52 protein-coding genes, 1 pseudogene and 1 riboswitch (1 of these 54 cut by a window edge) are annotated in these 56,832 nt (G+C 72.8%); of the genes and pseudogenes, 34 read left to right on the forward strand and 19 right to left on the reverse strand.

Annotation, left to right across the window (positions count from 1 at the left end; translation table 11 throughout):
* Positions 1-256: 256 nt before the first annotated feature.
* Complete coding sequence (locus tag GA0070617_RS28325) at positions 257-514, reverse strand: SCO4848 family membrane protein (RefSeq protein WP_091445288.1); 258 nt, start codon at positions 512-514, stop codon at positions 257-259.
* Between the two features lie 213 nt (positions 515-727).
* Between GA0070617_RS28325 and GA0070617_RS28330 the strand changes: the two genes are divergently transcribed.
* The 5 genes from GA0070617_RS28330 (at position 728) to GA0070617_RS28350 (ending at position 6,304) form a co-directional block, all read left to right on the forward strand.
* On the forward strand, positions 728-1,150 hold the full coding sequence (locus GA0070617_RS28330; protein WP_091445290.1) for an SRPBCC family protein: 423 nt from the start codon (positions 728-730) through the stop codon (positions 1,148-1,150).
* A 34-nt stretch (positions 1,151-1,184) separates the two neighbouring features.
* The gene (locus GA0070617_RS28335; RefSeq protein WP_091445292.1) at positions 1,185-1,994 is read left to right on the forward strand and encodes a hypothetical protein; all 810 of its coding nucleotides are present in this window, start codon (positions 1,185-1,187) and stop codon (positions 1,992-1,994) included.
* 47 nt (positions 1,995-2,041) lie between these two features.
* The gene (locus tag GA0070617_RS28340) at positions 2,042-2,659 is read left to right on the forward strand and encodes an ABC transporter ATP-binding protein (RefSeq protein WP_229688686.1); all 618 of its coding nucleotides are present in this window, start codon (positions 2,042-2,044) and stop codon (positions 2,657-2,659) included.
* Positions 2,656-4,083, forward strand: a complete 1,428-nt coding sequence (locus GA0070617_RS28345) for a DUF6297 family protein (protein ID WP_091445296.1) — start codon at positions 2,656-2,658, stop codon at positions 4,081-4,083. Before GA0070617_RS28340 ends, GA0070617_RS28345 begins: the two co-directional genes overlap by 4 nt.
* 109 nt (positions 4,084-4,192) lie before the next feature.
* Positions 4,193-6,304, forward strand: a complete 2,112-nt coding sequence (locus GA0070617_RS28350; protein WP_373868451.1) for a cellulase family glycosylhydrolase — start codon at positions 4,193-4,195, stop codon at positions 6,302-6,304.
* A 78-nt stretch (positions 6,305-6,382) separates the two neighbouring features.
* On the opposite strand, the gene GA0070617_RS28355 is transcribed toward GA0070617_RS28350, so the two are convergent.
* Genes GA0070617_RS28355 through GA0070617_RS28365 form a run of 3 tightly spaced genes read right to left on the reverse strand, consistent with a single transcriptional unit; the run spans position 6,383 to position 8,579 of the window.
* Positions 6,383-7,561 carry an MAB_1171c family putative transporter gene (locus GA0070617_RS28355; protein ID WP_091445300.1) on the reverse strand — a complete coding sequence of 393 codons (1,179 nt, stop codon included), beginning with the start codon at positions 7,559-7,561 and terminating at the stop codon, positions 6,383-6,385.
* Between the two features lie 15 nt (positions 7,562-7,576).
* Positions 7,577-8,089: a hypothetical protein gene (locus GA0070617_RS28360; RefSeq protein ID WP_175440695.1), complete on the reverse strand. Its 513-nt coding sequence runs from the start codon at positions 8,087-8,089 to the stop codon at positions 7,577-7,579.
* Positions 8,079-8,579, reverse strand: coding sequence for a helix-turn-helix domain-containing protein (locus tag GA0070617_RS28365; protein ID WP_217628877.1), 501 nt, complete (start codon positions 8,577-8,579; stop codon positions 8,079-8,081). Before GA0070617_RS28365 ends, GA0070617_RS28360 begins: the two co-directional genes overlap by 11 nt.
* Before the next feature lie 162 nt (positions 8,580-8,741).
* Here GA0070617_RS28365 and GA0070617_RS28370 point away from each other — a divergent pair, with 162 nt between their 5' ends.
* From GA0070617_RS28370 to GA0070617_RS28400, 7 genes are all read left to right on the forward strand, one after another.
* Entirely contained in the window at positions 8,742-8,969 is a 228-nt protein-coding gene (locus GA0070617_RS28370) for a hypothetical protein (protein WP_091445301.1), read from the forward strand.
* Between the two features lie 33 nt (positions 8,970-9,002).
* On the forward strand, positions 9,003-9,230 hold the full coding sequence (locus tag GA0070617_RS28375; protein ID WP_091445304.1) for a hypothetical protein: 228 nt from the start codon (positions 9,003-9,005) through the stop codon (positions 9,228-9,230).
* Between the two features lie 96 nt (positions 9,231-9,326).
* Entirely contained in the window at positions 9,327-11,333 is a 2,007-nt protein-coding gene (locus tag GA0070617_RS28380) for an alpha/beta fold hydrolase (protein ID WP_139135796.1), read from the forward strand.
* Positions 11,330-11,899 (forward strand): DUF5819 family protein, encoded by a 570-nt coding sequence (locus tag GA0070617_RS28385; protein ID WP_091445309.1) that lies wholly within the window; start codon positions 11,330-11,332, stop codon positions 11,897-11,899. The genes GA0070617_RS28380 and GA0070617_RS28385 overlap by 4 nt, the downstream gene beginning before the upstream one ends.
* Positions 11,892-12,662, forward strand: coding sequence for a class I SAM-dependent methyltransferase (locus tag GA0070617_RS28390; protein WP_091445311.1), 771 nt, complete (start codon positions 11,892-11,894; stop codon positions 12,660-12,662). Before GA0070617_RS28385 ends, GA0070617_RS28390 begins: the two co-directional genes overlap by 8 nt.
* Positions 12,659-14,461, forward strand: a complete 1,803-nt coding sequence (locus tag GA0070617_RS28395; RefSeq protein WP_217628878.1) for an ABC transporter ATP-binding protein — start codon at positions 12,659-12,661, stop codon at positions 14,459-14,461. Before GA0070617_RS28390 ends, GA0070617_RS28395 begins: the two co-directional genes overlap by 4 nt.
* Positions 14,462-14,472: 11 nt before the next feature.
* Positions 14,473-15,930 (forward strand): phytoene desaturase family protein, encoded by a 1,458-nt coding sequence (locus GA0070617_RS28400; RefSeq protein ID WP_091445312.1) that lies wholly within the window; start codon positions 14,473-14,475, stop codon positions 15,928-15,930.
* A 250-nt stretch (positions 15,931-16,180) separates the two neighbouring features.
* Here the strand turns inward: GA0070617_RS28400 and GA0070617_RS28405 are convergent, their stop codons facing one another.
* Positions 16,181-16,882, reverse strand: a complete 702-nt coding sequence (locus tag GA0070617_RS28405) for a SanA/YdcF family protein (RefSeq protein ID WP_175440696.1) — start codon at positions 16,880-16,882, stop codon at positions 16,181-16,183.
* Positions 16,883-17,620: 738 nt separating this feature from the next.
* Positions 17,621-17,992: a class I SAM-dependent methyltransferase gene (locus GA0070617_RS31155; protein ID WP_217628880.1), complete on the reverse strand. Its 372-nt coding sequence runs from the start codon at positions 17,990-17,992 to the stop codon at positions 17,621-17,623.
* A 72-nt stretch (positions 17,993-18,064) separates the two neighbouring features.
* Between GA0070617_RS31155 and GA0070617_RS28415 the strand changes: the two genes are divergently transcribed.
* The gene (locus GA0070617_RS28415; RefSeq protein ID WP_091445314.1) at positions 18,065-18,655 is read left to right on the forward strand and encodes a TetR/AcrR family transcriptional regulator; all 591 of its coding nucleotides are present in this window, start codon (positions 18,065-18,067) and stop codon (positions 18,653-18,655) included.
* A gap of 33 nt (positions 18,656-18,688) precedes the next feature.
* Here GA0070617_RS28415 and GA0070617_RS28420 read toward each other — a convergent pair whose 3' ends face one another.
* Positions 18,689-19,246, reverse strand: a complete 558-nt coding sequence (locus tag GA0070617_RS28420; RefSeq protein ID WP_091445316.1) for a hypothetical protein — start codon at positions 19,244-19,246, stop codon at positions 18,689-18,691.
* A 154-nt stretch (positions 19,247-19,400) separates the two neighbouring features.
* Here GA0070617_RS28420 and GA0070617_RS28425 point away from each other — a divergent pair, with 154 nt between their 5' ends.
* From GA0070617_RS28425 to GA0070617_RS28435, 4 genes are read left to right on the forward strand one after another with little or no spacing between them, the layout of a single operon-like run.
* On the forward strand, positions 19,401-21,422 hold the full coding sequence (locus tag GA0070617_RS28425) for an Hsp70 family protein (RefSeq protein ID WP_091445318.1): 2,022 nt from the start codon (positions 19,401-19,403) through the stop codon (positions 21,420-21,422).
* The gene (locus GA0070617_RS28430) at positions 21,419-22,756 is read left to right on the forward strand and encodes a GTPase (protein ID WP_091445321.1); all 1,338 of its coding nucleotides are present in this window, start codon (positions 21,419-21,421) and stop codon (positions 22,754-22,756) included. Before GA0070617_RS28425 ends, GA0070617_RS28430 begins: the two co-directional genes overlap by 4 nt.
* Positions 22,753-23,238 carry a nucleotide exchange factor GrpE gene (locus tag GA0070617_RS30910; protein ID WP_175440697.1) on the forward strand — a complete coding sequence of 162 codons (486 nt, stop codon included), beginning with the start codon at positions 22,753-22,755 and terminating at the stop codon, positions 23,236-23,238. Before GA0070617_RS28430 ends, GA0070617_RS30910 begins: the two co-directional genes overlap by 4 nt.
* 4 nt (positions 23,239-23,242) lie before the next feature.
* On the forward strand, positions 23,243-25,225 hold the full coding sequence (locus tag GA0070617_RS28435) for a dynamin family protein (RefSeq protein ID WP_175440698.1): 1,983 nt from the start codon (positions 23,243-23,245) through the stop codon (positions 25,223-25,225).
* Positions 25,226-25,273: 48 nt separating this feature from the next.
* On the opposite strand, the gene GA0070617_RS28440 is transcribed toward GA0070617_RS28435, so the two are convergent.
* Together GA0070617_RS28440 and GA0070617_RS28445 are read right to left on the reverse strand one after the other, a co-directional pair.
* A complete protein-coding gene (locus GA0070617_RS28440) occupies positions 25,274-26,437 on the reverse strand; it encodes a 5'-methylthioadenosine/S-adenosylhomocysteine nucleosidase family protein (RefSeq protein WP_139135797.1) in 1,164 nt (387 codons plus the stop codon).
* A gap of 95 nt (positions 26,438-26,532) precedes the next feature.
* Positions 26,533-27,819, reverse strand: coding sequence for a CobW family GTP-binding protein (locus tag GA0070617_RS28445; RefSeq protein ID WP_091445327.1), 1,287 nt, complete (start codon positions 27,817-27,819; stop codon positions 26,533-26,535).
* Positions 27,820-27,905: 86 nt separating this feature from the next.
* Here GA0070617_RS28445 and GA0070617_RS28450 point away from each other — a divergent pair.
* Both GA0070617_RS28450 and rpmG read left to right on the forward strand, forming a co-directional pair.
* A pseudogene (locus tag GA0070617_RS28450) lies at positions 27,906-28,043 on the forward strand (large ribosomal subunit protein bL28); the annotation flags it as partial.
* Complete coding sequence (rpmG, locus tag GA0070617_RS28455; RefSeq protein ID WP_091445329.1) at positions 28,043-28,210, forward strand: 50S ribosomal protein L33; 168 nt, start codon at positions 28,043-28,045, stop codon at positions 28,208-28,210. The pseudogene GA0070617_RS28450 and the gene rpmG, both read left to right, overlap by 1 nt.
* Positions 28,211-28,322: 112 nt before the next feature.
* On the opposite strand, the gene GA0070617_RS28460 is transcribed toward rpmG, so the two are convergent.
* The 3 genes from GA0070617_RS28460 to GA0070617_RS28470 all read right to left on the reverse strand — a co-directional run bounded on the left by GA0070617_RS28460 (position 28,323) and on the right by GA0070617_RS28470 (position 33,167).
* Positions 28,323-29,327, reverse strand: coding sequence for a glycoside hydrolase family 11 protein (locus GA0070617_RS28460; protein WP_091445332.1), 1,005 nt, complete (start codon positions 29,325-29,327; stop codon positions 28,323-28,325).
* A 332-nt stretch (positions 29,328-29,659) separates the two neighbouring features.
* A complete protein-coding gene (locus tag GA0070617_RS28465) occupies positions 29,660-30,535 on the reverse strand; it encodes a hypothetical protein (protein ID WP_139135798.1) in 876 nt (291 codons plus the stop codon).
* A 43-nt stretch (positions 30,536-30,578) separates the two neighbouring features.
* A complete protein-coding gene (locus tag GA0070617_RS28470) occupies positions 30,579-33,167 on the reverse strand; it encodes a S8 family peptidase (protein WP_091445336.1) in 2,589 nt (862 codons plus the stop codon).
* Between the two features lie 117 nt (positions 33,168-33,284).
* Between GA0070617_RS28470 and GA0070617_RS28475 the strand changes: the two genes are divergently transcribed.
* The 4 genes from GA0070617_RS28475 (at position 33,285) to GA0070617_RS28490 (ending at position 38,170) form a co-directional block, all read left to right on the forward strand.
* Entirely contained in the window at positions 33,285-35,102 is a 1,818-nt protein-coding gene (locus GA0070617_RS28475; protein WP_091445340.1) for a sigma-70 family RNA polymerase sigma factor, read from the forward strand.
* A 178-nt stretch (positions 35,103-35,280) separates the two neighbouring features.
* A complete protein-coding gene (locus GA0070617_RS28480) occupies positions 35,281-36,702 on the forward strand; it encodes a hemolysin family protein (RefSeq protein WP_229688286.1) in 1,422 nt (473 codons plus the stop codon).
* A complete protein-coding gene (locus tag GA0070617_RS28485) occupies positions 36,699-37,760 on the forward strand; it encodes a hemolysin family protein (protein ID WP_091445342.1) in 1,062 nt (353 codons plus the stop codon). The genes GA0070617_RS28480 and GA0070617_RS28485 overlap by 4 nt, the downstream gene beginning before the upstream one ends.
* Positions 37,761-37,936: 176 nt before the next feature.
* The gene (locus GA0070617_RS28490) at positions 37,937-38,170 is read left to right on the forward strand and encodes a hypothetical protein (RefSeq protein WP_175440699.1); all 234 of its coding nucleotides are present in this window, start codon (positions 37,937-37,939) and stop codon (positions 38,168-38,170) included.
* A gap of 117 nt (positions 38,171-38,287) precedes the next feature.
* Here the strand turns inward: GA0070617_RS28490 and GA0070617_RS28495 are convergent, their stop codons facing one another.
* The gene (locus tag GA0070617_RS28495; RefSeq protein ID WP_229688250.1) at positions 38,288-38,737 is read right to left on the reverse strand and encodes a MarR family winged helix-turn-helix transcriptional regulator; all 450 of its coding nucleotides are present in this window, start codon (positions 38,735-38,737) and stop codon (positions 38,288-38,290) included.
* A gap of 200 nt (positions 38,738-38,937) precedes the next feature.
* Between GA0070617_RS28495 and GA0070617_RS28500 the strand changes: the two genes are divergently transcribed.
* The 8 genes from GA0070617_RS28500 to GA0070617_RS28535 all read left to right on the forward strand — a co-directional run bounded on the left by GA0070617_RS28500 (position 38,938) and on the right by GA0070617_RS28535 (position 49,044).
* On the forward strand, positions 38,938-40,656 hold the full coding sequence (locus GA0070617_RS28500) for an ABC transporter ATP-binding protein (RefSeq protein WP_175440827.1): 1,719 nt from the start codon (positions 38,938-38,940) through the stop codon (positions 40,654-40,656).
* 138 nt (positions 40,657-40,794) lie between these two features.
* Positions 40,795-40,944, forward strand: a riboswitch (cobalamin riboswitch).
* Positions 40,945-41,042: 98 nt separating this feature from the next.
* Positions 41,043-42,083, forward strand: coding sequence for a prenyltransferase/squalene oxidase repeat-containing protein (locus tag GA0070617_RS28505; protein ID WP_091445348.1), 1,041 nt, complete (start codon positions 41,043-41,045; stop codon positions 42,081-42,083).
* A gap of 130 nt (positions 42,084-42,213) precedes the next feature.
* Positions 42,214-42,702 carry a hypothetical protein gene (locus GA0070617_RS28510; RefSeq protein WP_091445350.1) on the forward strand — a complete coding sequence of 163 codons (489 nt, stop codon included), beginning with the start codon at positions 42,214-42,216 and terminating at the stop codon, positions 42,700-42,702.
* A gap of 155 nt (positions 42,703-42,857) precedes the next feature.
* Positions 42,858-44,372, forward strand: a complete 1,515-nt coding sequence (locus GA0070617_RS28515; protein ID WP_425312210.1) for a cell wall anchor protein — start codon at positions 42,858-42,860, stop codon at positions 44,370-44,372.
* Positions 44,369-45,331, forward strand: a complete 963-nt coding sequence (locus GA0070617_RS28520; protein WP_229688252.1) for a hypothetical protein — start codon at positions 44,369-44,371, stop codon at positions 45,329-45,331. The genes GA0070617_RS28515 and GA0070617_RS28520 overlap by 4 nt, the downstream gene beginning before the upstream one ends.
* Positions 45,324-46,502: a CbiQ family ECF transporter T component gene (locus GA0070617_RS28525; RefSeq protein WP_229688253.1), complete on the forward strand. Its 1,179-nt coding sequence runs from the start codon at positions 45,324-45,326 to the stop codon at positions 46,500-46,502. The genes GA0070617_RS28520 and GA0070617_RS28525 overlap by 8 nt, the downstream gene beginning before the upstream one ends.
* Positions 46,499-48,178, forward strand: coding sequence for an ABC transporter ATP-binding protein (locus tag GA0070617_RS28530; protein WP_091445353.1), 1,680 nt, complete (start codon positions 46,499-46,501; stop codon positions 48,176-48,178). Before GA0070617_RS28525 ends, GA0070617_RS28530 begins: the two co-directional genes overlap by 4 nt.
* The gene (locus tag GA0070617_RS28535) at positions 48,175-49,044 is read left to right on the forward strand and encodes an ECF transporter S component (RefSeq protein ID WP_091445355.1); all 870 of its coding nucleotides are present in this window, start codon (positions 48,175-48,177) and stop codon (positions 49,042-49,044) included. The genes GA0070617_RS28530 and GA0070617_RS28535 overlap by 4 nt, the downstream gene beginning before the upstream one ends.
* Here the strand turns inward: GA0070617_RS28535 and GA0070617_RS32270 are convergent.
* The 5 genes from GA0070617_RS32270 to GA0070617_RS28560 form a co-directional block, all read right to left on the reverse strand.
* Positions 49,015-49,305 carry a hypothetical protein gene (locus tag GA0070617_RS32270; protein ID WP_308472674.1) on the reverse strand — a complete coding sequence of 97 codons (291 nt, stop codon included), beginning with the start codon at positions 49,303-49,305 and terminating at the stop codon, positions 49,015-49,017. The two genes, GA0070617_RS28535 and GA0070617_RS32270, sit on opposite strands and share 30 nt — an antisense overlap.
* Positions 49,306-49,573: 268 nt before the next feature.
* Positions 49,574-50,236, reverse strand: coding sequence for a nucleotidyl transferase AbiEii/AbiGii toxin family protein (locus GA0070617_RS28545; RefSeq protein ID WP_091445357.1), 663 nt, complete (start codon positions 50,234-50,236; stop codon positions 49,574-49,576).
* 2 nt (positions 50,237-50,238) lie between these two features.
* On the reverse strand, positions 50,239-50,529 hold the full coding sequence (locus tag GA0070617_RS28550; protein WP_091447670.1) for a hypothetical protein: 291 nt from the start codon (positions 50,527-50,529) through the stop codon (positions 50,239-50,241).
* A 177-nt stretch (positions 50,530-50,706) separates the two neighbouring features.
* Positions 50,707-50,973: a hypothetical protein gene (locus GA0070617_RS28555; protein WP_091445360.1), complete on the reverse strand. Its 267-nt coding sequence runs from the start codon at positions 50,971-50,973 to the stop codon at positions 50,707-50,709.
* Positions 50,974-50,977: 4 nt separating this feature from the next.
* Positions 50,978-51,592, reverse strand: coding sequence for a superoxide dismutase (locus tag GA0070617_RS28560; protein WP_091445363.1), 615 nt, complete (start codon positions 51,590-51,592; stop codon positions 50,978-50,980).
* Between the two features lie 292 nt (positions 51,593-51,884).
* Here GA0070617_RS28560 and GA0070617_RS28565 point away from each other — a divergent pair, with 292 nt between their 5' ends.
* From GA0070617_RS28565 to GA0070617_RS28575, 3 genes are all read left to right on the forward strand, one after another.
* On the forward strand, positions 51,885-52,820 hold the full coding sequence (locus tag GA0070617_RS28565) for a TerC family protein (protein ID WP_091447673.1): 936 nt from the start codon (positions 51,885-51,887) through the stop codon (positions 52,818-52,820).
* 283 nt (positions 52,821-53,103) lie between these two features.
* Positions 53,104-56,226, forward strand: coding sequence for an isoleucine--tRNA ligase (gene ileS, locus GA0070617_RS28570; RefSeq protein WP_091445366.1), 3,123 nt, complete (start codon positions 53,104-53,106; stop codon positions 56,224-56,226).
* A 66-nt stretch (positions 56,227-56,292) separates the two neighbouring features.
* A complete protein-coding gene (locus GA0070617_RS28575) occupies positions 56,293-56,508 on the forward strand; it encodes a hypothetical protein (protein ID WP_091445367.1) in 216 nt (71 codons plus the stop codon).
* A 77-nt stretch (positions 56,509-56,585) separates the two neighbouring features.
* Here GA0070617_RS28575 and GA0070617_RS28580 read toward each other — a convergent pair whose 3' ends face one another.
* Positions 56,586-56,832, reverse strand: the 3' portion of a protein-coding gene (locus GA0070617_RS28580; RefSeq protein WP_229688254.1) for an SCO0607 family lipoprotein. The gene runs 35 nt beyond the window's last position; only the last 247 of its 282 coding nucleotides appear in the window; the start codon falls outside the window, past its right edge; it ends in the stop codon at positions 56,586-56,588.

Below are 56,832 nucleotides of genomic sequence, written 5' to 3' on the forward strand. Positions count from 1 at the left end.
TCTCCCGCAAGCTCGCCCGGTGCTCTGCCGGTCGACAACGTTACCCGGTCGGCTCCGCCGCGCCAAATCGGCCTCGTCGACCGCTTCAGGGGCACCGCCCGCCCGCTGTCGTCGGGGTTGACCCCCGCCGACCTCGGCGTTGTCACCGCGCTCCGGCCTCTCGGGGTGTTCGCCCCGGTTCGTCCGTTCCGCGCTGGCAGAGAGAAAGTTACGCGTACCCGGGTTTGATCGTCAAATCGGGGGGTAACGTCGCGCGTCACACGCCCGGTGAGCTGGCCTTGCGCGCTCGCCAGCCGCGTATCCCGAGCAGTCCCACCGTGGTGCCGACGGCCAGCGAGGTACCGATCAGCAGCGCGTGGATCCACAGAAAGCCGGTTGCCGGCCAGTCCCCGACGGTGCCGCTCACCCAGGCCCGGGGGTCCTGCCAGATCGCGACCGCGAACCTGGGCCAGATCACCCAGGTCCAGACGCCGACCCCGACCAGGAACAGCGACCAGCCACGCGACAGCACCATGGCAGCCGAGTATGCCAGCGCCGCCGACCACCGACCGCCGCCTTCCCCGCACCGACCACCCGTCTCCGCCAGCCCGCCGGGACACTGCCGGCAGCCCGCCGGGACAGTGCCAGCAGCCCACCGGGACACTGCCGGTCCGCGAACGGACGGTTGCCTCCGTCGATCGATCCGGTTCTTCGCGTGACACCATCATCAGGACGAGCGGGAGGACCGATGGAGCATCGCACCAGCGTTCTGACCACAGCCGGACCGACGGAGCTCTGGCGGGCGCTTACCGATCCGACCGAATGGCCCCGGTGGACGGCCTCGATGACCCGGGTGGAGGCCCTCGACGGTCCGGTGGCGCCGGGGAACCGGTTCCGGATCGTTCAGCCGGGCCTGCGTCCGATGGTGTGGACCGTCACCGGGTACGTCGACGGCTCCTCCTACGAGTGGACCGCGAGCCTGCCCGGGGTGACCAGCGTCGCGTGGCATGCCGTCGGGTCGGCACCGGACGGCCGGTTCCGGATCGAGCTGGGGATCCGCCAGTCCGGTCCGCTGGCACCGCTGGTGGGACTGCTGGTCGGCCGCCGAACCCGTCGCTACGTCGACGCCGAGGCCGAGGGACTCGTCCGGTACGCCGAACACGCCGGGTGAGCGCCGGGTTGCCGGCTGCTGCCACGATGCCGGCATGGCAGCAGCGGGGTCGGACGGTCGTCGATGGTGGCCGCCGAACTGGTGGTCGGTACTGCGGGTCGGACTGGTCGTCGTCTGGGTGGTCTGGGCGGCGGCGACCTGGTGGTGCATGCCGCGACCCGGCACGTTGGCCGAGGCCCGGGCGGACCTGGCAGCCGGACGCTTGGTCGCCTACGCCTGGGGTAACTCGTGGCAGACCTCCTCGACCGGTTGGTGGCACGACGAGTTCCAGCTGATCCAGGGCAGCAACGAGGGCCCGGTGTTCGTCTGGCGGACCTCCGATCACCGGGTACGACACGTCGAGCCGGACCAGTCGACACCGGTGCGGGATCCGGTGCAGCTCGACGGGGTCTGGTCCGCGGGGCCGGAGGTTGTGGGGCCGGAGGCTGTGGAGCTGGCGACGCGGCTGCGGGCGGCCGGTACGCCGGTGCGCTCGCCCGTCTCCGGGTTGCCCGGGCCGGTGCCGCTGCTGGTCACGCTCGCCGCGGTGGTCGTACTCGGGGTGCTGGTCTTCGGGCCGGCGCCGGTGACCGGTACCCGGTGGTTCTGGTTCTGGTTGTTCGGTCTGTCGATGGGTCTCGGGGTGCTCTACTGGCTGGCCCGTGAGCATCCCTGGCGGGTTGCCGCCCGCCGGCCGACGGGCCCGGTCGGTACGGATCCGCCTGGTACGGATCCACGACGGCGCTGGTACCTCGGCCTGGCGGTGGCGATCGTGGGCTCGCTCGCGGTGAGTCTGCTGGTGTTCAGCCTGCAACGGGTGCTGGGTGAACAGCTCGTGCCCTGCGGGCCGGACGGCTGCGGGTGACCCGGTGCGGGGTCCGCGGCCCGGGGCGGTCTGGCAGAGTGGCCGCTGTGGACGCGCTCACGGTACGGGGGTTGAGCCGCAGCTTCGGCGATCTGGTCGTGCTCGACCAGGTCAGCTTCACGGTGGCGCCGGGTCGGATCGCTGTCGTGGTGGGCCCGAACGGCTCCGGCAAGACCACCCTGCTGCGGTGTGTCGTCGGTGCCGACCGGCCCGACGACGGTGAGGTGCTGGTGGACGGCCGACGGGCGTACGAGACAGATCCGTGGGTGCGGGCCTTCGTCGCCGCCGCCCTGGACGACATCGACTTCTTCCCCGATCTCTCCGTGGTCGAGCACCTGGAACTGCTCTCGTACGCGCACGGCGGCAGCGGTGCGGACGTGGCAGAGGTGCTGGCCGAGTTGGGGCTGGAGCGGGCCCGCGACCAGCTGCCCGCCACGCTCTCCAGCGGCCAGCGGCGACGCCTCGCGCTGGCGTCGTGTTTCGTCCGGCCGCGCCGGCTGCTGATCCTGGATGAGCCGGAGCAGCGCCTGGACGTCCGGGGTCGGGCGTGGCTGGCCGAGAGGTTACGCGGCGAGCGGGACGCCGGTACGGCGGTCCTGATGGCCTCGCACGACGCCGACCTGATCGGGGCGGTCGCCGACACCCAGGTCGAGATCGGCACGTGACCGCCGCACCGGCGGCGAGCCGGACCGTACCGCCGTCGGGCGTGCCCAGCGCCCGGCAGCTGCGGTCCCGGCTGCGTCGGGCCCGTCGCCGGCACCATCCGCCGTCCCTGGGCGACCTGCTCACCGACATCTACATGGCGGTGCTCTTCACCGCGATGTACGGCTGGGCGTTCGTCAGCAACGTCCGGGAGTACCTGCACTCCCCGTCGGCCGACCCGGCCGATCCGGCGGAGCGGTACTGGCTGGCCGGGGCCGCGTTGCTGGCCGTGGCCGGGCTCGGTTGGCAGGGGCTGCGGGCGCTGGGGCCGGTGCTGGTCACCCCGGCGACCCAGGCCTGGGCGGTGAGCGCCCCGGTCGACCGGCGGGCCTGGTTGTTGCCCCGGGCCGGGTTGCTGATCGGGCTGGCCGCCGGTGCCGGGGCACTGCTCGGCGCCGCGCTGGGTGCGGTCGGCACCGCCCTGGTCGACCGCGCCGACCTGGGGCTGGCGGCGCTGGCCGGTGCGGCGTGCGGTGCGGCGGGGGTCGGGTTGAGCATCGTCGCCCAGGGCAGCCTGCCCGGTCGCCGTTGGCCACGGTTGCTCGGTACGGGGGCGACGGTCGCGGGTGCGCTCGGCGCGGTCACCGTGGTCGTCGCGCACTTCACCGGTCTCGGGTTGGTCCGGCCGTCCGTACCGGTGGCCGGGTTGGTGGTCGTGGTGGCGCTGCCGCTGGCGGTGCTGACCGGCGCACTGGCGCTGCGGGCGCTGCCCCGGGTGGACCGGGCGTCGCTGACCACCGGGGCGCAGTTCGCCAACGCCGCCGCCACCGCGGCGGTGCTGTTGGATCCGTCCCTGCTCTTCGGGCTGGTGGAGAGCCGCCGGTGGCGCGGGGTGGGCCGGGTCCGCAGCCGCCGGTTCCTGGCCGGGCGTCGCTGGTGGGTGCTGTTGCAGGCCGAGGCACGCCGGTTGCGTCGGCATCCGAGTGCCCCCACGGCGTGGGTGGCCCTGGTGCTGCTGCAGTACGCGGTGGCCGTGGCGGTGCCGGTGGCGGCCGGTACGGCCCAGGTGGTCGGGGCGTTCCTGGCCGCGGGCCGGCTCGCCGGTGGGCTGCGGGCGGTGAGCCGTTCGCCGGGTCTACGGCGGGTGTTGGGCGGTGACGACACCGCCGTCCGGCTGGTGCACCTGGTCTGGCCGGCGGTCGGGGCGGCGCTCTGGTGGGTGGTCACCCTGCCGGTCGGTGGGGCGCAGCCGGGCTGGCTGACGGTGGTGCTGGTGCTCGGGGTGGTGGCTGGCGCGTACCGGGCCGCCACCAAGCCACCCATGTCGTACGACACGGCGATGGTGGACACCCCGTTCGGGATGATCCCGGTCGGTCTGCTGAGTCAGCTGCTGCGGGGCTGGGACGTGGTGGCCGTGGTGGTCGTCGCGCGCCTGCTGCTCACCTGACCCGCCCCTGAACTGCGCCAACAGGCCTCTATATAGGCATTGGCCGATTGACAAAGTTTGACTCCCCAACTTAACCTGCCGGTCCGGTAGTCCACAGGCGAGGAGCGTCATGGCCGGCACAACAGGCACGTCGATGCGAGCACGATGGCGACTCGGTCTGATCACCGGCACCCTGACGGTGCTGATGGTCAGCCTCGGAATGACCTTCGCGGTGAGCGCCCAGGCAGCGGCCGGCTGCCGGGTGGCGTACACCGCCAACCAGTGGCCCGGTGGCTTCACCGCCAACGTGGCCGTGACCAACCTCGGCGATCCGGTCAACGGCTGGCGGCTGACCTGGACGTTCCCCTCCGGACAGCAGGTGACCTCGGCGTGGAACGCCACCGTCACCGCCGCCGGCGCCAACGTCACCGCCACCAGCCTGAGCTACAACGCCAGCCTGGCCACCAACGGCAGCACGTCGTTCGGCTTCAACGGCTCCTGGTCGGGCAGCAACACCGCGCCCACCACGTTCGCCCTCAACGGGGTCACCTGCACCGGCAACGTCGGCCCCACCACCCCGCCGCCGACCACCCCGCCGGTCACGCCACCGCCGACGACCCCGCCGCCGGCCGGTGACGCGATGTCCTACGTGGCGGCGATGCAACCGGGCTGGAACCTCGGCAACACCTTCGACGCGGTCGGCGACGACGAGACGGCCTGGGGCAACCCCCGGGTCACCGAGGCACAGCTGGACAACATCCGCGCCCAGGGCTTCAAGAGCATCCGGATCCCGGTCACCTGGAGCAACCACCACGGGGCCGGCCCGGACTACACCATCGACCCGGTCTGGCTGAACCGGATCAAGGAGGTGGTCGGCTGGGCGCTGGACGACGGCTTCTACGTGATGATCAACCTGCACCACGACTCGTGGCAGTGGATCAACGCGATGCCTACCGACCGGACCACCGTGCTCAACCGGTACAACGCGTTGTGGACCCAGATCGCCGCCGCGTTCCAGGACGCCTCACCGAAGCTGCACTTCGAGAGCGTCAACGAACCGCAGTTCGCCAACAGCTCCGGCGACGCGCAGAACGCCCAGCTGCTGCACGAGCTGAACGTCAACTTCCACCGGATCGTGCGCGCCTCCGGCGGCAACAACGCGACCCGGATGCTGGTCCTGCCGACCCTGCACACCTCGTCCGAGCAGCCCCGCATCGACGAGCTGACCGCCACCTTCAACCAGCTCAACGACCGCAACCTGATCGCCACGGTGCACTTCTACGGGTACTGGCCGTTCAGCGTGAACGTCGCCGGGGGCACCCGCTTCGACGCCACCACCCAGAAGGATCTCACCGACGCCTTCGACCGGGTGCACAACGCCTTCGTCGCCAAGGGCATCCCGGTGGTCATCGGCGAGTACGGTCTGCTCGGCTTCGACCGGCACACCGGCACCATCCAGCAGGGCGAGAAGCTCAAGTTCTTCGAGTTCCTCGGCCACTACGCGAGGTCCAAGCGGCTGACCACCCAGCTCTGGGACAACGGGCAGCACTTCGACCGGACCACCTTCCAGTGGCGCGACCCGGAGCTGTGGGGGCAGATCAGGTCGAGCTGGACCACCCGCTCCGGCACCGCCTCGTCCGACCAGGTGTACGTGCCGCGTACCGGGTCGATCAGCGCCAGGTCGCTGACCCTGAACCTGAACGGCACCACCTTCACCGGGCTGCGCCAGGGCAACACCGAGCTGGTCCGGGGCACCGACTACACGGTCTCCGGCGACCAGCTCACCCTCACCGCGGGCGCGTTGACCCGACTGGTCGGCAACCGGGCGTACGGGGTGCGGGCCACCCTGTCGGCCCGGTTCTCCGCCGGGGTGCCGTGGCGGATCGACGTGATCTCGTACGACCCGCCGACGGTGTCCAACGCCACCGGGGCGACCAGCGCCTTCACCGTCCCGACCCAGTTCCGGGGTGACCAGCTCGCCACCATGGAGGCCAGGTACGCCGACGGCAGCAACGCCGGCCCGCACAACTGGACGTCGTACAAGGAGTTCGACGTCGCCTTCTCACCCGACTACGCGGCCAACACCATCGAGCTGACCCCGGAGTTCTTCGCCGAGGTCAACGACGGTGCGCGGGTGACCCTCACCTTCCACTTCTGGAGCGGTGCGACGGTCACCTACCACGTCACCAGGTCGGGTGACACCGTCACCGGCACCACCGCCAGCGCCGCCCGGGTGGGCTGACGCCCGAGCCCGCCCACGACGGGCCGTGACCGCCAGCCGGTCACGGCCCGTCGCCCGGTCGAGGCGCGACCGGGGCGGCTACGACCGCTCGGCGTGGTCTGCGGCAGTGGCCGCTTCGGCGGCGAGGTGCCGGACCCGGTCGACCTCCGCCGAGTCGGTGAACTGCCGGGCCACCCGGGCCAGCCAGGCGCTCTCCGAGGCCACCGAGGCGTCCACGTCCTGGAAGGGGTGCTCGGCCCGGTAGTCCCGCCCGTGGGCGTGACCGACCAGGGCGGCGGCGATCACCGCCGCCTCCACGGTGGCCGGGTCAGCCGCCGGGCCGACCCAGCGGGGCACGTCCGGATGCGCGTACGACCGCAGCGTCAGCTGGGCGTCGCGGACCTCGATCACCCGCCGGTAGAGCGCGAACTCCGCACCGGGCAGCGGCCAGCCGCCGCTGGTGTTGAGCGTGATCTGCGGCAGCGCGGCCCGCAGCGCCCGCCAGAGCGGGTCGATCCGGCGCAGCCGACGCACCGCCCGCAGCCAGCGCAGTGGCGCGGTGATCCGGTCGCCCCAGGCGGTCAGGGTCGCCCCGATCAGCCAGAGCAGCATGCAGATCGAACCCAGGGTGCTGCCGATCGGCAACGTGGTGGCCAGGGACCGGCCGGTGACCAGGGTGACCACCGGCCGGACCCCGGACCAGGCCGCCCAGACGATGCCGAGCGCGGCCCCGGTGACCACCAGCGCCAGTCCGGTCCGCAGCACCGGTTCGGTCACGTGCCGTAGGTAGCCGCCCACGCTGGTGATGAAGGTGACCAGGCAGAGCGCGATGTAGCTGAAGAAGACGACGAGGTAGCCGACCACCAGCGGGTCCCGGGAGTACGCGTTGACGAAATTCAACGTGAAGGCGGTGTCCGCGCCGGCCAGCAGCGCCCCCATCAGCAGGACCGTGCCGACCAGCAGGACCGTGTGCCGGCGCAGCCACCGACGGGTGCCGGCCGGGCGGGCGATGCTCTGGCCGAGCGCGCCGAGGAAGTACGCGGCGAGCATCTCCAGGCCGTTGCCGAGCAGCCGACCGAGGTTCGGTACCGGCTCGACGTGGCTGATCGCGACCAGCACCGGGTGTGCCATCACGGCCAACCCGAGACCGATGCAGAGGAAGAACGCGGAGAGGTACCGGGTGCCGGCGGCGCGCCGCCGGCCGCGTACCGGCACGAGTTTGTAGCCGGCGACCCCGACGGCCAGCGCCAGGGCGGTGAAGTTCAGCCAGGTCAACACGGTGCCCGGCCCCGCTCAGCCGGCGTCGAAGATCGAGCCGAGTCGGGCCAGCCCGTCGGCGACCTCGGGGGTGACCGGGCCGGGACCGCCGGTCGGTAGCCGGCGGGCGCGTTGGGCGATCATCGAGGCGACCAGCTCGGCCTCCTGCTCCTGGGCGGCCGAGTAGTCGGAGCGGCCGAGCACCCGACGGACCAGGTCGGCGGAGAGGTTCGGCAGCAGCAGGGCGGGCAGGGCGGCCAGCGAACGGTCGTCGACGTGGCCGCAGAGCAGGTGCCCGACCTCGTGCAGCAGGATGTGCTCCTGGTGCAGTCGGGTGGTGCTGGTGGCGTAGAAGAGGTAGTCGGCCTGATCGGTGGCGACCAACGCGCCGCACTGGGTGGCGCCGCCGGGCATCGGCACCAGCTCGACCGGCCGGCCCCGCTGACGGGCCAGCCCGTCGACGAACCGGGTCGGCTCGAACGGCGTCGGGATGCTCAGCGCGTCGACGATCCGCTGGCACCGGCGCCACATGCCCCGGTCAACCGCCATCGCGCTCCACCGGCGCGACCGGGGCGGCACCGCGCTCCACGGGAGCGCCGGGAGCGGCACCGCGCTCCACCGGCGCGCCGGCGCGACGGGCCTCGCGCCGCCCGATGGCCTCGATCATGTCGCTGATGGTGTCCAGCCCCTCCGGTGAGAGGGTGACCGCGCGCAGCGCGATCTGCCGGACCGCGCTGTCGCGCAGCGCGCCGAGCAGCTCCAGCTCCTCGACGATGCGGGCGCTGCGCTCGTCGTCGAAGAAGTAGGCCGCCGGCACCTGGAAGAACTGGGCGAGGGCTTCCAGGTGCCGCTTGGTGGGGTTGGTCCGTCGGCCGTTGCGCAGCTGCCAGAGGTACGTCGTGGAGAAGCTCTCCCCGGTGGCCTCGCGGCAGGCGGTGGCCACCTCCTCGTTGCGGTACGGCTCCCGGTCGGGGCGGCGGACCACCTCGAAGAGTCTGTTGATCTTGTCGGCGAGGGTGCCCGCGCTCGGGTGGTCCATGCGGTGCCCCTCCCCTCGCCGGATCGGGTGGATCCCGTGCTCCGTGGTTGACGGCGGCGACCCCCTCGGACATCCTAGCGATTCAGAAATTTTAGCTGAGATGAATGGCGAGCGCGCCGCCTTTCATGCTGGCTGAGAGCTGTCCGGGAGGAGGTGAAACAGATGACCGCACTTGTCGACCACACCAACGACGTCTCCCTGGAGATGTTCGGCGAGCTCAACGAGGCCGACCGGACCGCACAGGGCCTGGCCGGGCTCACCCCGGTGCTCGCCACCCCGACGGCGGTGGCGCTCGGCGTCGCCGTCGGCGCCGTGGCGTTCCACGCCGGCTACATGGTGGGCATCGTCCGCAACATGGCCGAGGGCACCGTCACGCCCCGGCCGAAGTAGTCGCTGACCAGCCACCCAATCAGGAGGTGACCCATGTCCGTTCTCGCCACGAAGGTGAACGCGGACCCCGCCCTCGCCGCGATCCCGATCCACAGCGACGAGGCGTGCAACCAGGTCGGTGGGATGCCGGTGCTGGCCACTCCGGCGACCATCGTCGGGGTGGCGGCCGGAGTCGGCCTGGTCGGCTCGGTGGCGGCGCTCTTCGGTGCCGGCTACGTCGTCGGGCGCAACCTCGGCGGCACCACGCCCCGACCGAAGTGACGAACCGGATCCGATAGCACCACCCGGGCCGGTGTGCCGTCACGGTGGTACGCCGGCCCGTCCACCCCGGCCCGCACCATCAGGAAGCGCAACCTCATGAAGCGAGCACCCTGGCACCGACGGCTCCGGCCGCCCGCCGCGTTCGACCGCTCCGCCGTGCTGAACTGGACCGAGCGGATCAGCTCGGTGACCCACCTCTTCGCCAGCCTGGAGTACCTCACCCGACGCCGGGACCGGCAGCGGGGCGGGGCGAACAACTGGGCGGTGAACCGGCGTACCTTCCACGAGCACGCCCCCCGCCTGACCCGGGCGCTGGACCTGGCCGCCAACGACCGGGTGGTCACCGCGCTGCACGTCAGCCGGGCCGTCGCGGCAGCCGCGCTCTGGCTGCCGCTCAGCCGCCGGCAGCGGGTCGCCGCCAACGCGGTGCTCACCGGCAGCCAGGCCGCACTGCACGCCCAGCACCTCTACGGCAGCGACGGCGCCGACCAGGTCTCCTTCCTCGTCCAGGCGCTCACCACCGCCGCCCGCGTCGGCCAGCGCCGACCCGCCGTGGTCGACGCCTGCCTCTGGTTCGTCGCCCTCCAGTCGGTGCTGTCGTACACCGTCTCCGGCTGGGTCAAGCTGCCCAGCGAGACCTGGCGCAGCGGACGGGCCCTGCCCGGCATCGCCCGGACCCTCACCTACGGCGACCCGCAGGTCTGGCAGCTGATGCGCCGCTACCCCCGGCTGACCAGGCTCGCCGCCCACGGCGTACTGGCGATGGAGTGCGCCTTCCCGCTGGCGTACGCCGCCCGGGGCCGCCCCGCGCCGTACCTGCTCGCCACCGCCGGCGCGTTCCACCTGGTGAACGCGAGGGTGATGGGGCTGGGTCGGTTCTTCTGGGCGTTCACCTCCACCTACCCGGCGGTCGCCTACACCACCCGGGACTGGCGACGGACCGGCGACGCCGACGGCGTACGCCGGGACGACACCCTGCCCGCGGTGGCCGCCGCCGCCGGACTGGCGCTGCTCACCGCCGGCCAGGTCGCCCGGGTCCGCCGCCGCCGGCTGATCGAGCGGGGGCGCGGCGACGAGCACACCTTCACCACCACCGCCGGCAACGTCCTCTCCTACCGGTACGCCGGCACGGGAGCCCAGCCCGGTGGGGCCGTCCGCACCGGAGCCCAGCCCGATGGGGCCGTCGACGCGGGGCCGGTGGTGCTGTTGGAGAGCGGGATGGCCGCGACCGCCGAGCACTGGGAACGGATCGCCGGTCCCCTCGGTGGCCGGTTCACCACGGTCACCTACCAGCGGGCCGGCTACGGGGCCAGCCGGTACCGGGGCACCGGGCCGTACCGGTTCGAGACCATGGTGGACGATCTGGTCGAGCTGACCCGGCACGTCGCCGGCGAGCGCCCGGTGGTCCTGGTCGGGCACTCCCTCGGCGGGTACCTCGCGCTGCTCGCCGCCGAGCGGCTCGGCACCCGGGTACGCGGGGTGGCCCTGGTCGACTCCAGCCACCCGGCCGAGCTGCGCCGGTCGCTGCGTCAGGCCGAGGGGGGCCGGGCGTTGACCAGCACGCTGGCCATCATGCCCGGCTCGCTGCGGATCGGCTTCGGTTCGCTGCTGCCCCGGGCCGCCTGGATCGACCGGCTGCCCGAGCCGGTGCGCCCGCTCGCCCTGGCCCAGTACCGCGACCCGGAACTGTGGGCCGCCGCCCGGCGGGAGTGGCAGGTGGTGCGGGAACGGTTCGAGGACGGGTCGACCGGGCTGCCCCGGATCGACGTACCGCTGGTGGTGGTGACAGCCGGCCGGACGGCGCGGACCGACGCGGTCCAGGCCGACCTGCACGACGAGTTCGCCGCGGCGGCGCCCCGGGCCGAGCGGCACGTGGTCGCCGACGCCGACCACGACGAGATCCTCACCGACGCCGACCGGGCCGAGGAGGTCGTCAAGATCCTCACCGCCTTCGTCGACGACGTCACCGAAGCGGGCGACGGTACCGGGCCGGGCGACGGTGCCGGCACGGACAACGGTGCCGGGCCGAGTGACACCGCCGGGCCAGGCGACACCGCCGGGCCCGGTGACGTGACCGGACGCGGCACGGAGGTCGGCCGGTGAGCCGCCGAGTCGGTTCGGATCTGCGCCCGCTGACCACGGCGATCACCGCCGGCCTGGTCGGCTGGTTCGGGGTGACCGTGCTCAGCCAGCACCCGCAGCAGGTCTTCGACCGGTTCCGCCGGTACGACGTACCCGGGCTGTTGATCGGCAACTGGCGGTTCTTCGCCCCCGAGCCGGCGCAGCACGACTTCCACGTCCTGCACCGGGTGCTCACCGCCGACGGCGAGCAGACCCGCTGGGTGGAGACCACGCACATCCCACGCCGGCACTGGCGGCAGGTGGTCTGGTTCCCGGAACGCCGGCAGGACAAGGCGATCTTCGACATCTGCGCCGACCTGATCGTGCACCTGGGCACCCCCGGTGTCGAGATCACCACCACCCCGCCGTACGAGGTGCTGCGGGACTTCGTCGAGCACGCCGTACGCCGGCAGTACACCGGTGCGGACGTACCCCGGGGGTTCCAGTTCGTGATCGCCCGCAGCGCCGGCTACGACGAGTCGCACAAGCCGGACTACCTGCTCGTCTCCCCGTTCGAACCACTGCCGGAGGGCAGCACAGATGACTGAGATCGCCGACATCGGCTACGGACGGCAGTTCGTCGACTTCTACGACCGGCTCTTCCCGGGCGGGACGGCGGCCGAGCCGGCCGTCGGGTACCTCGCCGCCCTGCACCCCGGTGGCGACGCGCCCACCCTGGAGTTCGGCGTCGGCACCGGCCGGATCGCCCTGCCGCTGGCCGACCGGGTGGGCGAGATCGTCGGGGTGGACTCCTCACCGGAGATGCTCGACGCGCTGCGGGCCCAACTGGCCGACCGGCCCCGCCCGGTCACCCCGGTGCACGGCGACATCCGCGACTGGGCCGACGACCGCCGGTACGGGCTGGTCTACTGCGTCTGCGGCACGTTGTCGATGCTGCTGGACCCGCAGGAGCAGCAGCGGGTCGTGACGGCCGCCGCCGCCCGGCTGGCCCCCGGCGGAACCCTGGTGGTGGAGACCCACAACCCGGAGTTCGCGCTGGCCGTGCTCAACCAGGGCCGGGCCCGGGACTCCTTCTTCGTGCCCTACCCGGGCCCCGACACCGGACTGCTCTCCTACTCCACGATCGACGTGCAGAACGGCATCTGGCACCTGGCACACATCTGGATCGAGCAGGGCCGCTCCCGGATCGCCACCGAACTGAGCCGGCTGACCACCCCCGACGAGATCGACGGGTACGCCGAACAGGCCGGCCTGGTCCCGGTCGCCCGGCACGGCGACTGGGCCGGCAACGACTTCACCGGCGTGGAGCCGATGTACGTCACCGTCTACCGCGCCCCGGGTGACAAGTGAGTACGCCGGCCGCCGGTGAGCGGCACTGGCTGCGCATGATCAGCGACTACGTCCGGCCGCACCGGGGGCCGTTCGTGGCCGCCGGCGTGCTGCTGCTCGCCTCCAGCCTGCTCGGGCTGGCCCAGCCGCTGGCCGCCAAGGCGCTGATCGACGGCCTCACCGCCGGGCAGGGCGTGGGTGGGGCGCTGGCCGTCCTGACCGGGCTGGTGCTCCTGGCCGCCCTGCTGCTCGGCGTCGGCAACTACCTGATCCTGCGGACCGCCGAGGCGGTCGCCCTGGACGGCCGGCGCGGCCTGGTCCGGCACCTGCTGCGGCTCACCGTGCCGGCGTTGCAGCGGCAGGCCCCCGGTGACCTGCTGGCCCGGGTCGCCGGGGACACCATGCTGCTGCGGCAGATCGCCAGCCAGTCCCTGATCGACCTCTTCACCGGCGGCGTCATGCTGCTCGGCGCGGTGGCGCTGATGGCCGTGGTCGACCTGGCCCTGCTCGGGGTGACCGCGATCGTGGTGGTGCTGCTGGTGGTCATCATGGGGCTGCTGATGCCCCGGATCCGGTCGGCCGCGCTGCGCTCACAGGAGTCGGTGGGCGAGATGGGTGCCGCCCTGGAGCGGGCGCTGGGCGCCTTCACCACCATGAAGGCCTCCGGCACCGAGGCCACCGAGGCGGCCCGGATCGACGCGGCGGCGCTGGCCGCGTACCGGCAGGGGGTGAGCCTGGCCCGCTGGGGCTCGGTCGCCGGCACCAGTGCCGGCCTGGCCATCCAGGTCGCGTTCCTGGTGGTGCTCGGCGTCGGCGGCGCGCGGGTGGCCAGCGGCGCGATGCCGGTCTCGGCGCTGGTGGCCTTCCTGCTCTACGTGGCCTACCTGACCCATCCGGTGATGCAGCTCATCGGCGCCAGCACCTACCTGCAGATCGGGCGGGCGGCGCTGACCCGGATCGCCGAGATCGACGCGCTGCCCACCGAGCCGATCGACCTGCCCCCTGCGGCGGAGCCGGCTGGGGCCGCCGCTGTTGCGGTCGTGCCGGCTGGAGCCGCTGCCGCAGGGGTTCACGAGCGGGGCGGCGGGCCGGCGGAGGTGGTCTTCGAAGGGGTCTGCTTCGGGTACCCGGACCGGGACGAACCGGCGCTGCGCGAACTCACCCTGCGGGTGCCGGCGGGCGGGCTGACCGCCCTGGTCGGCCCCTCCGGCTCGGGAAAGACCACGGTGCTCGCCCTGATCGAACGCTTCGTCGAGCCGCAGCAGGGCCGGATCCTCCTCGACGGCCGGCCGCTGGCCGACTGGCCGCTCACCGAACTGCGGGCCGCCATCGGGTACGTCGAGCAGGACGTCGCCGTGCTCGCCGGCACGCTCCGGGAGAACGTCGCGTACGCCACCCCCGGCGCCACCGACGAGGAGATCCGGGAGGTACTGCAGACCACCCGGCTGCACACCCTGCTGGACCGCCTCGGCGGCGACCTGGACGCGCCGATCCGGCACCGGGGCCTCTCCCTCTCCGGCGGCGAACGGCAGCGGATCGCGGTGGCCCGCGCGTTGCTGCGCCGACCCCGGCTGCTGCTGCTCGACGAGGTGACCTCACAACTGGACGCCGCCAACGAGGCCGCGTTGCGCGAGGTGATCCAGGAGGTGTCCCGGCGGACCACGGTGGTCGTGGTGGCGCACCGGCTCTCCACGGTCCTCGCCGCCGAGCAGATCGTGGTGCTGGAGAATGGCACGGCCCGTTCCGTGGGTTCGCATCCGGACCTGGTCCGCACCGACGCGCTCTACGCCAGCCTGGCCGCGGAACAGGCGCTGGTCTGAAAGGGGGGCCCATGGTGGACGCGGTGGTGGTCGGCTCCGGCCCGAACGGGCTGGCCGCCGCGCTGGTGCTCGCCTCGGCGGGGCTGCGGGTGCAGGTGCACGAGGCCGCCCCGACCACCGGCGGTGGCACCCGCACCGAGGAGCTGACCCTGCCCGGGTTCCGGCACGACGTCTGCTCGGCGGTGCACCCGATGGCGCTCGCCTCGCCGTTCTTCCGCGCCTTCGACCTGGCCGCCCACGGCGTACAACTACGACAACCCGAGATCCCGTACGCCCACCCGCTGGACGGTGGCCGGGCGGTGCTGGCCTGGCGGGACCTGGACCGTACCGCCGAGGGGTTGGGTCCGGACGGGGCGGCCTGGCGGTCCCTGCTCGGCCCGCTGGTCCGGCGCTGGTCGCAGGTGGTCGACACGGCCATGTCCGACCTGCGCCGGTTGCCGCGCGACCCGTTCGCCGCGCTGCTGCTCGGGTTGCGCACCCTCGAACAGGGCACCCCGGCGGCAGCGGCCCGGTTCCGGGGCACCGAGGCCGCCGCGTTGCTGGCCGGGGTGGCCGCGCACGCGATCGCCCCACCGCGCCGGCTCGCCCCGGCCGGGGCCGGGCTGCTGCTGGCCACCCTCGGACACGCGGTCGGCTGGCCGGTTCCCGCCGGCGGCAGCCAGGCGATCACCGACGCGATGGTGGCCCGGCTGGAACAGCTCGGCGGCCGGGTCGTCACCGGGGACCGGATCGACGACCTGGCCCAACTGCCGCCGGCCCGCGCGGTCCTGCTCGACGTATCCCCCGCCGGGCTGCTGCGCATCGCCGGTGACCGGCTGCCCGCCGGCTACGTGCGCCAACTGCGCTCCTTCCGGTACGGCGGGGCGGCGTGCAAGGTGGACTTCGCGCTCGCCGGCCCGGTGCCGTGGGCCGATCCGGCATGCGCCCGCGCCGGCACCCTGCACCTGGTCGGTTCCGCCGCCGAGGCGCGGACCGCCGAGCACGCGGTGGTCCGGGGCCGGCACGCACAGCGCCCGTACGTGCTGGCGGTGCAGCCCGGCGTCGTCGACCCGTCCCGCGCCCCCGCCGGCAAGCAGGTGCTCTGGACGTACGCGCACGTGCCGAACGGCTCCCCGCGGGACGTCAGCGACCAGATCGTCGCCCAGGTGGAACGCTTCGCACCGGGCTTCCGCGACCTGATCCTGGCCACTCACGTGGTGCCGGCGGCACAGGCCGGCGGGCACAACCCGAACTACGTCGGCGGGGACATCTCCGGCGGGGCGGTCACCCCATGGCAGCTGGTGATGCGGCCGACGGCCCGCTGGGACCCGTACCGGACCCCGCTACCCGGGGTCTACCTCTGCTCAGCCTCCACCCCGCCCGGTCCGGCCGTACACGGCATGTCCGGCCTGCACGCCGCCGGTCGGGCGCTGCGTCACCGGTTCGGCGTCCGCACCGACCCCCTCGCCCTGCTCCGCGCCGCACGTTGATCGCCCGCGCCGCGCTGCAGCGCACCGGTCCATGGCGCGCCGCCGGGCCGGGCTGCGCCGCCGGGCCGCGCCGCCGGGCCGGGCCGCGCCGCCGGGCCGGGCCGCGCCGCCGGGCCGGGCCGCGCCGCCGGGCCGCGCCGCCGGGCCGCGCCGCCGGGCCGCGCCGCCGGGCAAGTTCCGGGAAACAGGGGCCTCGGCTGACCCTCGACACCACTGTTTCCACGATGTGGCGCCGATCTGGGTGCGGGGTTCAGTTGCCGCGGAGGGCGTCCTGGAGGGCGGGGGTGGCGGGCGAGTGGACCGCTGGGGGCCGGGCCAGTACGGCGTCCCAGGCCGCCTTCGGAGCGGCCAGGTAGTCGCGGACCGCCTTGCCGGCCAGCAGACCGGTGCCGCAGCCGGCGCAACGGGCGGCCACCCCGTCGACGTCCATCCCGACGGTGCGGCAGAGCGTCACCGCCCGCGACAGGTGGTAGGACTGGGTCACGATCAGCGCCCGCCGGACGCCATACACGTCCCGGGCGCGGACACAGCTGTCGTAGGTGTCCAGGCCGGCCGGATCACCCACGATCCGCTCCGGGTCGACCCCGAGCGCCCCGGTCAAGTGCCGGGTCATCGCCACCGGCTCGTCGCCGGAGACACCGTTGCCGTCCCCCGAGACGAGGACCACCCTGGCCCGACCGGAGTGCACCAGCTCGGCGGCGGTGGCCAACCGGCCGGCCAACCGGACCGACGGCCGGCCGTCCGCCAGGACCTCGGTACCCAGCACGATCACCACGTCCGCACGGGGTGCCCCGGTCTCGTCGTACCGGTGACCGTGGGCGGCCACCACCGTCCACAGCCAGGGGGCGCTGACCAGCAACAACCCGACGATTCCCGCGACGACCAGCTGCCGGAGGAGACGACGCCGCCGGATCGCGCGAGTTGGCCGGTCGGTCGTCGGCGAGGGACTCACCGGCACACCCTAACGACCTGACGAAACGTGCCCGCGCAACAGCGCGCCGGATCCCCGGGCCGGGGGCCGGGGGCCGGGGGCCGGGTGACTTGGCAACAGAGCCCCCAGGGGCCGTTTTCTTCCCCATCACCCGGCCTGTTGCCGACACCTACGGAGACCCGGCGGGACAGCTGGGTGCGAGGTGGTTCGGTTTCCCGGTCACCACCACCAACCCCGCCCCGTCGACAGCCTCCGCCCCCGCCCTCCTCCACAGCCGATGCGCTTGCTCTCTCCGTACCCGATCGGCTGTAGATCTTGGACACTTACCGTCCAAATAGAACGGTAAGTGTCCAAGATTCACATCGGGGCCCGCCGCAGCGGTGACGGGGCCGCGTGGCGCAAAGATCTTGGAAGCAACGTACCCCTGGAGGGGCCGTTTGCTTCCAATATCTTGCGGCACACCCTGCGGGCACCATCCCCTGGGGCACACCCAGAGGTCACACCCCGCGGTTCGTCGAACGCGCCGGTCCCCCGGAGCCCGTCGGCGGCCGTGGCGCGCAGCGGGTCGTACGCGTCCGGACCGACCACGGGTGTCTGGTCGGCCATGGGTGAGTCGGGCAGCACCCGCCGGTACACCTCGCCGAAGGCCGCGGCGAGTTCGGCCGGCGGCTGGCCGATGTTCCAGCAGGCGACGAAGCGACCGCCGGGGCGCAACGCCTCGGCCGCCCGGACCGCGCCGACGACCGGATCGACCCAGTGTCAGGTCTGGCCGGCGACGATCCCGTCGAACCGCCGACCGGCCGGTTCCCACTCCTCGAACGTCGCGACCTCGACGTCGAGGCCGCGCTCGCGGGCCCAGGCGGCCATCCGGGCGTCCGGTTCGACACCGAGTACGGCGCAGCCGGCGGACTGCAGCTGCCGGGCCACGATGCCGGTGCCGCAGCCGACGTCGAGCAGCCGCGACCCGGCCGTACCGGCGACGATCCGCCGGATCAGCTCGTCGGGGTAGCCGGGTCGGCACCGGTCGTACCGGGCGGGATCGACACCGAACGACTCGGCCACCTGGCGGTGGTGGTGCGGCCGGCCGGTGGCTGCCTGCGGGTCGTCCCCACCGGGCGCGATAATGGGCATGCGCCCACCATAGTGGGCACGTGCCCACTCGGCAACGACCGAGCCAGGAACGCGACCGGAACGAGGTGGGTTGTGCCGACCGGGGTTGCCCTTCGAGACCCACGTGAGCAGCTGTTCGAAGCCGCCGAGCGGATTCTGCTCCGGGCCGGCCCCGAGGCGCTGACGTCGCGGGCGGTCACCACGGAGGCGGGCTGCGCCAAGGGAGTGTTGCACCGGCACTTCACGGACTTCGACGCCTTCCTGGCCGAACTCGTCCTCGCCCACCTCGCCCACCTCGGCGATCGGGCCACCGAGCTGCGGCAGGCCGCCGGAAGTCGTACCGTCGTGGCCAACCTCACCGAGGCGGTGATCGACCTGTTCGGGCCGGTGACCGCGGCGCTCATCCGGCTCGTCATCGCCCGGGACGAGCTGCGTCGCCGGCTCCGACAGGCCCGTCCGAGCGGTCTGCCGATCGCCACCGAGGTGACCGGGATGATCTCCGACTACCTCGCCGCCGAGCGGGACCTGGGCCGGATCGCGGCCGACGCCGACCTGGCCACCCTCGCGCCGACGCTGGTCGGAGCGGCCTCGTTGTCGTTCACCGACCGCGAGAGCGGCCCACCCGACGTCGCGGCGGTCGGCCGGATGGTGGCCACCGTTCTCGCCGGCGTCACGCCGGGCTGAGGCACCGACGCCCGGCCGGCGGAGCGGGCCGGATCAGTTCGTCGGATCGGCCGGGCCGGCAGCGAGGTCGGCGTAGCGCGCCATCTGCCAGGTCAGGACGCCGACCGCGCCCAGCTCGACGAGCGAGACGGCGACGAAGAGGGCGTCATAGGGCCCGTTGACCCAGTACACGACCAGGGCAGCCACCGGGGGCAGGACGAAGGTGCCCAGGTCCACGGCGAGCTGGAGGTACTTGCGTGAGCTTCGCCGTGGGTCGCTGCGGTGCGCCGACTCCCAACCGAAGGCCGGTTGGCCATCGGGGGTGAGGGCGACCAGCCGTGGCCCGAGGTCGGTGCGGACGTACCGGCCGATCGCGGAGATCTTCTCGTCGTTGACCAGGTACGTCCAGCCCAGGACCAGGGTGACCGCCGGCAACAGGAGAAGCAGGTTGGCCCGGTCCTTGCTGGACAACACGGCGGCCAGGACGGCGGCCATCGAGGCGAGCGTGGCGTATATGAGGTTGTCCCGGAACCCGATCCGGTTGCGCTGTTCCTCCTTGATCTGTGCGTACTCCGCGAGCAGCAGCCCGCCCGTGGTGATCTCACTGGCCACGTGACCTCCCGGAGTCGTACCGACAGCGTTCACCCATCATCCAGGCAGTGGGCAACTATCGGTCCGGTCAACTCGTCCGTACGGACGGTGATCGGGCGCGAGGGCTTGCATAGCCTGCCATCACGCGTCGTGTAACCGAACACAAGGGACTGTCGTGATCGCCTCCATCGACTTCGGTGCGTCCGCCACCAAGGCCGCCGTGCTCGTTGCGGCCTCGGACACCGCCCGACTGGTCGCCTTCGACGCGACGAACCACCTGCCGACCGCCGTACACCGGCATCGCGGTGGAAGATTGCTGGTCGGTCGGACCGCCCTGGCGTACCTGGACCGCCGACCGCACCAGGTCCGCACCGACCTCAAGCAACGACTGAACCAGGCCGCCGTGGTACGCGCCGACAGCCCGCTCGTGGACGTCGGCGGTGCCCGGCCGATGCCGCTGCTGGAGGCCGTCGCGGCGGTGTTGGCACACGCGTACCGGGCCATCGAGTCGAGCCTGTCCGGTCCACCCGGCCAGCTGCTGCTCACGTACCCGGTGATCTGGGACGCCGCCCGGCGCGACGCGCTGCGACAGGCCGCGCGCCTCGGCGGGATCGAGGCGCGCGTCGAGTTGGTGAGCGAGCCGGAGGCCGCCGCCTGGCAGCTGTCCGCCACCCACGACCGCCTGCCGACGCCGATCGCCATGCTGGACCTCGGCGCGTCCACCTTCGACCTGGCCGTGCTCGACCGGGATTCCGACGGCCGGCTCCGGCGGCTGCACGCCGACGGCCGGGCTGTCGGCGGGGACGACTTCGACGTGGCCCTGCTCGACCTGGTCGAGGACGGCCTGACCGGAGCGGTGAAACGACGCTTCGTCGAGCTGCGCGCCGAGGCCGCACACGAGGTCAGCCGGGAGGCCCAGGCGGTGAAGATCCGGCTCACCGTCGAGCCACGGGCCACCTTCGCATATCGCGACGTCGAGCGGGACATCACCCGGGAGGAGTTCGACGAGGCCGTCGCGCCGCTGGTCGAGGAGTGCGTCGAGACCGCCGCACAGGCGGTGGAGACGGTGCACGGGACCCGGCCGGTCCGGACCATCGGGCTCTGTGGTGCCGCGTCCCGCGTGCCGTCCTTCCGCGACGAGGTGGCGGCGCTGGCCTGCCGGCTGGGTGCCGGCTTCGTCGAGGTGGGCGGGCCCGGCGGCGGCCCGGCGCGGGTCGCCGCCGTCGCACTCGGTGCGGTACGGGTTGCCCGTCGGCCGGTCCTGCGATCCGACGGCGACTGGGTGCCGACCTTCGACAAGTTCCCCACTGTTCCGCCGCTGACCCCGACGGCCGACGGCTTCGCCTACCCGACCACCAACGCCGCCGACATCGGGCTGGCCCGGCCCGGTGGCAACCGGCTCGCGGCCAAGGTCGGCAACCTGTCCAGCCTCACCCGCGTCTGGTGGCTCGGTTACGACCTCGACCAGCGGCTCCTGGTCAGCGGCAGCGACAACGGTCTGGTCGAGCTCTGGGAGCACGGCGAGGAACTGACCCTGCGGCACCGCGGCTTTCTCGGCCGATCGGCGTCGGTGCTGGGCTTCCTGCGTGATCAGGAGGTGACCGCGCTGGCCATCCGGGGTGACCAGATCGCCTCGGTCGAGAAGCGTGGCACGGGTGCCGTGTACCGCCGGCGTGGGAGTCGGTGGTCGCTGCACCGCCGCCTCAGTTTCACCGGTCCCACGCAAGGGCTGGCGTTCCTCGAACGGGACGGGTTGCTGCTCCGCTGGGGAGGCACGCGGCTCGAACTCGTCGACCCCGACACCGGCCGTGATCTCGTCACCGAGGCGATGCCGGCGGAGGACGGGGTGGTCCGGGTGGAGCCCCGGCACGGGTGGGCCTACCTGCGCTCCGCCGACCTGCTGGCCGCCTACCGGATCGACGGGCGGTCCATCCGGGCAGGGTTCCGCCGGGAGATCGCCGGGACGGGCGCGCTCTGCTGTGGCACGTACGCCGGTCGCCCGCTGGTGCTCACCGTCGCTCCGGCCGAGTCTGCGGTGCTGGCCCTCGACGGTTGCACCGGTGCGGAACTCGCCCGACTCGTCGTGCCGGATCCGGCGGCGGTCAGCCAGCTCACCCCTACCGCCTGGCCGGACCGCTTCTTCGTCGCGATCGGTAACGAGGTCCGGTTCCTGACCCTGACGGGCGGCCCGAGGTGACCGCGGACAGGTCGAGGCCGCCCGGTCCCGGGCCAGCCTCGGCCCTGCTCGGTGAGTTGTGCCGGCGGTTGGCCGGGCGGGCCGAGCTACGCGGTGAGGCGACTCTCGCGGACCTGGCGGCGCAGTGCGCCGAGCCGCTGCGGGTGGCGGTGGTGGGTGACGTTTCGACCGGCAAGTCGACGCTGGTGAACGCGTTGGTGAGGCGGTTCGTGGCGGCCGTCGACCGGCCCGAGACGACCGCCGGGGTGACCTGGTACCGCCATCCGGCGCTGCCCGTGCCGCCGGCAATCGGCCCCCACCACCGGCACCAGCCCGCAGCGTTCCCGCTCGCCGACCGCATCGTGCTGGCCGACAGCCCCGGCACGAACACCGCCTCCGGTGCCGACCGGTTCACGGAGGAGTTGGTGCACACCGCCACCGAGACCGCCGGCAGTGTCGCGGCTCTGGTGTACCTGACGCGCGGCGGCCTGCTGTCCGAGCGCGCCCGGCGGCAGCTGAGGCGCTACACCTCGTTGACCGCAGGTCCGCTGGGCGGCGGCGGCAACGTCGTCGCCGTGGTGGGCAAGCTGGACGAACTGGCCGTGGCCGGCCCGGAGGAGGCCGAGGCGACCCTGTCCGAGCAGACCGGGCTCCCGCCGGACCGGGTGGTGGCGGTCAACCAGCGGTTGGCGATGGCGGTGCGGCTCGGTGCGGTCACCGACCGGCACCTGCGCGTCATCGCGGCCGTCGCCGCAGACCCGGTGCTGTCCGTCCTGGCGGCTGCCGGACCGGAGGCGTTGCTGAGCGGTCTGCCGGCCGACGGCCCGGACGCGGAGACCCTGGCGGAGATCGCCGACCTGCTCCAGCCCTTGGCCGTGGCGCTGCCCGGACTCGCCGGCGCCGACCACCGGAAGATCCTCGAACGGTTGGACGAGGCGTCCCGGGTGCCGGTGCTGGAGCGCGTCCTGGCGGAGTTGGCGGCCGACGCCGACGTGCTGACCGTCTGTGCCGTCGTCGGTCGGCTCCGGCGGTTCGCCGCCCGGCTCGGCCCGGAACGGGGGGCGGTCGTCTGGTCGGGGCTCGCCGAGACCACCCGGGCCCAACCGTTCCGTCGGATCGAGCGCCGGGAGGCGGCGCTGGCGCTGGAGTCACCGCCGCTACGCCGCAGCGTCGAGGCGGCGCAGCGACAGGCGGCGGCACACCTGCTCGCCAGCTCCGGCACGAGCCCCGATCCCGAGATCGCACACCGCTGGTCGTTGATCGCCGCCCGACCGGGCCGTCCGACCGTCGTCCGGCGGGTGGCCGAGATCGTCGCCGACGCCGCCCGTGCCGAGCCGACCGGGAGCCGACCGTGAAAACCCTGTGGAGCAGTCTCGTGCTCCTGCTCGCCGCAGTGCCGACGGTCCTCTGGCGTCGCCGTTGCCGTGGTCCGCACCAACGGCCGGTCTCCCCGGCGGTCCCGCCACCGTCCCCGCCGGTCGTCCCGCCCGCGCCGGGGGCCGGGACGGACCCGGACCCCGTCCGCCCGGTCAGGTCACCCGAGCTGGACGCGCGGGTGGCGGCGGCCGTGCTCGACGTCGTCGCCGCGATGACCAGTGTCGAGCTGCGGCGGCGGCTGATCGAGGCGGTCGCCCTGCTGCCGGACATCGGGCTCGTGGATCCGGCCCCGGGCACCGTCTTCGACCCCGAACGGCATGCCTGGGCCGAGACCCGTCCGGCCCCGGAAGCCGTCGATCGCGACACCGTTGCCGTCACCCTCTCCGTCGGCCTCACCGACCACCTCGGTCGGGTCGTGCGTCCGGCGCGGGTGGCCGTCTACGACCAGGAAGGTGAGTGACGCCATGAGTCAGCCGGAGGAACTCTTGGACGAGTCTCTGCGAGCCATCACCGAACGGACCGTCGAGCTGGCGAACCCGGGGTCCGGGCGGGCGGTCGCGGCGTTGCGGCGGTTGACCGCCCGGCGGCGTACTCCGGCGCTGCCGGTGGTGGTGGTCGGTGAGGTCTCCCGTGGCAAGTCGACACTGGTCAACGCCCTCGTCGGGCAGCGTGTCCTGCCGGCAGACCGCACGGTCACCACCTCGACGTGGACGTTGATCAAACACGGGCCCTCGCTCGCCGGGCAGGCCACCGTCCAGTGTGGTGACGGGACGATCGAGACGGTGCCGGTCAACACCGTGGCGGCGCTGGGGACCTACCTCGCCGTGGACGGCCAGCAACAGCTGGAGGACCTGCACGGGGCAGGAGCGCGGTGTGTCTCGATGGTGCTCGAAGTGCCCTCTCCCCTCCTGGAGTCGGGTCTGCAACTGATCGACACGCCAGGTGTGGGTGGTCTGCGGGCCACCCACCGGCAGGCCACCCTCACCGCGTTGGCCGAGGCCGACGCCGTCGTCTTCGTCATCCGGCCCGGGGAGCCCATCTCGGCCAGTGAGCGACTCTTCCTGGCCGAGGCGAGTGAGCAGATCGGCACGTGCGTCGTCGTGCAGACCCACCGGGACCAGACGCTCAAGGCGAAGGCGGCGCTCGACGCGGATCTCGCCAGCCTCACCGACCGGCAGCAGTGGTGCGCCCTGCTCGGTGACCAGGAACGAGCCGACCGGGTCGTGGCGTACTTCCGGGACGTCAAGGGGATCTCGGTGTCCAGTCGGAACGCCCTACTGGCACAGGACGAGCCACCCGGTCCGGTCCGGGACACGCTCCTGCGTTCCTCGGGCCTGCAGATGTTGACCGAGGTGCTCCAGCACGACGTGGTGGCCGCCCGACGGCGGGTCCGGCAGCGTACCGAACTGCAACTGGTGGAGTTGGTGCTACGGCAGACCCGCGACCGGACCCGGGAGACCGTCGCCCTGCTCAGCGGGGACGCCGAGGCGGCCCGGATCCTCGAGGACCGGCGGGCCACCATCGGCCGTTGGGTGGCCCACGGCGGTGACCTGTGGCGTCGGAGGTACCGCGCGGGTTGTGCCCGGATCCCGGACGAGCTCCAAGTGATCGTCGACCGGCGGTGCGCGGAGTTGAACACCGACGTCGGCCGGCAACTCGCCGCCATGAAGCCCACGGAGATAGAGAAGGCCATGAAAGGGGTGCTCGGCCTGCCGGCACAGGTGTTCACCGAACTGCTCACCGAGGTCGACACGAAGATCGCCGCCGCTGCCGCCGGGGTGCGTGAACTCCTGGAGCGGGACGGGCTGGCCCAGCAGGCGCATCAGACGGACGATGACGGCGTGACCTTCGAGCGTCTCGGTGACGGGACCTTCACCAGAGCCTCCACCAACCTGTCCGTCGAGGACCTGAAACACGCGACGCTCGGCGGAATGGCCGGGGTGGGCATCGCCTCCTCCGGTGCCCTCGTGCTGGCTCACGCCGGCATCCTGCCGGGTGCCCTGGCCGCTGCGGCGGCCGCCGGAACCGCCGGTGGGGCCGCCGGGACCGGCCTGGCCGCCACCGCCGCGACGATCGCCGCGCCGATCTTCTGGCCGTTCGTCGTCGGTGCGGTGGCGTTCGTCGCCATCCACCAGGTCTCCCGGGTCCGTGCCCGGACCCGGGAACAGGCCCGTACGGTGCTCGCCACCGTTCGCGAGGAGATCGCGGGAACTGCGCTGACCCGGGCCCTCGACGCCGCGAAGGAGGTCGGGCGGATGGTGGAGGAGGACATCGAGGCAGGGATCCGGGAACTGCACGACGAGGCGGACCGGGCGCGCCGGGACCTCGCCGACGCCACCACCCTCACCCCTGCCGCCCGACTGGCCCGGATCAGCGACGCTGAGGACCTGCTGGCCCGGGTCGAGGATCTCCGCGCCGAGGCAGCCGCCCTGGCCGGTCGCATCTGACCGGACCCGGCCGACCGGCACAGCCACTCGTCCGCGGGTGCGGGGAGGTCACGAGGCGTCGCCGTCGTCGACGTCCGGATCGTCGGTGTCGTCGGGTCCCTCCTGGTCCGGCCCGCCCCGATCGCCGAGGCGGTGGCGGGGCGGACTCCGGCGGGTGCCGTGCCGCCAGTCCTCGCCGCCGCCGTCGGGGCCCGGGTGGGTGGGACCCACGTCCGGTCCCGGCGGCGTCGGCGTGGTGGTGGGATCCGGCGCCGGGGAACCGTTCACCGCCACGCCGAGCGCCAACAGGGAGATGCCGATCGCGGCGGCTTCGGCGGGTGACAGCCCGGTGCCCGAAACACCGGCGTCGGCCGAGGGCGCCCTGGTCGGCAGCGTCGACCAGGGAAAGTCGGGGTCGGACACCAGACAGCCGAGCAGCATGACCGCGTTGGTGGTGGCGTACCGGCGCCACACGTTGGGAGCCCCGCTCCCGTCGGACTGCGCGTCCAGCGCCGCCTTTCCCGGGTCGGCGTGGTCGGAGACCCCGCGCAGCACGAGCAGATCGACCCCCTCGTGCCAGTCCACCGCCGCCGCCGCGCCGGCCGCCTCACACTCGAGCGCGGTGAACGCCCGGTTGCGACCCCTCAGCCAGGCGGTGAACTGCTCCGCGGCCCCGACCAGGTCACCGCTGGCGACCGGCCCCACCAGCGCCTTCGGTGGGTCAGCCGCGCCGTCGGGATGGTCCGCGACCCGGTCGGCGCGCCACCGTCGGTACGTCGGACCGGACCATTCGCCGAACGGGAAGTTGTTTACGAAGGCGGCCAGTTGGCCGCGCAACCGCCATGAGGTGCCGGCCGTACGCAGCGCGAAGCTCGTACCGTCGGGGGTGGGCACCGCTTTTGCCCGGTACAGGTAGGAGTCGACCTCGGCGGCGATCACCACGTCACCCAGTCGCAGGTCGGGGTCGAGCCCGCCGGCGGTGCCGACCAGTGCCACCACCGACACCCCGTACGACCGGACCAGCAGGTCGGCGCCGAGCGCGGCGGCGACCGGCCCCATCGCGTGCAACGGCAACGCGAGGCCCCTGGTCCGGCTGCCGGGAAAGGTGAACCGGTACATCTGGCGACCCTGGTCCACGAAGGACGACATCGGGCCGACGGTGTCCTGGACGTACCGGAACTCCTCGCCGAGCGCGACGAGCAGGCCCAGTCGGTAACCACCCTCGCTGCTCATGAACAGCACGATAGTGCGGGTACCCGGTGGAGATCGACGGTCGGACCACCAGGTGTCGGATACCCGGCGCGGCGGCGGACGCGGAGTGGAACCGGTCAGGCCGGGCTGTCTCCGGCGCGGTTCGGGTCGAGGTGGGCGAGCGGGAAGCAGCCGGCCAACGGGTCGTCGTAGTGCCGCCAGGTGTCCTCCCCGTCGGCCAGCTCGGCGTCGGTGAGCAGGCAGTCGGCGAGCGTACGGTGCAGCGCGTCGGGGTCGAGGTCCATGCCGACGAAGACCAGCAGTTGGTGCCGGTCGCCGTAGTAAGGGTCCCAGTCGAGAGCGGCGGCGAGCCGCCGATGGTCGGAGATCCCGTCCCAGTGCGCGTCGGGCAGGGCGACCAGCCAGCGGCCGAGGGAACCGAGCCGGAGGCCGCCACCGGCGAACTCCCAGGCGACGACCGTCTCGGGTTGGCTGGCCAACCAGAGATGCCCACGGGAGCGGACGACGTCGGAGTTGACGTCCTCCAACACGTCGTGCAGCCGGCGGGGGTGGAACGGCCGGCGGGCGCGGAAGACCACCGAGACCACCCCGCAGTCGGACTGCGGCTCGTGCCGGCCCAGGCTGCGGCCTTCCAGTCCCCGGGCCAGCACCGCGGGTGTCTCGGGACGGTGCCGGTGGGTGCCGCGCAGACGCCGGGTCAACGCGTCGGCGTCGACGACGTCGCCGTCGACCCGGACCTGGGTCGCCCACGGGGCCATCCGTTCCAGCAGCACGGCCGAACCGTCGAGGCCGTACGCCCCGTCCCGGGACCGTCCCCAGAGGACCAGGGTGTCGGCGTACTCGATCTGCCGGGCGATGACGTCGGCGAGTGCCCGGTCGTCGTTGTCGGCGGCCTGGATGCCGAGGGCCTTGAGACCCTCGGTGCTGGCCAGGCCGTCGAGCAGGTGTTCGGCGTCGACCACGGTCAGGTACGAGTCGATCCGGACGAGGTCGGTCAGTGGCACCTCGTCGACCCGGCAGTGCGCGCAGACGGCGGCGACCGCCTCTGGCTCGACCACCTCGGGCAGCATCAGCACCAGGTCCCGTCGGGGGTGGGCGCGGGCCAACCGGGCGAGGGTGGGCAGTACGTCCTCGCGCAGGGTGCAGGAGGCGCAGCCGTGCGCCAGGGTGATCCGCTCGTCCTCCAGGCGGCCGCCGGAGTCGCGGACGATCCGGTGCACGGTGCCGTTGCCGAGGTCGGCGAGGTCGTGCCGGATGAGGATCAGCGTCGGGTCCGCGGCGAGCAGGGCCCGGGCGACGGCATACGTCGCAGCCGGCCAGAAACCGCTGAGCACGGTCAACGACGGGCGGGTGTCGCCCGGCGGGGTGCCGGTGTCGGTGGGCGCGAGCGGCGACGACGACATCACAGTCCTCTCGACTTAGTTGAAAACGATTGTCATTATAAACAGGTTCTTGACCCTGCTCGACCTCCAGGAGTGCCCGTGTCCACCAGAGCCACCGCTACTGGCTGCCCTCGGAGCGGCGCTGGGTCAGGCTGACCCTGACCGCCAAGGCGCTGCGGACCGTGGACCGCAGGGGCATCGAGAGGGTGGTCGCCGAGTTGCGTACCCGGGGGGTGAAGGTCTGATGGCCCGGCAGACCGCGCTGCATCCGATCGTGCGGCTGCGCAGCACCGCCGGCACCGGCTACACCTACGTGATCCGCAAGAACCGGCGCAACGACCCGGACCGCCTGGTCCTGCGCCGGTACGACCCGATCGTGCGCCGGCATGTCGAGTTCCGCGAGGTGCGTTGACGCCCGTGTGCGATCCGACCGGGCCGCCCACCGTCCGCGAGGCGTCCCGGTGACCAGATGAGCGATGGTGGGGGTGCCGACCGCGGTCGGCACCCCCACCGGTGGGGTCGGCTCAGCTGGCCGAGCAGGTCGCGGTCGGGGTGGTGTTGTTGCCGTTCTTGTAGAGCGTGATGCCGAAGTTGTTGCCGTTGCCGTTCGGTCGGGCGGTGAGGGTGCCGCTGGAGCCGCTGACCGACGCGTTCCAACTGCTCTGTACGCTCTGGCCGCCGTTGGTGCGGATGGTGACGGTCCAGTTGTTGCTGCCGCTCACCGAGAAGGTGGTGTTGAACCGGTCGCTCCAGTCCTCGGCCCGGCTCACACTCACCGAGCAGCCACCACCCGGCGGCGGGTTGGTGGGGTTGGTGGGGTTGCCGCCGGTCGTGCCGCCGACCGTGATGTTGGAGCTACCGCTGCTCTGGTAACCCTCGGTGGCCATGATCTGGTAGTAGTGGTTGCCCAGGTTCATGCCCCGGCTGGCCCACGCGTCGAAGTGGTTGCCGGTGGTGATGGTGCCGCCGACCCGCTTCGAGGTGCGGACGCTCCAGTACTGGTAGAAGGTCTGGATGCCGTCGATCGAGGGCTGCTGCACCCGCTGGGTCCGGTAGATGTCGTAGGTGCCGCCGTCGGTGTTGATCGTGCCCATCGAGCTGGCGCCCGGGGGCCGCCAGGAGCCCCAGCTGTCCACGATGTAGTACTCGACGAGCGGGTTACGCGTCCAGCCGTACAGGGTCAGGTAGGAGTTGCCGTTCGGGTTGAAGGTGCCCGAGTAGGTCACGTTCCGACGGGTGCCCGGGTTCCAGCCCTTGCCGGCGACGAAGTTGTTGACGTTGCTCCACTGGGTGCTGTACTGCCCGCCGTTGCCCATGGTCATGGAGACGTTGCCGCTGTCCTTCCAGAAGGAGAAGAAGTACCCGTTGTGGGTGCCCTCCTGGTTGGACGTCACGGTCTGGGCGTGGGCGGGGCTGGAGACGATCGCCGTGGTCCCGGTGGTGGCCAGTATCGCGGCGCAGGCGGCGCCGAGGAGCAACCTGAGACGTCGGCGCCTGCGGTTGTTCGAGTGGACGGGGGTCTCGGGCATGGACGAACCTTCCTCCTCGTTATGGATTGCATCGACAAAAATCGATGTCTTATTGGGCGACAGTATTGGCTCCGTCGAGTCGGGTTGTCAACAAGTTTCGGAAAAACTGCCGAAACCTCTGCCGGGTGACCGGTCGCCGGATTAACGGTGTCGTCCCTGCTGAACGCGCATGTTCTGGTGGTCGTCACCCGGAACGGGTTCACCAGAACCAGGGGCATTCCAATCGGGGTTCGGAGGAGGTTTATCGAAAGTTTCGGACTCTTTGATCAAGCCTGAACCCGCCGTGGTCCCGGGCCGACGAGCCGGCCCGGGACCACGGGTACGGAGGTCGGTCAGGTCGCGCAGACGGCGTACGCGCGCACCTTCCAGCTGCCGCTGAAGCCGTTCTCGTCCTCGGCGGCGCGAACGGTCACCGTGGTCGACGAGGTGGGCCGCAGCTCGGTCAGGCGCACCTGGCCGTCGCCGCCGACGACCTCACCACCCACCCCGTGTACCCGGGTGCCCGCCGGGCAGGTCGCGGTGACCGACTGGCTGGCCAGCGAGCCGAAGGCGCTGTCGGTGGACAGCCGCTGCTCGCCCGGGAGCGGGTCGGCGCAGATGACGGCGATGTCCAGCGACCAGTTGCCGGCGAAGTCGCCGCCCGCCTCGACGCCGGCCACCGTCACGCTGTTCAGGTGGATCCGGACGTCCTCCAGGAGCACGTCGCTGGCGCCGGAGCCGAGCGCCAGAGCGGCGCCGCCGCCGCCGATGGCGCGCTTGCCGATCGGGCACGACACCTCCCGGAACTTCGGGTTGACCGAGTCGGTCGCCGAGTGACCGGTGACCACCTCCAGCCCGGTGGGCGCGGGAGCGCAGATCGCGCTGGTGGTCACCGCCCAGTTGCCGGCCACCCCGTTGGGATCCTCGCGGCCGGTCACCGAGTAGAGGTTGGCGTCGGCCAACGGCAGCATGATGTCCAGGCCGACCTGGCCGAGACCCGACCCGGTGAGCACGGCCCCACCACCGATGACCTTGGTGCCCGCCGGGCAGACGGTGTTCTGCGTCTTGGCGGAGCTGGTGCTGGGCCCGACACTCGTCTTGACCACCAGGCCGGGCACGGCCGCCACCGGTGCGGTGAGGGCGAGCTGGCCGAGTACGACCGCGCTCAGCGCGGCCCCGCCCACGGCGGCCGTCCGACGTGCCCAGCAGCGGTTCGACGTGTCTCGCATGGTTTTTTCCTCTCCTCGGTTCGATTCGATTCGGTTCGGCCGGTCAGGGCGTGACCACCTGGATCTGGACCGGTACGGAATCCACGCCGATCAGGCCCGTCGAGTCGAAAACCTCCAGCCACACCGACCAGGTGGTGCCGGTGTGTCCGCTGTCCAACTGGCCCAGCTGGGCGGTGAAGCTGGCGCAGCTCTTCGGCAGGACCACGTCGTCGATCGGGCCGTCGGTCGGCACCGCGCTGCCCTGGCAGAGCACCTTCTTGACCCCGCCGTCGCCGTAGGCGGTCCACCGGTAGCGGGTTCCGGAGACCGCACCGTCCTCGACGTCGGTGCCGGCGCCGGCGAACGTGACCGACTTCGGCTTGCCGTCGGCCATGGTCAGCTGCAGCGGCGTCGCCGGCTGGGTGATCGTGGCAGCCGGCGGATGCTGCCCGGCCAGCAGCGCGGTGACCGTGAAGGCTCGTTGCGCGCTGGTACCACCAGCCGTGAACGTCACCGTGTACGCCCCCGCCGTGACCGTGCCCGCCGGCAGGAGGGCCTGGTGACCGGTGGCCTGGAAGACCACCGTGCCGCCCCGCCGGACCGTCCAGGACGCCTCGGTGTCGGGGACCGGTCCGAAGGCGTCGGGGTCGTTGGAGGCACCGACCAGGCTGACCGACTGGCCCGGGGTGAGCGTCAGTCCGGCCGGCGGCGAGATGATGGCCGTGGTCGTCGGGCTGTCCACCACCGTGACGGTGACCGTCGCCGAGCCGGTACGCCCCAGGCTGTCGGTGGCGCTGGCGGTGATGACGTGGGTTCCGGCCGACAGCGAGGGCACGACGGTGACCGAGGTGTCACCCAGTACGCCGTCGATGCTGCTGGTCCAGGTGATCGGGATCTGCTTACCGAGGAAGTCGGTGGCCGTACCCCACAGGTCGACCGTCTGGTGCACACCGAACTGCTGCTTGGTCTTCGGCGTACTGATGCTCACGGTCGGCTTGTCGATCTTGACCCCCAGCGCCCGGGCGACCGCGGCGAGGGCGTCGATCCGACGTTGGCTGCCGGTCACCTTGGCGCCGAGCCCGCCGACGTGCGCGGTGCTGTTGAGGATGTCCCGGACCTCCGCCGAGGTCAGGCTCGGGTCGGCGGCCAGCACCAGGGCGGCGACCCCGCCCACGAACGGCGCGGCGACGCTGGTGCCGCAGGTGCGCTTCGTCGCGTCACCTACCGGCTTGCCGGAGTCGGCGAGCGTCCGCACGCACATCGGTCCGTAGATCTCCACCGAGGTGGTGAGGTCGTTGGTGCCGAAGTTCGACCCGGCAGCCACCGTCGCGTCGGTGTTCATGCCACCGACGCAGATCACGTGGGTGCTCTCGCAGGGCACGTAGAGCAGGTCACCGTCGATGTTCTTCCCGTTGTTGCCGGCGGACGCGACGATCACCGCACCGGTGGCCCGGACGTGCTCCATCCGCCGGTCGGTCCAGGTCCGGGCCCAGGCCTTGCCGAGATCGACGTCGCGGGTGAAGCTCAGATTGACCACGTCCGGGTGGGTCTCCTCGGCGGCCTTCTCCAACCGGCGCAGGACCGTCCAGTAGTCGATGCCGTTGCGCACGGCGACCAGCTCCTCGACCACCGGCCCCGCCGGGCCGGCGGTGCCGTAGCCGTTGTCGACCCGACCCATCCCGGCGAGCACCACGTCGGTGCCGTGGAAGGGGCAGGGCGTGCCGTTCGTACAGTCGTTGGTGTTGGGCTTGCCCCACTCCACCTTGTGCAGGGAAACCTTGCTCGGAAAGTCGAGGTTGGACTGGAAACCGCCGTCCTGGACGAGATACTTGACCTGCTTGCTCAGCCGGCCCTTGGATTCGAGCAACTGCCAGGCCGGTGCGACCCCGGTGTCCATCGCGCCGCCGGCCCGCATGAACGACCAGTCGAAGACGTTCAGCGGGATGTCGGCGGACTCGTACACCTCGCCGTCGACGATGCCGGTCGGCTCCACCAGCCAGTCGAGGACCAGTTCGGTGCCGGACCGCCATTCGGCGGCGGCCAGCGCGAGCAGCCGCAACGCCCGCTCGTCACCGACCCGGTACACCCCGGACCGGCCCGGCTCGGCGGCGAGCAGATCGGCGACCAGCCCGGCCGGGTCGGCGCGCCCGACGTCGACCCGTACCAGGTGGTCCTGACCCTGCTCGTCCGGAGCGAACGAGTCGAGTACCTGGCCGCCCCAGCGGGCCAGGAAGGCGTCCAGTTCGGTCTGGGCGGCGACCCGCACCATCACCTCGTCGAGAACCAGGCCGACCGGCGAATCGTCCGGCCCGGCCACCACGCCGAGCTTCCGGTCGGTGCCGAGTCGACCGACGGGGTCGACCGTCAGTCGAGGTGCGGACAGCGCGGGGTCGACCCGGAAGGCCAACGGTCCGGAAACCGTGCTGCCGGGCGTCCCGGTGGGGACGGTGCTGCCGGGCGTCCCGGTGGGGACGGTGCTGCCGGGCGTCCCGGTCGGGACGGTGCTGCCGGGCGTCGCGGTGGGCGCCGGTACGACGGTGGCGTCGGCGGTGGTGGGGGCGACGAGTCCGCCGGCAAGCACCGCGACCACGGTGGCGACCAGCCAGCGGTGCCCGGCTGTGCCCTTCCGGTGGGCGGAACGAGTCGGATTCATGAGGTACTCCTCGGTGTCGGTGGTGGATGTGACACCGGTGGGAGCGCGGGCGGGTCGGCATGCCAACAGAAAGACCTCAGGAAAGTCTTCCTTCGTTCTACTGGACCCCGTAGTCGGATGACTGGGGGACGGATGGACGCCGCCGCGCAGAACGACCGCACGCTCGTCGAGGCGGTTCGCCGGGGCGACCGGGCCGGCCTGGAAGCCATGTACCGGTGCTACGCCGACCGGCTCCACACGTACGCCCGGGTGCTGCTGCGTGAGCCGGAGGCCGCCGCGGACGCCGTCCACGACGCCTTCCTCACCGCCAGCCAGCGCATCGGTCAGCTCCGCGACCCTGACCGGCTGCGCCCCTGGCTGTACACGATCGTGCGCAACGAGTGTCTCCGGCAGCTGCGGGAACGGTCCCGCTCCGCGCCGTTGGCCGAGGCGGCGGAGCCGGTGGCCGACACCGCCGACCCGGGCACGGGCGTCAACGCCGACCAGGTACGCGACCTCGTGCACGCCGCAGTGGCCGCCCTCAACCCCGGCGACCGCGAGGTGGTCTATCTGGCGATCCGCCACGAGTTGTCCGCCGTCGACATCGGCGTGGCCCTCGGGGTGTCCGCCAACCACGCCCACGCTCGCCTGTCCCGGGCCCGCTCGCAGCTCGAACGGGCCCTCGGCGCGCTGCTCGTGGCCCGGAGCGGAGCGGGGGACTGCCCGGTGCTGGCCGATCTTCTCGACGGTTGGCAGGGCCGCTTCACCCCGACCCTGCGCAAGCGCGTCTCCCGGCACATCGACGGCTGCCCCGCCTGCGGTCTGCTCCGGCGCGAGCAGTTCAACCCGGCGGCGCTGTTGACCGCGTACACGGCCCCGGGTTTCCTCGTCGCCGCGGACCCGGTGTGGTCGAGGCTCACCGAGGTTCAAGCCCAAGTCGACGCCGACGCCGACACCGAGGCCGACACCGAGGCCGACGCCGAGGCCGACACCGAGGCCGACGCCGACACCGAGGCCGACGCCGACGCCGAGGCCGACGCCGACGCGTCGGACGGCCGGATCGACCCGGTCGACGCGGGGCGCGCACCCAACGGGCCCCCCGCTCCGGCGGTGGCGGCGGGTGGGGTCCCGGAGGCTGCTGCGGAAGCACGGCGGACCGTGGCCCACCCGGTCCGGGTGACCTCGGTGTCGGCGCGGCAGGCCCCGACCGGCCGCGACCGGCATCGACGCCGGTTGGCCACGACCGCTGTGCTGTTGGTGCTCCTGGCCATCGGCGGAACCTGGGCGTTGGTCATCGGACACCCGGCCGCCGAGCAGGTCGGGACCTCCGGCGCGCAGGCGCTGCCACTGACGAGTCCGGGTGGCACAGCTCCCGGTGGCACGGCGGTGTCCGGATCGCCACCCCATGGTGTACCGCGATCCGGGCCGGCCAGCACCGACGGTACGACCGACAACCAGGCCGCCTCGACAGCGGCGGGTGCGGCGGCACCCGACCACGGGCCGGCCGGCCCGGATCCGGCGATCACCCCGGCAGGGCCGTCGGTACCGACCACGACCAGCTCGCCGGCCAGGCCCCGGCCGACCGTGCCCTCGCCGACCGTGCCCTCGCCGACCGTGCCCTCGCCGACCGTGCCCCGGCCGGCCGCCTCGCCGCAACTGGCCGCTCCGTTCACGGTCACCGCCGATGCGCACACCCGTTGCGGGTCGGACAGCTACCTCCTGGTGGTACGGGTCACCGGCAGCGCCGCGCTCGGCGACGCCCAGCTGAGCATCACGCCAACCGGTGGTGCCCCGTCGACCCGGGCGATGACCGTGACGGGACCGTCCGCGTCGGTGACCGTGGGACAGTTGCGGGCTACCGGCCTGACCTGGCGGGTACGGGCGACCGCCGCCGACGGCCGTACCGCCCGCAGCCCGTCGTACCCGATCAGCGATCCCTGCGTCCGGCCGGGCTAGCGCCGGGCATCCAGCACCGCCAACCGGTACGCCTGCCCGGGGCGACGACCGCATGACGTGGATCACAGCGCTCGGCTTGCCGATGCCGCCTCGCTGCCTATTCTTGGCTGATGTCCGCTGACAGTGATCCTCCCAGTCCGAGCCGCCGTGCCGACCTGCCCGAGGTGGCCCGGTGGTGATGGAGTGGTTCCTGCTGGCGATCGTGGTGCTGCTCATCGCGGCCAACGCGATCTTCGTGGCGGCGGAGTTCGCCTTCGTCACGGTGGACCGCGCGACCGTGGAACGCGAGGCGAAAGCCGGTGACGGCCGCTCGGCCAGCCTGCTCAAGGGCCTGCGGACGCTGTCGACCCAGCTCTCCGGAGCGCAGCTGGGCATCACCGTCACCAGCCTGATCACCGGTTTCCTGGCCGAGCCGTCCCTGGCCGCGCTGCTGCGCGGCCCACTCGGACTGACCGGCCTGTCCGACAGCGCGACCACCGCGCTCTCGATCTCACTGGCGCTGGTGCTGGCGACCGTCTTCCAGATGGTCCTCGGTGAGCTGGTGCCGAAGAACTGGGCGATCTCCGAACCGCTGCGGGTGGGTCGGGCGGTCGCCGGGGCGCAACGCGGCTTCACCACCGCCGCCGGCCCGCTGATCCGTTTCCTCAACGGCGCGGCCAACTGGATCCTGCACCGGATGGGTATCGAGCCGACCGAGGAACTGGCCTCGGCCCGTTCCCCGCAGGAGCTCTCCTCCCTGGTCAGCCGCTCGGGTCGGGAGGGCACCCTGGACGCCCGGACGGCCGAGCTGGTGGCCCGCTCGATCGACTTCGGTGAGCGTACCGCCGACGACGTGATGACTCCCCGGACCAGGGCCCGGTTCGTCTCCGCCGACGCCTCCGCCGCCGAGATCCTGGCGTTGGCCGCCGACACCGGGCACGCCCGGTTCCCGGTGACCGCCTCCGGCGCGGACGAGGTCCTCGGCGCGGTGCACTTCAAGCACGCCCTGGCCGTGCCCACCGCCGAGCGGGCCCAGCGACCCGTACGCAGCATCATGGTCGACCTGCCCGAGGTTCCCGAGACGATGGAGCTCGACCCGTTGCTGGCCGTGCTGCGCGAACCGGGCCTGCAGATGGCGGTCGTGCTCGACGAGTACGGCGGCACCGCCGGCATCGTCACCCTGGAGGACCTGGTGGAGGAGATCGTCGGGGAGATCGCCGACGAGCAGGACCGGCCGGTACGCCGGCACCACCGGGCCGCCGACGGCACCTGGACGCTGTCCGGGCTGCTCCGCCCGGACGAGGCGTCCCGGCTGATCGACCTCGACCTGCCCGAGGCGCGCAGCGCCGAGACCCTCGGCGGACTGGTCACCGAACAGCTCGGCCGCTTTCCCGAGGTCGGTGACAGCGTGCTGGTGACCGCCGCCGACCGGGCCCATCCCGACGACGACGGCCTGCCCACCCCGGCCGACGTGGAGCTCACCGTCACCCGGCTCGACGGGCGCCGGGTCGACCGGCTCACCCTGCGCCAGGTCGCACCCACCACCGACGCCAGACCCACCCCCGGCACCGTGCCCGCGCCCGCCGGCGACGCCGAGAAGATCGAGGAAGTACGGTCATGAGCGACGTCACCGCCCTGCTGCTGGCCGTGGCGCTGCTGATCGGCAACGCCTTCTTCGTCGGCGCGGAGTTCGCCCTGATCTCGGCCCGCCGTACCCAGATCGAACCGCGCGCCGCAGCTGGCTCCACCATCGCCCGGGTCACCCTGCGGGCGATGGAGAACGTCTCGCTGATGATGGCCGGCGCGCAGCTCGGCATCACCGTCTGTTCGCTGGGCCTGGGCGCCGTCGGCGAACCGGCCGTGGCACACCTGCTGGAACGGCCGTTCGCCGCGATGGGCGTACCGGACGGGCTGCTGCATCCGATCGCCTTCGCGATCGCCCTGGTCGTGGTGGTCTTCCTGCACATGGTCCTCGGCGAGATGGTGCCCAAGAACATCGCCCTGGCCGGCCCGGAACGCTCCGCGCTGATCCTCGGGCCGGTGCTCTACGGCATCGTCACCGTGCTGCGGCCGCTGATCTGGCTGCTCAACCAGCTCGCCAACGCCGTGCTCCGGCTGCTGCGGGTCACCCCGAAGGACGAGGTCGCGTCGGCCTTCACCAGCGAGGAGGTGGCCGGCTTCATCAGCCAGTCCCGCCAGGAAGGCCTCCTCGACCAGCAGGAACACGACCTGCTCACCGGCGCGCTCAGCTTCAACGAGCAGACCGCCGAGAAGGTGGCCCTGCCGCTGTCGTCGCTGGTCACCGTCGCTCAGGACAGCACCCCCGTCGAACTGGAGGAGCAGTGCGCCAGCACCGGCTTCTCCCGCTTCCCGACCACCGGGCCCGACGGAACGCTCACCGGCTACGTACACGTCAAGGACATCCTCGGCGTCCCCGACGAGGACCGGGACCGGCCGGTCGACCGGCAGCGGATCCGCGACCTGGCCACGGTGGACGCCGGGCAGCCGCTGCGCGACGTGCTGGCCGTCATGCAGCAGCAGGGCGCGCACCTGGCCAGGGTGGTGGAGCCGGGTACGGACCGGCTACTGGGCCTGGCCGCCCTGGAGGACGTGATCGAGGAGCTGGTCGGCGAGGTCCGCGACGCCACCCAGCGCGTCCCCGAGCCAGCCCGCGCCTGACCGCCCCGCTCCGCTCCGCGCCCCGCTCCGCCCCGCTCCGCTCCGCCCCGCCCCGCTCCGCCCCGCCCCGCCCCGCTCCGCTCCGCTCCGCCCCGCTCCGCTCCGCTCCGCCCCGCTCCGCTCCGCTCCGCCCCGCTCCGCTCCGCCGAGCGTCCCCCGGGGTGTGCCCTGTGGGCGTGCCCGCGGGGTGTGACCTCTGGGTGTGCCCGCGGTACTGGTGCGACGACTGGCAGCACACGTATCACCGGGACGACTGGTTGGACCTGCTGCCCACCCAGGGCCTGCACACCCGGCTTCCCGCCGACACGCTCGACCGGATCCTCGACGGCACCGGTGCCGCGATCGACGCGGTCGGCGGCAGCTTCCCGATGCGCTACAGCACGGTCACCGTCACGGCCGTCCGCACCTGATCCGGCCCGCTCCGCCGGGCGGCGTTCCCGTGCCCCGACCCGCGCGGCGCGGACCCCGACCCGCGCGGCGCGGATCCCGGAGCGCACCAGCACCCGGAGGCGCCCCGCGACGGCCGGTCAGGCGAGCAGCGTACGCAGGATGCGGGCGAGCTGTTCCCGGTCGGCCGGCGGCAGGTCCCCGAAGAGATCGTCGGCGGCGGCCCGGCGGGCGGCGTACATGGCGGCACCGGCGCGGGTGCCCTCCTCGGTCGGCGTGACCAGGGTGGCGCGCCGGTCCGTCGGGTCGGCCTGCCGCCGCACCAGACCCCGGGCCTGAAGGTCGTCGACGACCTCGGTGGCCGAGCGGGGGGCGATCCGCAGGTGCTCGGCGATCGCACTGAGCCGCAGCGGACCGTGCCGGTTGAGCACGCCGAGCGCCCGGGACTGGGCGGGCGTGACGTCCCACGGCGCGAGCGCCTGACGGGTGCGGTGGCGCAGCCGTCGGGTCACCGCCCAGAACGCCTCGGCGAGGCCGTCCTCGGGCTGGTGCGGGTCCGTGGTCACGGGGACCGGCGGGTCTTCGGGCACGGGAACAACCTACCAGGAGAAGGTGTTGTTCCCTCATGTTGAGGTAACCTCAGCATTAGTCGAAGGTAAGGGAGCATCCCTTGGAACCCGTCCCCTCCGGCCGCGACCGCGGCTCCCACAAGCCCGGCCGCGACCACAAGCCCGGCCGCGACCGCGGCTCCCACGAGCTCAGCGCCGAGGAGCAGGCGCAGGCCCGCCAGGTGTCCCTGCGTCGCATCGGCGGACTCTTCGCCCGGCACCGGGGCGCGCTCGCCACCGTCACCGCGATCATCGTGGCCTCCTCGGTGCTCGCCACGGCCACGCCCTTCCTGCTCCGCGCGGTGATCGACCGGGCCCTGCCCGAGCGCGACCTGCCGCTGCTGGCCTGGCTGGTGGCCGGCCTGGTCGTGGTCGCCGCCGTCACCTCCGTGCTGGGCGTGGCGCAGACCTGGATCTCCACCCGGGTGGGCCAGCAGGTCATGCACCGGCTGCGCACCGACGTCTTCACCCACCTGCAGCGACAGTCACTGGCGTTCTTCACCCGGACCCGCACCGGCGAGGTCCAGTCCCGGATCACCAACGACATCGGTGGCATGCAGTCGGTGGTCACCTCGACCGCCACCTCGATCGCGGCCAACCTGACCACCGTGATCGCCACCGGGGTGGCCATGCTCGCCCTGTCCTGGCGACTGTCGCTGGTCTCCCTCGTCGTGCTGCCACCGGCCATCTGGCTGACCCGCCGGGTCGCCCAGCTCCGTCGGGAGATCACCGCGCGGCGGCAACGTGAACTCGCCGACCTCAACGTCACGGTCGAGGAAGGGCTCTCGGTCAGCGGCGTACACCTGGCCAAGACCCTCGGCACCGGCCCCGCCCTGGCCGCGCGCTTCACCGCCTCCTCGGCCCGCCTGGTCGACCTGGAGCTGCGCTCCGAGCTCGCCGGCCGCTGGCGGATGGCCACGATGAGCGTCGTCTTCGCCGCCATTCCGGCGGTGATCTACCTCAGCGCCGGACTGCCCGGCACCGCCGGGACGCTCAGCATCGGCACCCTGGTCGCCTTCACCGCGTTGCAGGGCGGGTTGTTCCGGCCGCTGACCGGGCTGCTCAACGTGGCCGTCTCGGTCACCGCCTCGCTGGCGCTCTTCGCCCGGATCTTCGAGTACCTGGACCTGCCGGTCGAGGTGGCCGACCCGGCCGAGCCGGTCGAGATCGACAGGCGCCGGGTCCGGGGCGAGCTACGCCTGACCGACGTCACCTTCCACTACCCGGGCAGTGACACCGCCGCCGTAGCCGGGATCAATCTCGACGTCCCCGCCGGCACCAGCCTGGCCCTGGTCGGCGAGACCGGGTCCGGCAAGAGCACCCTGGCCGCGCTGCTGAGCCGGCTCCACGACCCGACCAGCGGCCGGATCACCGTCGACGGCGTCGACCTGCGCCAGCTGCGCCTGGCTGATCTCGCCGCCATCGTCGGGGTGGTCAGCCAGGAGACGTACCTGCTGCACACCACCGTCCGGGAGAACCTGCGCTACGCCCGTCCTGACGCCACCGACGCCGAGATCGAGGCCGCCGCCCGCGCCGCCCAGATCCACGACCTGATCGCCGGCCTGCCCGACGGGTACGACACGGTGGTCGGGTCGCGGGGGCACCGCTTCTCCGGCGGCGAGAAGCAGCGCCTGGCGATCGCCCGGACGCTGCTGCGCGACCCGCGGGTGCTGATCCTCGACGAGGCCACCAGCGCCCTGGACACCGAGACCGAGCGCGCCGTGCAACGGGCGTTCGACGAGGTGGCCCGGGGTCGTACCACCGTCACCATCGCCCATCGGCTGGCCACCGTGCGCGACGCCGACCGGATCGCGGTGCTCGACCACGGGCGGATCGTGGAGTCCGGCGACCACGCCGACCTGCTGGCGCGGGCCGGCCGCTACGCCGCCCTCGCCGCCTGACAGCCCCGCTCCGGCGGCGCTCCGCGCACCGTCCCGGACCGGCCGATCCGGCCAGATGCGTTCGTGGTGGCCGGCACCAGGGGCAGGAGCAGCGGCAGGACGTCGGCTGCGACGTACGACGCATTGACACGCCCTGTCGTCGCTGGCCAGACTGACGGCACAAGTCCACAAGCGCGTACGTGCGGGGGAAGTCCGGTCTGAGTCCGGCGCTGGCCCGCAACGGTAGGCCGTCGAGGTGATCCACTTTCGACGGCGAGCCCGAATACCCGCCGTACGCGTGAATTCGTTCCCCCACCCGTCGTGGCCCACGGGTCGGAGTCCCGGTCCTCCGCGTCACGACGGTCGTCCGGGTTTCTGACGACCGCCGGGCCGGAAAGGCGCTTCCGATGGTCGTCCGCCTGAGCCGGCACCACCTGCTCGTCCTCCTCTGCGGTCTGCTCGCCGCCCTCACCCTCACCACCCCCGCGCTCGCCGCGCCCGCGCCCGCCGGCCCGGTGCCGACGGGCCCGACCCGCGCCGAGGCCGCCGCCGGTTGGCTGGCCCGTCAACTCGTCGACGGCGAACGCCTCGAAGTGGTCTTCGACGGCGTCGCCTACCCCGACCAGGGGCTCACCCTCGACGCGGTCCTCGCCTTCGCCGCCGCCGGCGTCGCCGACGACTTCGGTGCGTCGGCACTGGCCTGGGTCACCCGGCCGGACATCCGCGACGGTTACGTCGGCGACGGCAGCACCGAGGCGTACGCCGGCGCCACCGCGAAGCTCGCCCTCGCCGTCGCGGTACGCGGCGCGGATCCGACCGATGTGGGCGGGGTCGACCTGACCGCCCGGCTGCGTTCGCTGCAGTCGACCGACGGCCGGTTCACCGACCGGTCCGCGTTCGGCGACTACAGCAACGCCTTCAGCCAGTCCCTGGCGATCCTCGCCCTGCACCGCACCGCGCCGGGGGTGCCTCCGGCGGCGGCGTCCTGGCTGGCCGGTACCCGGTGTGCCGACGGCGGTTATCCGCTGCTGCCCGCCCAGCCGGTCTGTACCTCCGACGTGGACGCCACCGCGCTCGCGGTGCAGGCGCTGCGGGCCGCCGGCCGCCCGGCCGACGCCGCCGCCGGGCTGCGCTGGCTGGTCTCCGTGCAGGGCACCGACGGCGGATTCGGCAACGCCAACAGCACCGGTCTCGCCGCGCAGGCGCTACGCGCCGGCGGCCGGCCGCTGGCCTGGGCTCGGGCCCGCACCTTCCTCACCGGACTCCAGGTGGGCTGCGCCGGTGCGCCGGCCGACCGGGGCGCGGTCGACTTCGACGGCGGCACCTTCGATCCGCAGACCGCCGTCCGCGCGACCGCACAGGCCGTCCTCGGCCTGACCGGCACCGGGTACGCCCAGCTCTCGGCCACTGGGGCGACCGCCGGGGCACCGGTGACCTCCTGCCCCTGAGCGGCCCCGGTGCGCCACCCGTCCGGTCCCCGCTCGTCCCAGCTCAGCTCGCCGTGCCCCAGCTCGCCTCACCCAACTCCCCTCACCTCAGCTCGTCTCACCTCGGCTCGTCCGACCACAGGAGGACGTCATGTTCCGTCACCGTTGCGCCATCCGCCGCCGGCTCGCCGGGCTGCTGGCCGCCGCCGTCGCCGCCGTCGCACTGACCGCGGTCGAACCCGCACCCCGGGCGGCGCACGCCGCCGCCTGCACCGGCACCACCGGAGTGACCGTGGTCGTCGACTTCGCCGCCCTCGGCGGGGGCGTCCAGGTCGCCTGCGCCCTCGGCGATCCGGCCACCGGGGTGGCCGCCCTGCAGGGCGCCGGCTTCACCGTCACCGGCACCTCGCGCTGGGGGCTGGCCTTCGTCTGCCGGATCAACGGCAAGCCCACCGCCGCGACCGACCCGTGCGTCAACACCCCGCCCGCCACGGCGTACTGGTCGTACTGGCACGCCTCCGGCAGCGGCGCGGCCTGGTCGTACAGCACCTCCGGCGCGTCCAGCTACAACCCCGCGCCGGGCAGCGTCGAGGGCTGGTCCTTCGGCGCGGGCGCCGCACCGAGCATCACCGCTCCCTGACCTGCCGCCCCGGGGTGGACCGGGCGTCGACCGACCACACTGCGAAAGGCACCCTCATGCCACTGTCCGCGCCACGGCCACCCGGGCCCCGGCCACCGTCCCGACCGCCCGTACCCCGGCCACCCGTCTCCCCGGCACCCGCGTCCCAACGGCTCGTGTCCCGACGGCTCATCTCTCGGCGGCTCGTGTCCCGGCGGCACATTTCTCGGCGGTTCGGTGCCGGTCTCGCGGCCAGCACGGCGGTGACCCTGGCCGCGCTCAGCGCCGTACCCCTGAGCGGGGTGGCCGCACCGGCGGCGGCCGATACCGCCGCCGGGCGCGCCGCCGCGACCTGGCTGGCCGGGGAGTTCGACGACGGGGCGCTGCCCGGACCGTTCGGCGGCCCGGACTGGGGCCTGACCATCGACGGGATCCTCGCGCTCTCCGCGACCGGGGTCGCCGCACCGACCCGGCAGGCGGCAACCGCGCAGGTCGCGGCGCACGTACGGGCCTACAACAGCTACGACGACTGGGGTATCCCCGGCTTCACCGACGGTGGGGCGACGGCCAAACTGCTGTACGCCGCCGCAGCCGCCGGAGCCGATCCCACCGCATTCGGCGGCTTCGACCTGCGGGCCGAGACGCTGTCCCTGATCGCCGGGGCGGACGCCGGGCACCAGCGGGGGCGGATCACCAGCCGGACCACCGCCGACAGTGGACCGGACGCCAGCAACACCTTCGACCAGTCCTTCGCCGTGCTGGGCCTGGCCCGCAGTGGTGACCTGCCACCGGCCACCGTCGACTTCCTGCTCCGGCAGCAGTGCGCGGCGGGCGGGTTCCGGCTCTACCCGGACACCGTGGACGGGCCGTCACCCTCCTGCGACGAGCAGGCCGACGCGCTCCTCGACGTCGACTCGACCGCGATGGCCGTCCAGGCGCTGTTGGCCGCCGCCGACGCCGGTGCCGGCGGTGCCGCCGACGCGGCCGGCCGGGCGGCGGACTGGCTGGTCGCCCAGCAGCACCCGGACGGGTCGTTCGGTGGTTCGGGGCCGACCACCGGCGCGAACTCCAACAGCACCGGCCTGGCCGGGCAGGCCCTCGCCGCCGCGGGGCGCGACACCGCGGCCACCCGGGCCGCCGATGCGCTGCGCGCGCTGCAACTGACCACGGCGAACGGCGGGGCGGCCGCCGCCGACGCGGGAGCCGTCGCGTACAACACCACCGAGTTCACGGCGGGAGTTCAGGCCGGTATCGCCGACACCGGCCGGGACCAGTGGCGTCGGGCCACCGCGCAGGCGCTGCTCGGGCTGGTCCAGGTGCCGCTCGGCCGGATCGGCCTCGACCCGCCGCCGTCGCCGGAGCCGACCCCGACCGGCACCGTCACCCCGACCTCCTCGCCGACCGCCACGGCCACCCCGACCGGCACCGCCCCGCCCACGCCCACCGGGTCGCCGACCCCGGGCACACCGACACCGACCGGTACGGCCCCGGCCAGCCCGACACCGAGCGGCTCGGCCGGTGCCACACCGCAGACCCCGGCCCCCACCACGCCGGCCGTCGTGCCGGAGCCGACACCGACCGGTGGGCTGCCCAGGACCGGTGCGGCGATCGTCAGCTACGTACTGGTCGCGGCCCTGCTGGTCGGGGTGGGCGTACTGCTGCTGGTGCTGACCCGACGGCGGGCGACATGACGGGGTCCCGGCGGGCCGGGCTGGTCGTCGTCGGGGTGCTGGCGGGCACGGTGGGCGTGCCGGGGCCGGCCGCGTCGGCGGCCGGCTCCGCCGGGTACTGCCCGGACGCCTCCGGCGTCACCGTCGTGGTCGACTTCAACGAGCTCGGCGGCGGCACCGTGGTGCGGTGTGCCCCCGGCGCGCAGAGCACCGGCCTGACCGCACTCAAGGACGCCGGTTTCCAGGTCACCGGCACCCTGCGCTGGGGTGAGGGGTTCATCTGCCGGATCGAGGGCAAGCCGTCGGCGGCCGCGGAGAAGTGCGTCGACACGCCACCGGCCAGCGCCTACTGGTCGTACTGGCACGCGCAGGACGGCGGCAGCTGGGCGTACAGCGACAAGGGGGTGCTCAACCGCAGGCCACCGGCGGGCAGCTTCGAGGGCTGGTCGTTCTCGCTGAACCGCAGCGGCAACGACGCGCCCCGACCGGACGTGGCACCGAAACGCCCCGCCCCGCCACCGCCCGCACCGCCACCGCCGGGCCCGGTCGCACCCCCGCCTGGACCGGTCGCGCCTCCGCCGGCCGGCGACGACGGGCCGGTCGCGCCACCACCGCCGGCCGCCGACGGTGGACCGGTCGTACCGCCGGCCGCCGGCGGCGCGCCGGTCGGTCCGCCACCGGCAGCCGACGGTCGGCCCGCTCCGGCACCGACGGCCGGGACCGCCGGACCCACACCCCCCACCGGTACGCCGCCGACCGGTGCACCGACGCCGAGCGGGGCGGCACCGACCGCACCGGCCGGTGGTGCCGGTACGTCGGCCGACCCCGCCGGTCAGCCGCCGCTGACGCCGATCGCCGGACGCCGGGACGGTGGCGGGCTCCCCCTGGGTACGGTGGCCGGCGTCCTGGTGCTGGCCGTACTCGCCGCCGGTGGCCTGGTCGCCGCCCGACGACGACGGACCGCCGAGCCGGATGACTGAGCCGTCCCGGCGCTCGGCGCGGCTGCCCCGGGCGCTGCACCCCGGCGCGTGGTGGCTGTGGGCGCTCGGCCTGGCCACCGCCGCCAGCCACACCACCAGTCCGCTGCCGCTGGGGCTCTTCGTCGCCGTCGCCGCGCTGGTGGTGGTCCGCCGACGCGGGGACGCGCCGTGGGCGCTGGCCTTCCGGATGTACCTGGTCCTGGGCGCGGTGATCGTGGCGATGCGGGTGGTGTTCCGGATCGTGTTCGGCGGTGGGCAGGGCGAGACCGTGCTGGTCCGGCTGCCGGAGATCCCGCTGCCCGAGTGGGCCGCCGGCATCCGGCTCCTCGGGCCGGTCGCCGCCGAACAGCTCCTCGGCGGGTTCTACGACGGGCTGCGGCTGGCCACCATGCTGGTCTGCCTCGGCGCGGCGAACGCGTTGGCCAACCCGAAGCGGCTGCTCAAGGCCGTACCCGGGGCGCTCTATGCGGTGGGTACGGCGGTGGTGGTGGCCCTGTCGGTGGCCCCGCAGCTGGTGGAGAGCGTGCTGCGGGTCCGCCGGGCCCGGCGGCTGCGCGGGGCCTCCGGCCGGGGCGTCCGGGCGTTGCGGGGCATCGCGTTGCCGGTGCTGGCCGACGCGCTGGACCGGTCCCTGGCGCTGGCCGCCGCGATGGACTCCCGGGGGTACGGCCGCACCGCGGCGGTGCCGGCCGGCCAGCGTACGGTCACCGGCGCGCTGGTGCTCGGCGGTCTGGTCGGGGTCTGCGCCGGTACCTACGGGTTGTTGGACGCCACCGGGCCCGGTTACCTGGGCCTGCCGATGCTGCTCGCCGGGCTGGCCACCGCCGTGACCGGGATGGTGCTGGCCGGCCGTCGGGTCCGGCGGGGCCGCTACCGCCCGGACCGTTGGCGTACCGCGGAGTTGCTGGTGGCCGGCTGCGGTGCGACGGTCGCCGGGCTGACGGTGCTGGCCGGCTCGCTCGACCCGGAGCTGCTGTATCCGCCGGTCAGCCCGCTCACCTGGCCCGAGCTGACGCCGTTGACGCTGCTCGCGGTAGCGGTCGCGGCGGCACCGGCCTGGCTGGCACCGCCACCGGTGCTGACCCGGTCGACCCCGCCGCCCGCACCGACCCCGGCCGGTGGCACGAGCCGCCTGCCGGTCCCGTCCGGAGCCCGGGGAGGCCCACGGTGATCGAGTTCGACCGGGTGACCGTCCGGTACGCCGACAGCGACCAACCGACGCTGCGGAACGTGACGCTCCGCATCGACGAGGGCGAACTCTGCCTGGTCGTCGGGCGCACCGGCACCGGCAAGTCCACCCTGCTGCGGGCGGTCAACGGGCTGGTGCCGCACTTCACCGGCGGCACCCTGCACGGCACCGTCACGGTGGACGGCCGGGACACCCGCCACCATCCGCCGCGTGACCTCGCCGACGTGGTGGGCGTGGTCGGACAGGATCCGCTCGCCGGGTTCGTCACCGACACGGTCGAGGAGGAACTCGCCTACGGGATGGAACAGCTCGCCCTGCCGGCGACGGTGATGCGCAAACGGGTGGAGGAGACCCTGGACCTGCTCGGCATCGCCGAGCTGCGGGACCGGCCGCTGCGGACCCTCTCCGGCGGGCAGCAGCAGCGGGTCGCCATCGGCGCGGTGCTCACCGCCCACCCCCGGGTGCTGGTGCTCGACGAGCCCACCTCCGCGCTGGACCCGACCGCCGCCGAGGACGTTCTGGCCGTGGTGACCCGGCTGGTGCACGACCTCGGGGTGACCGTGGTGCTGGCCGAGCACCGGCTGGAGCGGGTGGTGCAGTACGCCGACCGGCTGCTCCACCTGCCCGGCGACGGCCGGGTGGTGTCCGGGGACCCGGCCACCGTCCTGGCCGGCGTCGACATCGTGCCGCCGCTGATCGAGCTGGGTCGCCTCGCCGGCTGGACGCCGCTGCCGCTGTCGGTCCGCGACGCCCGCCGCCACGCCACCGACCTGCGCCACCGACTCACCGCGACCGCTTCGGGGACGGCGGCTCCGGGCGCGGCAGCTTCCGGCGGGACGGTTCCGTCCGGACCGACTCCCGGCGCGGCGGCTCCGCCCGCCGTGCTGACCGCGCGGAAGATCGTGGTGCGGTATCCGGGCACCGTCGCCGTGGCCGGGGTCGACCTCGACCTGCACCCGGGGCGGATCGTGGCGCTGATGGGGCGCAACGGCTCCGGCAAGTCCAGCCTGCTCTGGGCGGTGCAGGGCAGCGGCCCCCGGCAGGGCGGCACGGTCACCGTGGTCGGCCCGCAGGGGGCCGTGGACCCGAAGGCCCTGCCGCCGGGCCGGGCCCGACGACAGGTGGGGCTGGTCCCGCAGACCCCCGGTGACCTGCTGTACCTGGAGACCGTGGACGCCGAGTGCGGCCAGGCCGACCGGGAGACCGGTACGCCGGCCGGCAGCTGCCGGGCGCTGCTGGACCAGCTCGCCCCCGGGCTGCCCGGCGACCGGCACCCCCGGGACCTGTCCGAGGGGCAGCGGTTGGCGCTCGCCCTCGCCGTCCAGCTCACCGCCGCCCCACCGGTGGTGCTGCTGGACGAGCCGACCCGGGGCCTGGACTACCGCGCCAAACGGCAGTTCGCCGCGATCGTCCGCCGGTTGGCCGCCGACGGGCGGGCGGTGGTGGTCGCCACGCACGACGTGGAACTCGTCGCCTCCCTCGCCGACCGGGTGGTGGTGCTGGCCGAGGGGGAGATCGTCGCCGACGGCAGCACCACCGAGGTGATGCTCGCCTCGCCGGCCTTCGCCCCGCAGGTGGCCAAGGTCCTCGCCCCCGCGCCCTGGCTGACCGTGGACCAGGTCACCGCCGCCCTCGGTACGGACGGGTCGCCGTCGTGAGCGGGCGGACCGACCGGGCCGGCACGAACGTGCTGCGGGTCGCGCCGCGCACGGCGGTCGTGCTGCTGCTCGCCTCGGTCGCCGCGCTGGCCACCTTCACCTGGCCGTTCTTCGTCCCCGCCCAGCCCGAGGGGACGGCCAGGACCGGGGAGGCGCCGCTGGTGTTCCTGGTGGTGCTGCCGGTCCTGGTGGCGTTGGTGTTGGCCGAACTCAGCTCCGGCGGCATCGACAGCAAGGCGTTGGCGATGCTCGGCGTACTCGCCGCCGTCAACGCCGCGTTGCGCCCGCTCGGTGCCGGTACCGCCGGCATCGAGACGGTCTTCTTCCTGCTCGTCCTCGCCGGCCGGGTGTTCGGGCCCGGCTTCGGCTTCCTGCTCGGCTCGACGTCGTTGTTCGCCTCCGCGCTGCTCACCGCCGGGGTGGGGCCGTGGCTGCCGTTCCAGATGCTGGCCGCGTCCTGGATCGGCCTGGGCGCCGGCCTGCTGCCGGCCGGGCTGCGTGGCCGGGCGGAGGTCGCCGTCCTGGCCGGCTACGGCGTGCTGGCCGCGTACGGCTACGGCCTGCTGATGAACCTGTGGTTCTGGCCGTTCAGCATCGGCGCGGACACCCAGCTCTCCTACGTGGCGGGTGCCCCGCTGCTGGAGAACCTGCACCGCTTCGCCGTCTTCACCGCGGTCACCTCCACCTTCGGCTGGGACACCGGCCGCGCCGTCACCACCGCTGTGGCGATCGTCCTGGCCGGCCCGGCGGTGCTCGCCGCGCTGCGCCGGGCCGCCCGCCGGGCCGCCTTCGGCGCACCTGTCACCTTCGCCGACCCCGCCCATCCGGGTACGATGTCACCTCTTGGTCCGGACCGTAGGCGCTGAGCTACCAGCGCGTCGTGGCCCCGGCACTCCGTCGGGTTCCAGCCGGGGGCCGATCAGCCGGAGCCCGTCCCACCGCACGAGAACCTCTCGCCTCCGGGTGGCGTCGCCGACCTGGTCCAACTCGTAACCCTCAAGCCACACCCACCCGTGGTAGGTGACAAGATCTTCCCGGACCCGGATCAACCGGAACATGATCGGCTTGACGAACTGCACGCTCGCCGCCCGAGTGAGGTGCAGAACATCCCCCGCCCTGATCGCCATCCTCACGGTTCGAACCGCCGCCGGGCGATGATCCGCGCTCGGGCCACCCGCACCTGCCAGCAACCGCCGACCTCGCAGGCGGGACACTGGCGGTGGCGGTGGATCAACCTACGTTGACCGTCATCAGGTTCACGATGATCCAGCTCAAGGCCCGTGGTCTCGTGTACGGTCAGCCGGGCCCGGGCGTGTACGTCACGAGCGGTGAATCAGCCTGAGCACCTGCGCCGAGGCCGGCTGAACAGCATCGATCGACGAGCGGACGCAGGGATCACCTGACCGAATCCGCAGGCCCGACCAGACCCAACAGCTCACGGCGCCAAGCCGCGAACCGGCCACGCAGACTCTCCAATGCCCGACCGGTGACCTTGTACTGGGCGAAGTCATCGGCATCAAGCAGATCGGCCTGCCCGAGAGCATCGGCGAAGAGACGCCGATCAAAGCCACGGTCGGCACGTTCGATGAGACCCAAGAGATTCTCTCGGGTGTATCGGCTGGATCGCAGCGCGGCATCGATGTCGACGAAGTCACGGGCGAAGGCTCGTCCGTAGAGCGCGCCCATCTTGTTCGCGACTGCGTCATCCGGATGCAGGACCGGCCCAATCGCCATGAGGATCGGTTCGTTTGCCCGCCAGTCCACGCCGAGTTCGACCTTGGAAACGCGGCAGCCGTCCGTGATTGTCAACCGAGCGAAGGTGTCGTACTGCCGCTCGATTCCAACGGTGAGGCCGTCGAGGCGATAGGCGTGCAGAACGGCCTCGACCGCAGCGGTGAACTCTTCGCGACGGTCCCAGGCAGTGAACAGATCGACATCCTCACTGGGCCGCTCGACAAGCCCGGCAGCCTGGACCGCGTAGCCGCCAGCGAGAGCGAACCCGTAACGATGAGTGGCCGCGAGGCCGATACGGGCGAGTCGTTCGTGAAAGGGATCCACCGTTACGCGGCGTCAACCTGGGTGGCAGCGAGCTCGGGAAAGGTCTCTTCCCAGCGACGGCGTAGCTGAGGTGGCAGCCAGAGGCTGGGCCAGAGCTGTAGGAGAAGGTCGGCGTTGAGCCACCTGTTCAGATCGCCGACGGTGCCGGCTTCGGCGAGCACCACCTTGTACATGCTGGCCAAGCGTCCGGGCCGGCTCAGGTCGTACTCGGCGTGACCCGACCAGTCCAGGTGGCGCGGAAGCGAGACCACTCCACCGGTGGGGCCACCCAGCGCGGCAAGGCTTTCGGCCACGACGTACGGCTTCCGATCGCCATACGAACGGTAGTCCGTCGGTGGCCGGAGAGAGGTCTCGGATCTACGGCCCATGACCAGCATTCTATCTGGCTGGGCCGAGCATGACGGCACTGTGGCGACGGCGGGTCCCGTGGACGACTGAGGCGCCCACGGTGGCCCGCACGTCCTGCCGGGTCAGGGGCCGGCCGGTGGTTGGCCCGCGGTGGTTGCGACGAGCAGGGACAGCTCCCGGACCAGGTCGTCCATGGGTTGCCCGCTGCCCGCTCGGACCAGACCGAGCGCCAGGTCGGCGAGCAGGTAGAACCCGAGGGTACGGGCCGGCTCGCTGGGGAAGGCCGCGAGCAGTTCCTCGGCACCGGCCAGGTCACCACGGTGTTTGGCGGCGATGACCCCGGCGGCGCGTTGGACCAGCTCCGCGGCGGCCGGGGTGGCTGCGCTCATCGGATCAGATCTTCGGGCCGCTGGCCCGGGCGGCGTCGAACCGGGCGATCACGTCCGACCAGTTGACCAGCCCCCACAGCCGGTCCACGTAGTCCGGCCGGACGTTGCGGTACTGCAGGTAGTAGGCGTGCTCCCAGGCGTCGAAGACCAGCAGCGGGGTGGACCCCTGCCCGACGTTGCCGTGGTGGTCGTAGACCTGTTCCACGATGAGCCGCCGCCCGAGCGGTTCCCAGGCCAGGACGCCCCAGCCGGAGCCCTGCACGCCCTTGGTCGCCGCCGACAGCTGACCGGCGAAGGCGTCGAAGGAGCCGAAGTGCTCGTCGATCGCCGCGGCCAGCTCGCCGTCGGGGCGGTCGCCGCCGTCCGGGGACAGGTTGCCCCAGAAGATCGAGTGCAGGACGTGACCGGAGAGGTTGAACGCGAAGGTCTTCTCCAGCCCGACGAGCGTGCCGAAGTCACCCTTGGCGCGGGCCTCGGCGAGCTGTTCCAGTCCGTCGTTGGCACCCTTGACGTACGCGGCGTGGTGCTTGTCGTGGTGCAGTTCCAGGATCTGTCCGGACATGGCCGGTTCCAGCGCGCCGTAGTCGTAGGGCAGGTCGGGCAGGGTGTAGGACGTCATCGACTCTCCTCAGCCAGTTTCGCTATTCTCTTGCTATTGCCCATAGTTTGCAACAAGAGCATCGGTTTCGGGAGGCCCATCCGGGGCAAACAGGAGCAGGCACTAGACAAGCGAAGTGCGATTCGTGAATAATCGAGCGTAGTTCGAGGGGGAGTACCCGCCACCGGCCGCGCGGCCGTCAGTACGGACCAGTCCGGTCCCGGTCGCGCGAACCGCCCACCAGCGGTTCGGGGAGACCTTCGACCCCTCGCCGACGGTGTGCGTCGGCCCGGTCGAAGGAGGCGGCATGTCGGTGTCCGTACCGTGGTGGGCCTGGTTGGCGTTGAGCGCCGCGATCGCCGCGATGCTCGCGATCGACCTGTTCCTGCACCGCGACAACCATGTCATCGGGTTCCGGGAGGCGGCCACCTGGTCGGCGGTCTGGATCGCGGCGGGCCTGGCCTTCGGCGTGGTGCTCTGGCTCTGGCAGGGCGACGAGGCCGCCGGCGCCTACTTCGCCGGTTACCTGATCGAGAAGGCGCTGTCGATCGACAACGTCTTCGTCTTCGCCCTCATCTTCACCTACTTCTCGGTGCCGGCGGCCTTCCAGCACAAGGTGCTCTTCTGGGGCGTCATCGGCGCCCTGCTCTTCCGCCTCGTTTTCATCTTCGTCGGCGCGGGACTGCTGGAGACCTTCTTCTGGACCGCGTACCTGTTCGGCGCATTCCTGATGTACACCGGCTGGAAGATGGCCTTCCAGCACGGCCAGGAGATGCACCCGGACCGCAACATCGTGGTCCGGACGGTCCGCCGGATCATCCCCACCGACAGCCGGTACCACGGGGACCGGTTCTTCACCCGGGTCGACGGCAAGCGGGTAGCCACCCTGCTCTTCGTCGTCCTGATCGCGGTGGAGGCCACCGACCTGATCTTCGCGATCGACTCGGTAGCGGCGATCCTGGCGATCACCACCAGCACCTTCATCGTCTGGACCGCCAACGCCTTCGCCGTACTCGGCCTGCGCAGTCTCTACTTCTGTCTCGCCGGGCTGCTGCGCCGCTTCGTGCACCTGCACTACGGCCTGGCCTTCCTGCTCGCCTTCGCCGGGATCAAGCTGATCCTCTCCGAGACCCCGGTGGGCAAGCTGCCCATCCCGCTCACCCTCGGCGTCATCGTCGCCACCCTCGCGGTGACCATCGGCTGGAGCATGGTCAGCACCCGCAACGATCCCGACCGGCAGCAGTCGTGAGCACGTGCGGAGCCCGCACCCGGATCGGCTATCGTGGGCAGGTGAGGCGTTGATGGGGACGAGTACCGCCGCACGCAGCCAGGAGCGACCCGGGGACGGTGGAAGCCCGGGGGTGTGCGCGTCGGGAAGATCACCCCGGAGCCGTCGGAGGAAAGGCCACCCGGCCGAGTAGAACCGACCGCACGACAACGAGAGGGCCGTACGCGGCCAAGGAGGGTGGTACCGCGGGGCCCCGGCCTCGTCCCTCCGCCGGAGCACCGCACGCGCATCCGACGGAGGAGCCATGTACCGCAGCGTCCCCACCCAGGTCGCTCTGCCCGCCCTCGACCACGAGGTTCTCGACTTCTGGCAGGCCAACAGCGTCTTCGAGCGCAGCCTGGAGCAGTCCGAGGGCCGCCCGGAGTGGGTGTTCTACGAGGGGCCGCCGACGGCCAACGGGATGCCCGGCACCCACCACATCGAGGCCCGGGTCTTCAAGGACGTCTTCCCCCGCTACCGGACGATGAAGGGCTTCCACGTGGCCCGCAAGGCGGGCTGGGACTGCCACGGCCTGCCGGTCGAGCTGGCCGTGGAGCGGGAGCTGGGCTTCGCCGGCAAGCAGGACATCGAGAAGTTCGGCATCGCCGAGTTCAACGCCCGTTGCCGCGAGTCGGTGACCCGGCACACCGACGCGTTCGCCCAGCTCACCGAGCGGATGGGCTACTGGGTCGACATGGCCGACGCGTACCGGACGATGGATCCGCAGTACATCGAGTCGGTCTGGTGGTCGCTCAAGCAGATCTTCGACAAGGGCCTGCTGGTCGAGGACTTCCGGGTCGCGCCGTGGTGCCCGCGCGACGAGACCGGGCTCTCCGACCACGAGCTGGCCCAGGGGTACGAGACGGTCGTCGACCCGTCGGTCTACGTCCGGTTCCCGCTCACCTCCGGCCCGCTGGCCGACCGGGCCTCGCTGCTGGTCTGGACCACCACCCCGTGGACGCTGCCCTCGAACGTCGCGGTGGCCGTGCACCCGGACGTCCGGTACGTGGTCGCCACCGACGGCAACGAGCAGCTCGTGGTGGCCGAGCCGCTGCTGGCGTACGCGCTGGGTGACGGTTGGGACCTGACCGGGGAGTCGTTCCGGGGCAAGGAGCTGGAGCGGTGGAGCTACCGGGCCCCGTTCGACCTGGTCGAGGTCCCCGACGCGCACATCGTGATCCTGGCGTCCTACGTGACCACGGACAGCGGCACCGGCCTGGTCCACCAGGCACCCGCCTTCGGCGCGGACGACCTGGCCAGCAGCCGCGCGTACGGGCTGCCGATGGTCAACCCGGTGCAGCCCAACGGCCGCTTCGAGGCGGGCCTGCCGCTGGTCGGTGACCTGTTCTTCAAGGCTGCCGACCAGCCGCTGGTGGAGGACCTGGCCGCCCGGGGGCTGCTCTTCAAGCACGTGCCCTACGAGCACAGCTACCCGCACTGCTGGCGCTGCCACACCGCGCTGATCTACTACGCCCAGCCCTCCTGGTACGTACGCACCACGGCCGTCCGCGACGAGCTGCTGCGGGAGAACGAGCGGACCACCTGGCAGCCGGCCACCGTCAAGCACGGCCGGTACGGCGACTGGCTGAACAACAACGTCGACTGGGCGCTGTCCCGGCGGCGGTACTGGGGCACCCCGCTGCCCATCTGGCGGTGCGAGCAGGAGCACCTGACCTGCGTCGGGTCGCTCGCCGAGCTGAGCGAGCTGACCGGCACCGACCTGACCGACCTCGACCCGCACCGGCCGTACATCGACGAGGTGACCTTCGCCTGTCACTGCGGCGCGACGGCCCGTCGGGTGCCGGAGGTCATCGACGCCTGGTACGACTCCGGGGCGATGCCGTTCGCGCAGTTCGGCTACCCGTACCACAACACCGAGCTGTTCGAGCGGCGCTACCCGGCGCAGTTCATCTCCGAGGCCATCGACCAGACCCGGGGCTGGTTCTACACCCTGATGGCGATCGGCACGCTGGTCTTCGACCGCTCGTCCTACGAGACGGTGGTCTGCCTGGGGCACATCCTGGCCGAGGACGGCCGGAAGATGTCCAAGCACCTGGGCAATATCCTGGAGCCGATGCCGCTGATGGAGCAGCACGGCGCGGACGCGGTGCGCTGGTTCATGGCCGCGGTCGGCTCACCCTGGTCGGCCCGTCGGGTCGGGCACACCGCCCTCCAGGAGGTGGTCCGCAAGATCCTGCTGACCTACTGGAACACCGTCGCCTTCCAGTCGTTGTACGGCCGTACCGCCGGTTGGTCGCCGTCGGCGGCGGACCCGGCGCCGCAGGACCGTCCGGTGCTGGACCGGTGGCTGCTCTCCGAGCTGAACACGCTGGTGCAGCAGGTGGACACGGCGATGGCCGCCTTCGACACCCAGCAGGCCGGCCGGCTGCTCTCGGCCTTCATCGACGACCTGTCCAACTGGTACGTCCGGCGCAGCCGTCGCCGGTTCTGGCGGGGCGACCCGGCGGCGCTGGCCACCCTGCACGAGGCGCTGCGCACGCTGACCCTGCTGATGGCCCCGCTCACCCCGTTCGTCACCGAGCGGGTCTGGCAGGACCTGGTGGTGCCGGTAGCCCCGGACGCCGCGTCGTCGGTGCACCTGGCCGGGTACCCGGAGGCCGACGCCGCGTTGATCGACCCGGCGCTCTCCGGGCAGATGGCGCTGGCCCGGCGGCTGGTCGAGCTGGGCCGGGCGGCCCGCGCCGACTCCGGGATGAAGGTACGCCAGCCGCTGTCCCGCGCGCTGGCCTCGGCCACCGGCTTCGCCGACCTGCCGGACGAGCTGCTGGCCGAGATCGCGGCCGAGTTGAACGTCGGGTCGGTGACCGCCGTGGGCGCCACCGGCACCTCGCTCGTCGACACCACCGCGAAGGCCAACTTCCGTACCCTGGGTCGGCGGTTCGGCAAGGGGGTGCAGCAGGTGGCCGCGGCGATCGCGGCGGCCGACGCGGCGGCGTTGAAGGACTCGCTGCGCTCGACCGGTTCGGCGACCGTCGTGGTGGGCGACGAGCAGGTGACGCTCGGCCCGGACGAGGTGGTCGTGGTGGAGACCCCCCGGGAGGGTTGGGCGGTGGCCACCGACTCCGGTGCCACCCTGGCGCTGGACCTGCACCTCACCCCGGAGCTGCGCCGCGCCGGTACGGCCCGGGACGCGATCCGGCAGATCCAGGAGGCCCGCAAGTCCAGCGGGCTGGAGGTGGCCGACCGGATCGAGCTGCGGTACCGGCCGAGCCGGGAGGAGACCGCGTTGGCCCTGGCCGAGCACCGGGAGCTGGTCGCCGAGGAGGTGCTGGCCACCGACTGCGCCGAGGGTGAGCCGTCCTGGCCGGACGCCGAGCCGTTCACCGACGAGGCGCTCGGCCTGACCTTCTGGCTGCGCCGGGTCTGACCTGACCGGTGTCCCGGGCCGTGGTCGTCACCGTGGCCCGGGACACCGCACGCCTATGCTCGACGGGTGGCGGAGAGCGAACCGGCCGTGCTGGCCGAGATACTGCAGTCGGCCGAGGACGCCGCACCGGTCGAGGCGGTCGAGGCCGTCACCGGGGCCGTCGCGCGGGCGCTTCGACAGCGTGAAGTTCACGACAGCCCCTCCGTTCCGGAAACCGGAAAACTCGGTTCTCGGTTGTCACCGTACCTACGCTGCCAGACCCGGGCCTCGATCGCCCGTTGACCAACGGTGATCGACGGGGCGAAAGGGAAAGACGCCTGGCAGCGGCCCAAGTCGGCCGACACCAGGCGCCGGGAGTGTCAGAGGTCGATGATGTTGCCCTGCTCGTCGATGCCGTGATCGCGCCAGTAGACGTCCCACTCGTCGTCGACGTGCTTCGGGACCTTGCCCTCCGGGTAGTGCACCCACCCGGCGGGTGGCTCCTGGCCCTTCGGGATGCAGTCGGAGCCGTTGTTCACCCCGACCGCGAGGATCGGGTAGTCGCCGTCGCCGCAGATGCTGTCCTGGAAGGAACAGCCGCTGGTCGCCATCGAGCCGACCAGCCCG

Source organism: Micromonospora yangpuensis (assembly GCF_900091615.1).
GTDB lineage: Bacteria > Actinomycetota > Actinomycetes > Mycobacteriales > Micromonosporaceae > Micromonospora > Micromonospora yangpuensis.

Excerpts from the sequence above, each read along its gene's own strand:
- GA0070617_RS28325 (WP_091445288.1), bottom strand. The coding sequence starts at position 514 with ATGGTGCTGTCGCGTGGCTGGTCGCTGTTCCTGGTCGGGGTCGGCGTC.
- GA0070617_RS28330 (WP_091445290.1), top strand. The coding sequence starts at position 728 with ATGGAGCATCGCACCAGCGTTCTGACCACAGCCGGACCGACGGAGCTC.
- GA0070617_RS28335 (WP_091445292.1), top strand. The coding sequence starts at position 1,185 with ATGGCAGCAGCGGGGTCGGACGGTCGTCGATGGTGGCCGCCGAACTGG.
- GA0070617_RS28350 (WP_373868451.1), top strand. The coding sequence starts at position 4,193 with ATGGCCGGCACAACAGGCACGTCGATGCGAGCACGATGGCGACTCGGT.
- GA0070617_RS28360 (WP_175440695.1), bottom strand. The coding sequence starts at position 8,089 with ATGGCGGTTGACCGGGGCATGTGGCGCCGGTGCCAGCGGATCGTCGAC.
- GA0070617_RS28365 (WP_217628877.1), bottom strand. The coding sequence starts at position 8,579 with ATGGACCACCCGAGCGCGGGCACCCTCGCCGACAAGATCAACAGACTC.
- GA0070617_RS28370 (WP_091445301.1), top strand. The coding sequence starts at position 8,742 with ATGACCGCACTTGTCGACCACACCAACGACGTCTCCCTGGAGATGTTC.
- GA0070617_RS28375 (WP_091445304.1), top strand. The coding sequence starts at position 9,003 with ATGTCCGTTCTCGCCACGAAGGTGAACGCGGACCCCGCCCTCGCCGCG.
- GA0070617_RS28380 (WP_139135796.1), top strand. The coding sequence starts at position 9,327 with ATGAAGCGAGCACCCTGGCACCGACGGCTCCGGCCGCCCGCCGCGTTC.
- GA0070617_RS28390 (WP_091445311.1), top strand. The coding sequence starts at position 11,892 with ATGACTGAGATCGCCGACATCGGCTACGGACGGCAGTTCGTCGACTTC.
- GA0070617_RS28400 (WP_091445312.1), top strand. The coding sequence starts at position 14,473 with ATGGTGGACGCGGTGGTGGTCGGCTCCGGCCCGAACGGGCTGGCCGCC.
- GA0070617_RS31155 (WP_217628880.1), bottom strand. The coding sequence starts at position 17,992 with ATGCCCATTATCGCGCCCGGTGGGGACGACCCGCAGGCAGCCACCGGC.
- GA0070617_RS28435 (WP_175440698.1), top strand. The coding sequence starts at position 23,243 with ATGAGTCAGCCGGAGGAACTCTTGGACGAGTCTCTGCGAGCCATCACC.
- GA0070617_RS28440 (WP_139135797.1), bottom strand. The coding sequence starts at position 26,437 with ATGAGCAGCGAGGGTGGTTACCGACTGGGCCTGCTCGTCGCGCTCGGC.
- GA0070617_RS28445 (WP_091445327.1), bottom strand. The coding sequence starts at position 27,819 with ATGTCGTCGTCGCCGCTCGCGCCCACCGACACCGGCACCCCGCCGGGC.
- rpmG (WP_091445329.1), top strand. The coding sequence starts at position 28,043 with ATGGCCCGGCAGACCGCGCTGCATCCGATCGTGCGGCTGCGCAGCACC.
- GA0070617_RS28460 (WP_091445332.1), bottom strand. The coding sequence starts at position 29,327 with ATGCCCGAGACCCCCGTCCACTCGAACAACCGCAGGCGCCGACGTCTC.
- GA0070617_RS28465 (WP_139135798.1), bottom strand. The coding sequence starts at position 30,535 with ATGCGAGACACGTCGAACCGCTGCTGGGCACGTCGGACGGCCGCCGTG.
- GA0070617_RS28470 (WP_091445336.1), bottom strand. The coding sequence starts at position 33,167 with ATGAATCCGACTCGTTCCGCCCACCGGAAGGGCACAGCCGGGCACCGC.
- GA0070617_RS28475 (WP_091445340.1), top strand. The coding sequence starts at position 33,285 with ATGACTGGGGGACGGATGGACGCCGCCGCGCAGAACGACCGCACGCTC.
- GA0070617_RS28480 (WP_229688286.1), top strand. The coding sequence starts at position 35,281 with ATGGAGTGGTTCCTGCTGGCGATCGTGGTGCTGCTCATCGCGGCCAAC.
- GA0070617_RS28485 (WP_091445342.1), top strand. The coding sequence starts at position 36,699 with ATGAGCGACGTCACCGCCCTGCTGCTGGCCGTGGCGCTGCTGATCGGC.
- GA0070617_RS28505 (WP_091445348.1), top strand. The coding sequence starts at position 41,043 with ATGGTCGTCCGCCTGAGCCGGCACCACCTGCTCGTCCTCCTCTGCGGT.
- GA0070617_RS28510 (WP_091445350.1), top strand. The coding sequence starts at position 42,214 with ATGTTCCGTCACCGTTGCGCCATCCGCCGCCGGCTCGCCGGGCTGCTG.
- GA0070617_RS28520 (WP_229688252.1), top strand. The coding sequence starts at position 44,369 with ATGACGGGGTCCCGGCGGGCCGGGCTGGTCGTCGTCGGGGTGCTGGCG.
- GA0070617_RS28525 (WP_229688253.1), top strand. The coding sequence starts at position 45,324 with ATGACTGAGCCGTCCCGGCGCTCGGCGCGGCTGCCCCGGGCGCTGCAC.
- GA0070617_RS32270 (WP_308472674.1), bottom strand. The coding sequence starts at position 49,305 with ATGGCGATCAGGGCGGGGGATGTTCTGCACCTCACTCGGGCGGCGAGC.
- GA0070617_RS28555 (WP_091445360.1), bottom strand. The coding sequence starts at position 50,973 with ATGAGCGCAGCCACCCCGGCCGCCGCGGAGCTGGTCCAACGCGCCGCC.
- GA0070617_RS28560 (WP_091445363.1), bottom strand. The coding sequence starts at position 51,592 with ATGACGTCCTACACCCTGCCCGACCTGCCCTACGACTACGGCGCGCTG.
- ileS (WP_091445366.1), top strand. The coding sequence starts at position 53,104 with ATGTACCGCAGCGTCCCCACCCAGGTCGCTCTGCCCGCCCTCGACCAC.